General features: G+C 66.2%; 50 protein-coding genes (2 of these 50 cut by a window edge). 9 read left to right on the forward strand and 41 right to left on the reverse strand.

Annotated features, from left to right (window positions below):
* The 7 genes from gcvP to AC10V3_RS20040 all read left to right on the forward strand — a co-directional run.
* Nucleotides 1-1,218, forward strand: partial view of an aminomethyl-transferring glycine dehydrogenase gene (gene gcvP / locus AC10V3_RS20010; RefSeq protein WP_349604397.1) — the 3' end only. It extends 1,713 nt beyond the left edge of the window; only the last 1,218 of its 2,931 coding nucleotides appear in the window; its start codon lies beyond the left edge, outside the window; its stop codon occupies nt 1,216-1,218.
* A gap of 104 nt (nt 1,219-1,322) precedes the next feature.
* Nucleotides 1,323-1,877 carry a DUF421 domain-containing protein gene (locus tag AC10V3_RS20015; protein ID WP_022536979.1) on the forward strand — a complete coding sequence of 185 codons (555 nt, stop codon included), beginning with the start codon at nt 1,323-1,325 and terminating at the stop codon, nt 1,875-1,877.
* 49 nt (nt 1,878-1,926) lie between these two features.
* Nucleotides 1,927-3,303 carry an L-serine ammonia-lyase gene (locus tag AC10V3_RS20020; protein WP_022536980.1) on the forward strand — a complete coding sequence of 459 codons (1,377 nt, stop codon included), beginning with the start codon at nt 1,927-1,929 and terminating at the stop codon, nt 3,301-3,303.
* Nucleotides 3,304-3,381: 78 nt separating this feature from the next.
* Nucleotides 3,382-4,119, forward strand: coding sequence for an MBL fold metallo-hydrolase (locus tag AC10V3_RS20025; RefSeq protein ID WP_022536981.1), 738 nt, complete (start codon nt 3,382-3,384; stop codon nt 4,117-4,119).
* Nucleotides 4,120-4,145: 26 nt separating this feature from the next.
* Nucleotides 4,146-4,619: an OsmC family protein gene (locus AC10V3_RS20030; protein WP_022536982.1), complete on the forward strand. Its 474-nt coding sequence runs from the start codon at nt 4,146-4,148 to the stop codon at nt 4,617-4,619.
* 85 nt (nt 4,620-4,704) lie between these two features.
* Nucleotides 4,705-5,478: an alpha/beta hydrolase gene (locus tag AC10V3_RS20035; protein WP_022536983.1), complete on the forward strand. Its 774-nt coding sequence runs from the start codon at nt 4,705-4,707 to the stop codon at nt 5,476-5,478.
* Between the two features lie 185 nt (nt 5,479-5,663).
* A complete protein-coding gene (locus tag AC10V3_RS20040) occupies nt 5,664-6,158 on the forward strand; it encodes a glycine zipper family protein (RefSeq protein WP_022536984.1) in 495 nt (164 codons plus the stop codon).
* 27 nt (nt 6,159-6,185) lie between these two features.
* Here AC10V3_RS20040 and AC10V3_RS20045 read toward each other — a convergent pair whose 3' ends face one another.
* From AC10V3_RS20045 to AC10V3_RS20170, 26 genes are all read right to left on the reverse strand, one after another.
* Nucleotides 6,186-7,301: a YbdK family carboxylate-amine ligase gene (locus AC10V3_RS20045; RefSeq protein ID WP_022536985.1), complete on the reverse strand. Its 1,116-nt coding sequence runs from the start codon at nt 7,299-7,301 to the stop codon at nt 6,186-6,188.
* A complete protein-coding gene (locus AC10V3_RS20050) occupies nt 7,301-8,524 on the reverse strand; it encodes a cation:proton antiporter (RefSeq protein WP_022536986.1) in 1,224 nt (407 codons plus the stop codon). Before AC10V3_RS20050 ends, AC10V3_RS20045 begins: the two co-directional genes overlap by 1 nt.
* 159 nt (nt 8,525-8,683) lie before the next feature.
* Nucleotides 8,684-10,648 (reverse strand): tetratricopeptide repeat protein, encoded by a 1,965-nt coding sequence (locus tag AC10V3_RS20055; protein WP_349604391.1) that lies wholly within the window; start codon nt 10,646-10,648, stop codon nt 8,684-8,686.
* 251 nt (nt 10,649-10,899) lie between these two features.
* Nucleotides 10,900-11,406, reverse strand: a complete 507-nt coding sequence (locus AC10V3_RS20060; protein WP_490922839.1) for a type II toxin-antitoxin system YhaV family toxin — start codon at nt 11,404-11,406, stop codon at nt 10,900-10,902.
* Nucleotides 11,403-11,732, reverse strand: a complete 330-nt coding sequence (locus tag AC10V3_RS20065; RefSeq protein ID WP_041681639.1) for a type II toxin-antitoxin system PrlF family antitoxin — start codon at nt 11,730-11,732, stop codon at nt 11,403-11,405. Before AC10V3_RS20065 ends, AC10V3_RS20060 begins: the two co-directional genes overlap by 4 nt.
* A gap of 355 nt (nt 11,733-12,087) precedes the next feature.
* The gene (locus tag AC10V3_RS20070; RefSeq protein WP_022536990.1) at nt 12,088-13,239 is read right to left on the reverse strand and encodes a branched-chain amino acid ABC transporter substrate-binding protein; all 1,152 of its coding nucleotides are present in this window, start codon (nt 13,237-13,239) and stop codon (nt 12,088-12,090) included.
* Nucleotides 13,240-13,395: 156 nt separating this feature from the next.
* Nucleotides 13,396-17,373, reverse strand: coding sequence for a trifunctional transcriptional regulator/proline dehydrogenase/L-glutamate gamma-semialdehyde dehydrogenase (gene putA, locus AC10V3_RS20075; protein ID WP_349604386.1), 3,978 nt, complete (start codon nt 17,371-17,373; stop codon nt 13,396-13,398).
* A gap of 185 nt (nt 17,374-17,558) precedes the next feature.
* On the reverse strand, nt 17,559-19,886 hold the full coding sequence (locus tag AC10V3_RS20080; RefSeq protein ID WP_022536992.1) for a primosomal protein N': 2,328 nt from the start codon (nt 19,884-19,886) through the stop codon (nt 17,559-17,561).
* A gap of 523 nt (nt 19,887-20,409) precedes the next feature.
* Nucleotides 20,410-21,507: a uroporphyrinogen decarboxylase gene (hemE, locus tag AC10V3_RS20085; RefSeq protein WP_041681179.1), complete on the reverse strand. Its 1,098-nt coding sequence runs from the start codon at nt 21,505-21,507 to the stop codon at nt 20,410-20,412.
* Between the two features lie 84 nt (nt 21,508-21,591).
* Nucleotides 21,592-22,542, reverse strand: a complete 951-nt coding sequence (locus AC10V3_RS20090; protein ID WP_022536994.1) for an alpha/beta hydrolase — start codon at nt 22,540-22,542, stop codon at nt 21,592-21,594.
* 66 nt (nt 22,543-22,608) lie between these two features.
* Complete coding sequence (locus tag AC10V3_RS20095) at nt 22,609-23,049, reverse strand: CoA-binding protein (protein ID WP_490922841.1); 441 nt, start codon at nt 23,047-23,049, stop codon at nt 22,609-22,611.
* Nucleotides 23,050-23,757: 708 nt separating this feature from the next.
* Nucleotides 23,758-24,174, reverse strand: coding sequence for a F0F1 ATP synthase subunit epsilon (locus AC10V3_RS20100; RefSeq protein ID WP_022536996.1), 417 nt, complete (start codon nt 24,172-24,174; stop codon nt 23,758-23,760).
* A gap of 97 nt (nt 24,175-24,271) precedes the next feature.
* Entirely contained in the window at nt 24,272-25,675 is a 1,404-nt protein-coding gene (gene atpD / locus AC10V3_RS20105) for a F0F1 ATP synthase subunit beta (RefSeq protein WP_022536997.1), read from the reverse strand.
* 33 nt (nt 25,676-25,708) lie between these two features.
* Nucleotides 25,709-26,584: a F0F1 ATP synthase subunit gamma gene (atpG, locus tag AC10V3_RS20110; protein ID WP_022536998.1), complete on the reverse strand. Its 876-nt coding sequence runs from the start codon at nt 26,582-26,584 to the stop codon at nt 25,709-25,711.
* 74 nt (nt 26,585-26,658) lie between these two features.
* Nucleotides 26,659-28,200 carry a F0F1 ATP synthase subunit alpha gene (gene atpA / locus AC10V3_RS20115; RefSeq protein WP_022536999.1) on the reverse strand — a complete coding sequence of 514 codons (1,542 nt, stop codon included), beginning with the start codon at nt 28,198-28,200 and terminating at the stop codon, nt 26,659-26,661.
* Nucleotides 28,201-28,239: 39 nt separating this feature from the next.
* Nucleotides 28,240-28,782: a F0F1 ATP synthase subunit delta gene (locus AC10V3_RS20120; RefSeq protein WP_022537000.1), complete on the reverse strand. Its 543-nt coding sequence runs from the start codon at nt 28,780-28,782 to the stop codon at nt 28,240-28,242.
* A 2-nt stretch (nt 28,783-28,784) separates the two neighbouring features.
* Nucleotides 28,785-29,255 (reverse strand): F0F1 ATP synthase subunit B, encoded by a 471-nt coding sequence (locus AC10V3_RS20125; protein ID WP_022537001.1) that lies wholly within the window; start codon nt 29,253-29,255, stop codon nt 28,785-28,787.
* A gap of 99 nt (nt 29,256-29,354) precedes the next feature.
* On the reverse strand, nt 29,355-29,621 hold the full coding sequence (atpE, locus tag AC10V3_RS20130) for a F0F1 ATP synthase subunit C (protein ID WP_022537002.1): 267 nt from the start codon (nt 29,619-29,621) through the stop codon (nt 29,355-29,357).
* Nucleotides 29,622-29,682: 61 nt separating this feature from the next.
* Entirely contained in the window at nt 29,683-30,549 is an 867-nt protein-coding gene (gene atpB / locus AC10V3_RS20135; protein ID WP_041681640.1) for a F0F1 ATP synthase subunit A, read from the reverse strand.
* Nucleotides 30,550-30,781: 232 nt separating this feature from the next.
* Nucleotides 30,782-31,285, reverse strand: coding sequence for an ATP synthase subunit I (locus AC10V3_RS20140; protein ID WP_022537004.1), 504 nt, complete (start codon nt 31,283-31,285; stop codon nt 30,782-30,784).
* Between the two features lie 358 nt (nt 31,286-31,643).
* Nucleotides 31,644-32,546, reverse strand: a complete 903-nt coding sequence (locus AC10V3_RS20145) for a ParB/RepB/Spo0J family partition protein (RefSeq protein ID WP_022537005.1) — start codon at nt 32,544-32,546, stop codon at nt 31,644-31,646.
* Nucleotides 32,547-32,560: 14 nt separating this feature from the next.
* Entirely contained in the window at nt 32,561-33,334 is a 774-nt protein-coding gene (locus AC10V3_RS20150; RefSeq protein ID WP_022537006.1) for a ParA family protein, read from the reverse strand.
* A gap of 100 nt (nt 33,335-33,434) precedes the next feature.
* On the reverse strand, nt 33,435-34,121 hold the full coding sequence (gene rsmG / locus AC10V3_RS20155; protein WP_454752526.1) for a 16S rRNA (guanine(527)-N(7))-methyltransferase RsmG: 687 nt from the start codon (nt 34,119-34,121) through the stop codon (nt 33,435-33,437).
* Between the two features lie 21 nt (nt 34,122-34,142).
* Entirely contained in the window at nt 34,143-36,119 is a 1,977-nt protein-coding gene (mnmG, locus tag AC10V3_RS20160) for a tRNA uridine-5-carboxymethylaminomethyl(34) synthesis enzyme MnmG (RefSeq protein WP_022537008.1), read from the reverse strand.
* Between the two features lie 210 nt (nt 36,120-36,329).
* Nucleotides 36,330-37,214 carry an N-formylglutamate amidohydrolase gene (locus AC10V3_RS20165; RefSeq protein ID WP_022537009.1) on the reverse strand — a complete coding sequence of 295 codons (885 nt, stop codon included), beginning with the start codon at nt 37,212-37,214 and terminating at the stop codon, nt 36,330-36,332.
* A gap of 3 nt (nt 37,215-37,217) precedes the next feature.
* Nucleotides 37,218-38,213, reverse strand: coding sequence for a tripartite tricarboxylate transporter substrate binding protein BugE (locus AC10V3_RS20170; protein ID WP_022537010.1), 996 nt, complete (start codon nt 38,211-38,213; stop codon nt 37,218-37,220).
* Nucleotides 38,214-38,350: 137 nt separating this feature from the next.
* Here AC10V3_RS20170 and AC10V3_RS20175 point away from each other — a divergent pair, with 137 nt between their 5' ends.
* A complete protein-coding gene (locus AC10V3_RS20175; protein ID WP_022537011.1) occupies nt 38,351-39,289 on the forward strand; it encodes a LysR substrate-binding domain-containing protein in 939 nt (312 codons plus the stop codon).
* 255 nt (nt 39,290-39,544) lie between these two features.
* Here AC10V3_RS20175 and AC10V3_RS20180 read toward each other — a convergent pair whose 3' ends face one another.
* From AC10V3_RS20180 to AC10V3_RS20240, 13 genes are all read right to left on the reverse strand, one after another.
* Nucleotides 39,545-40,288 (reverse strand): ABC transporter ATP-binding protein, encoded by a 744-nt coding sequence (locus AC10V3_RS20180; RefSeq protein WP_022537012.1) that lies wholly within the window; start codon nt 40,286-40,288, stop codon nt 39,545-39,547.
* A gap of 9 nt (nt 40,289-40,297) precedes the next feature.
* Complete coding sequence (locus tag AC10V3_RS20185) at nt 40,298-42,139, reverse strand: branched-chain amino acid ABC transporter ATP-binding protein/permease (protein WP_454752527.1); 1,842 nt, start codon at nt 42,137-42,139, stop codon at nt 40,298-40,300.
* 3 nt (nt 42,140-42,142) lie between these two features.
* Nucleotides 42,143-43,195 carry a branched-chain amino acid ABC transporter permease gene (locus AC10V3_RS20190; RefSeq protein WP_454752528.1) on the reverse strand — a complete coding sequence of 351 codons (1,053 nt, stop codon included), beginning with the start codon at nt 43,193-43,195 and terminating at the stop codon, nt 42,143-42,145.
* A 258-nt stretch (nt 43,196-43,453) separates the two neighbouring features.
* The gene (locus tag AC10V3_RS20195) at nt 43,454-44,611 is read right to left on the reverse strand and encodes an ABC transporter substrate-binding protein (protein WP_349605718.1); all 1,158 of its coding nucleotides are present in this window, start codon (nt 44,609-44,611) and stop codon (nt 43,454-43,456) included.
* Between the two features lie 291 nt (nt 44,612-44,902).
* Entirely contained in the window at nt 44,903-45,661 is a 759-nt protein-coding gene (locus tag AC10V3_RS20200; protein WP_490923691.1) for a sulfite exporter TauE/SafE family protein, read from the reverse strand.
* A gap of 72 nt (nt 45,662-45,733) precedes the next feature.
* Nucleotides 45,734-46,279 (reverse strand): hypothetical protein, encoded by a 546-nt coding sequence (locus AC10V3_RS20205; RefSeq protein ID WP_490922849.1) that lies wholly within the window; start codon nt 46,277-46,279, stop codon nt 45,734-45,736.
* A gap of 317 nt (nt 46,280-46,596) precedes the next feature.
* Nucleotides 46,597-47,643, reverse strand: coding sequence for a branched-chain amino acid ABC transporter permease (locus AC10V3_RS20210; RefSeq protein ID WP_022537018.1), 1,047 nt, complete (start codon nt 47,641-47,643; stop codon nt 46,597-46,599).
* Nucleotides 47,643-48,527 carry a branched-chain amino acid ABC transporter permease gene (locus AC10V3_RS20215; RefSeq protein WP_010811285.1) on the reverse strand — a complete coding sequence of 295 codons (885 nt, stop codon included), beginning with the start codon at nt 48,525-48,527 and terminating at the stop codon, nt 47,643-47,645. The genes AC10V3_RS20210 and AC10V3_RS20215 overlap by 1 nt, the downstream gene beginning before the upstream one ends.
* 221 nt (nt 48,528-48,748) lie before the next feature.
* Nucleotides 48,749-49,957 (reverse strand): ABC transporter substrate-binding protein, encoded by a 1,209-nt coding sequence (locus tag AC10V3_RS20220; protein ID WP_022537020.1) that lies wholly within the window; start codon nt 49,955-49,957, stop codon nt 48,749-48,751.
* Between the two features lie 74 nt (nt 49,958-50,031).
* Entirely contained in the window at nt 50,032-50,757 is a 726-nt protein-coding gene (locus AC10V3_RS20225) for an ABC transporter ATP-binding protein (RefSeq protein ID WP_022537021.1), read from the reverse strand.
* 10 nt (nt 50,758-50,767) lie between these two features.
* Entirely contained in the window at nt 50,768-51,544 is a 777-nt protein-coding gene (locus tag AC10V3_RS20230) for an ABC transporter ATP-binding protein (RefSeq protein WP_022537022.1), read from the reverse strand.
* 364 nt (nt 51,545-51,908) lie between these two features.
* Nucleotides 51,909-53,573 (reverse strand): GMC family oxidoreductase, encoded by a 1,665-nt coding sequence (locus tag AC10V3_RS20235; RefSeq protein WP_022537023.1) that lies wholly within the window; start codon nt 53,571-53,573, stop codon nt 51,909-51,911.
* A gap of 35 nt (nt 53,574-53,608) precedes the next feature.
* Nucleotides 53,609-55,105 carry a CoA-acylating methylmalonate-semialdehyde dehydrogenase gene (locus AC10V3_RS20240; protein ID WP_349605723.1) on the reverse strand — a complete coding sequence of 499 codons (1,497 nt, stop codon included), beginning with the start codon at nt 55,103-55,105 and terminating at the stop codon, nt 53,609-53,611.
* A 287-nt stretch (nt 55,106-55,392) separates the two neighbouring features.
* Between AC10V3_RS20240 and AC10V3_RS20245 the strand changes: the two genes are divergently transcribed.
* On the forward strand, nt 55,393-56,280 hold the full coding sequence (locus AC10V3_RS20245; protein ID WP_022537025.1) for a LysR family transcriptional regulator: 888 nt from the start codon (nt 55,393-55,395) through the stop codon (nt 56,278-56,280).
* Between the two features lie 6 nt (nt 56,281-56,286).
* Here AC10V3_RS20245 and AC10V3_RS20250 read toward each other — a convergent pair whose 3' ends face one another.
* On the reverse strand, nt 56,287-57,180 hold the full coding sequence (locus tag AC10V3_RS20250; RefSeq protein WP_051369928.1) for an alpha/beta hydrolase: 894 nt from the start codon (nt 57,178-57,180) through the stop codon (nt 56,287-56,289).
* A gap of 139 nt (nt 57,181-57,319) precedes the next feature.
* Nucleotides 57,320-57,671: the 3' portion of a Cu(I)-responsive transcriptional regulator gene (gene cueR / locus AC10V3_RS20255; RefSeq protein ID WP_022537027.1), read on the reverse strand. It continues 77 nt past the right edge of the window; 352 of the gene's 429 nt are visible here — the last part of the coding sequence; the start codon falls outside the window, past its right edge; it ends in the stop codon at nt 57,320-57,322.

Genomic DNA, 57,671 nt, shown 5'->3' on the forward strand with positions numbered 1-57,671 from the left:
GCCGCCACCGGCTACGCCGCGGTGAGCCTGCAGCCCAACGCGGGCTCGCAGGGCGAATACGCGGGCCTGCTGATCATCCACGCCTACCACGCCAGCCGCGGCGAGAGCCATCGCGACATCTGCCTGATCCCGTCGTCGGCGCACGGCACCAACCCGGCGTCGGCGCAGATGGCCGGCATGAAGGTGGTCGTGGTGGCCTGCGACGAGGACGGCAACGTCGACCTGGACGACCTGGCGAAGAAGGCCGAGCAGCACAGCAAGAACCTGGCGGCCATCATGATCACCTACCCGTCCACGCACGGCGTGTTCGAGCAGGGCGTGCAGCAGATCTGCGAGATCGTGCACCAGCACGGTGGCCAGGTCTATGTCGACGGCGCCAACATGAACGCGATGGTCGGCACCGCCGCGCCGGGCCAGTTCGGCGGCGACGTCTCGCACCTGAACCTGCACAAGACCTTCTGCATCCCGCACGGCGGCGGCGGCCCGGGCGTGGGCCCGGTCGCGGTCGGCGCGCACCTGGCGGACTTCCTGCCCAACCAGGACAGCGTCGGCTATCGCCGCGACGACCGCGGCATCGGCGGCGTGTCGGCGGCGCCGTTCGGCTCGGCCAGCATCCTGCCGATCTCGTGGATGTATATCGCGATGATGGGTTCGGCCGGCCTCACCGCCGCCACCGAGAACGCGATCCTGGCTGCCAACTATGTCGCCAAGCGCCTGGCGCCGTACTATCCGGTGCTGTACACCGGCCAGCACGACCTGGTCGCGCACGAGTGCATCCTGGACCTGCGCCCGCTGCAGAAGGACACCGGCATCAGCAATGAAGACGTGGCCAAGCGCCTGATGGACTACGGCTTCCACGCCCCGACCATGAGCTTCCCGGTGCCGGGCACGCTGATGATCGAGCCGACCGAGAGCGAAGCGCTGCATGAGCTGGACCGCTTTATCGACGCGATGATCGCGATCCGCCAGGAAATCGGCCGCGTTGCCGACGGCACCTTCGACCGCGACGACAACCCGCTCAAGCACGCGCCGCACACCGCTGCGGTCGTGACCGCCGACGAGTGGACCCACAAGTACACGCGCGAAGAAGCCGCGTACCCGGTGGCATCGCTGCGCACGCAGAAGTACTGGCCGCCGGTTGGCCGTGCCGACAACGTGTACGGTGACCGCAACCTGTTCTGCGCCTGCGTGCCGGTGAGCGACTACGTGGTCGACTGACATGCAGGTCCGGCGGGCCGCCGCGGCACCGGGCGCCCGCCAAAGCACTATGCTCGATATGTAGGGCACCGCGCCGTGCGGTGGCCGTCCTGAGCGGAGGCTGCATGTGGAACCTGAGTGCCCCCTGGTGGGAATTCGTGCTGCGCGGGCTGATCGTCTACGGCGCGGTGCTGGGGTTGCTGCGCCTGTCGGGCAAGCGCCAGATCGGGCAGTTGACACCGTTCGACCTGGTGCTGCTGCTGGTCATTTCCAACGCGGTGCAGAACGCGATGAACGCCGGCGACAACTCGGTCAGCGCCGGGCTGATCCTGGCGGTGACGCTGGTCGGCGCCAACGCGATGATCGGCTTCCTGACGTGGCGTTTCCGCAAGCTGGAGCTCCTGGTCGAGGGGCGCCCGCAGGTGCTGGTGCACGACGGCAAGGTCTACCGCGACGTGATGCAGCGCGAGCACATCAGCTTCGATGACCTGAACAAGGCGCTGCGCCATGCCGGCTGCGACAGCGTCGGGCAGGTGCATTTCGCGATCCTGGAAACCGACGGCACGGTCTCGGTCAAGATGCGCGAGCGAGCGCAGCAGGGCGAGGCCCCCGCCACCAGTACCACGGCCACAGGCAGGCCTACGATCTGGACCCATCCCGGCATGGACGAGCCGGTCTGACCTTACAGCACGCACAAGTGCCCTTCACGGGCCATCCTGGAGACATTCCGTGGCAGTCAGCGTTTTCGATCTGTTCAAGGTGGGCATCGGCCCGTCGAGCTCGCATACCGTGGGCCCGATGCGCGCGGCCCTGATGTTCGCGCAGGGACTGGAGCGCGACGGCCTGTTGCCGCAGGTGGCGAGCGTGCGCGCAGAGCTGTACGGTTCGCTGGGCGCCACCGGCAAGGGCCACGGCACCGACAAGGGCGTGATCCTCGGCCTGATGGGCGAGGCCCCCGACACCATCGATCCCGATTCCATCGACACGCGGGTGGCCGCGCTGCGCGCCAGCCGGGAGCTGTCCTTGCTGGGCAAGCACATCGTGCCCTTCGTCGAGAAGGAACACATCGCTTTCTACCGGCGCGAGGCCATGGCCGAGCATCCCAACGGCATGAAGTTCCATGCCTTCGATGCCAGCGGCGCTTCGCTGCGCGAGGCGCGCTACCTGTCGGTCGGCGGCGGCTTCGTGGTTACCGCGGGCGCACCCAATACGCAGGTACTCAACGCCGCGCAGCAATTGCCGCACCCGTTCCGCAGCGGCAAGGACATGCTCGAGATGGCCAAGGCCAGCGGCAAGAGCATTGCGCGGCTGATGATGGAGAACGAGCTGACGTGGCGCAGCGAGCAAGAGGTCACCAGCGGCCTGCTGCATATCTGGGACGTGATGCAGGCCTGCGTGGCGCGCGGCTGCCGCACCGACGGCGAACTGCCGGGCCCGTTCAAGGTCAAGCGGCGCGCGCCGGAGCTGTTCCGCAGCCTGACCGAGCGCGCCGAGCGCACGCTGTCCGATCCGCTGTCGGTGATGGACTGGGTCAACCTTTACGCCATCGCCGTCAATGAAGAGAACGCCGCCGGCGGGCGCGTGGTCACCGCGCCGACCAACGGCGCGGCCGGCATCATCCCGGCGGTACTGCATTACTACGATCGCTTCGTGCCGGGCGCCAGCAAGCAGGGCGTGGTCGACTTCCTGCTGACCGCGGGCGCGATCGGGCTGCTGTACAAGCTCAATGCATCGATCTCCGGCGCCGAGGTCGGCTGCCAGGGCGAGGTCGGCGTGGCCTGTTCGATGGCTGCGGGTGCGCTGGCGGCGGTGCAGGGAGGTACCCCCGCGCAGGTGGAAAACGCCGCCGAGATCGGCATGGAGCACAATCTCGGCCTGACCTGCGACCCGGTCGGCGGGCTGGTGCAGATCCCATGCATCGAGCGCAATGCGATGGCTTCGGTCAAGGCGGTCAATGCGGCGCGCATGGCGTTACGCGGCGACGGGACGCATTACGTGTCGCTGGATTCGGTGATCAAGACCATGCGCGAGACCGGGGCCGATATGAAGACGAAATACAAGGAGACGGCGCGGGGCGGGCTGGCGGTCAATATCGTGGAGTGCTGACCGCCCTCTGCTAGTGCCCATCGGCATGCCCGGCGTATCATGGCGGCGTTCCCCGATCGCAAAAAGAAGAGGACAGCCATGCAGACCTTCCACCAGCTGTTCGACGAAACCTCGTCCACCTTCACCTACCTGCTGATCGACGCCGCCACGGGAGACGCACTGCTGATCGACCCGGTCGACCACCAGCTGGAACGCGACATGGCGCTGCTGCAAGACACCGGCGCGCACCTCGCGTGGGTCATCGAGACCCATGCCCACGCCGACCACATCACCTCGGCCGGCCACCTCGCGTTGCAGACCGGTGCGCACACGGCAGCCCCGTCCGGCTGCGATATCAAGCCCGCGCAGAAACAGCTGATCGATGGCGACACGGTCGCATTCGGCAAGCAGGTGCTGCGCGCGATCCATACGCCGGGACACACCGCCGGCAGCATGAGCTACCTGTGGGAAGAACCCACGCCCGACGGCATCGTGCGCCGCATCTTCACCGGCGACGCGCTGCTGATCGACGGCTGCGGCCGCACCGATTTCCAGTCGGGCGATGCGGGTACGCTGTACGACAGCCTGACCAAGAAGCTGTTCGCGCTGCCCGACGACACACAGGTCTATCCGGCCCATGACTACAAGGGCCGCACCTCTTCCACCATCGGCCAGGAACGCGCGCACAACAGCCGCGTCGCCGGCCGCACGCGCGAGGAGTTCGTCGAGATGATGCGCAACCTGAACCTGCCGCGGCCGAAGCTGATCGACGTTGCGGTACCGGCCAACCAGCGCCTGGGCCTGCGCGACGGCGAAAGCGTGCCGCACGGCGCCTGAGCTTTCCCAACGTTAGGAGTCACCGCATGTCCGCATATACCGCCGAAGTCCTGTGGCAACGCGATGGGCAGGATTTCACCGGCAACCGCTACAGCCGCCGGCATGTGCTGCGCTTTGACGGCGGCGTGGAAGTCCCCGGTTCGTCATCGCCCCATGTGGTGCCGCTGCCGATGTCGGATCCGGGCGCGGTCGATCCGGAGGAGATGTTCATCGCCTCGCTGTCGAGCTGCCACATGCTGTGGTTCCTGTCGCTGGCGGCGAAGCAGCGCTTTGTCGTGGACCGCTATATCGACGCGGCCAGCGGTGTGATGGAAAAGAATGCCGACGGCCAGATGGCGATGACGGTGGTCACGCTGCGCCCGCAGGTGACCTTTGGCGGCGAACGCGAGCCGACGCGCGAAGAACTCGACGCGCTGCACCACGCCGCACACGACGCCTGCTTTATCGCCAACTCGGTCAGGACCGAGGTGCGCTGCGAGCCGGTGTTCGCCGGCGCGTAGCCCGCTTGCCATGTCCGGCAACGTCCCGGCGCAAGCTTCAGCGGGACTGGCGCCGCCGCGGGCCACGCGGGCACGCGTTCGGCCGATGTGGTGGCTTGCCATTGGCGTCGTGCTGCTCACGGGAATCAGCATGCTGCAGGATCACTTCCTCTACTTCCCCGACAAGGCGTCGGTCGATGACATGGTCGCGCCCGGGCTGCGCGCCTGGCCGGGGCCGGAGGACTTTCGCGGACTGGTAGCCGAGCCGGCCGGAGCCGCGCGCGCCACCGCCATGGTGTTTCACGGCAATGCGGGGCACGCCGGGCATCGCGAGTACTACGCCAGCGCGCTGACGAAGCTCGGCATTCGCGTGATCCTCGCCGAGTACCCGGCATACGGTCCGCGCCCGGGTGCGCTCGGCGAGCGCAGCTTCGTGGACGACGCTGAACAGTCCATTAAGCTGGCCCGGCGCCAGTTCGGCGGCCCGCTGCTGCTGATCGGCGAGTCGCTGGGCGCAGGCGTGGCTGCAGCGGCCGCAGCGCGCCAGCGCGACAAGGTTGCCGGCCTGCTGCTGATCACGCCATGGGACAAGCTCGCGCATATTGCCTCGCATCACTATCCCTGGCTGCCGGCCGGCTGGGTGCTGCGCGACCGTTACGACAGCGCGGCCAACCTGGCAGGCTTCGGCCGCCCCGTGATGGTCGCGATCGCCGAACGCGACACCATCGTGCCGGCACGCTTCGGCAAGGCGCTCTATGAGACGCTAGGCGAACCCCGTCGGATGGCGGTGATCGATGGCGCCGGTCACAACGACTGGACCGGGCATGTCGATGCCGCATGGTGGCAAGACGCGGTCGCGTTCCTGCTGGCGCCCCGTTAAGCGCGTGGCGTGCGCCGGCATGCACCTGGCGCCCGCCCTGCAAACAAATAACATCGCGCCGCCAAAACGCTGAGTTGACTTACCCCTGTGCGCTGCAATACTGGCCTTCACAGAACGGCTCGCCACTTGCGCACCGGTCGGTGCATCCGGCGTTGCGTAGCCGACACCCGTGGGGGAACTCCATCATGAAGCAATGCCAGCATCGCAAGCTCTACCGTGGCCTCGGCGTACTGGCCGCCGCGGCGATCGCGCTGATTCCGGCCCAGGCTATGGCGCAGAACAAGCCTATGGCCTATCCGGCCAAGGGCCAGAGCCAGCAACAGCAAGCCAGCGACGACGGTGCATGCTACAGCTGGGCCAAGCAGCAGACCGGCGTGGATCCCGCACAGGCTGCCAACGCACCGCCGCCGGCCCAGGCCCAGAGCGGCCAGCGGGTGCGGGGTGCCGCGGGCGGCGCCGCGGCGGGTGCTGTGGTGGGCGCGATGGCAGGCGATGCCGGCAAGGGTGCGGCGGTCGGCGCTGCAGCGGGTACGGTGGGGGGCGGCGTGGCGCACCGGCAGTCGCGGCGGCAGGCGGACGCCGCGAACCAGCAGGCGGCGGCCAATACCAGCCAGGCAATGGGTTCCTACTACCAGGCCTGGACCGCCTGCATGCAGGGGCGAGGCTACAGCGTTAAGTGAAACGGCGTGCAGTAGCTCAGCGCAGGCTCAGGTCGCCCAGCGCTCGCACGCCTTGCGCACAGTTTCGCGCTGGCTGCGCGCATCCGCATCGACCTGTCGCAGCCATTCGGCATCGCCATCGCGGCGCGCGGCCAGTGCGCGGATATTCGCCAGCGCTTCCAGCGAACCCAGCGCCTCGGCGTGCGGCACCAGCGCATCGCAGATCGACAGGATGTGGTCGGCGATCGGCATGCGCGTCAGTTCGTTGGGATGCACGTATTCGCCGTCCAGCCCGAAGCGGCAGGCCTGGAAGCGATTAAAGGTGTACACCAGGTAGTCGTCTTCCTGCGGCATGAACGGGCGCGACAGCAGCAGGTAGCGCGCCAGCATCTGGATATAGGCGGCGATATCGCAGGCGCGCTGCACCGTCAGCGGCGTGTCCATCACGCGGACTTCGATGGTGCCGAATTCCGGCTTGGGCCGGATATCCCAGTAGAAGTCCTTCATGCTCTCGATCACGCCCGTGTTGCGCATCTTCTCGAAGTACGCGGTGAAGGCGTCCCACGTCAGCAGGAACGGCGCGCGCCCGCTCATCGGGAAGGCCGCCACCGAATTCAGCCGCGCCGAGGCAAAGCCGGTATCCACGCCCTGCACATAGGGCGACGACGCTGCCAGCGCGACAAAGTGCGGCACGTAGCGGCCGATCGCATGCAGCAGGAACAGCGACTCGTCCGCGCTCGGGCAGCCGATATGCACGTGCTGGCCGAACACCGTGAACTGCTTGGCCAGGTAGCCATACAGCTCCGAGATGTACTGGTAGCGCGGCGAATCCGAGATGGTGCGGTCGGCCCATTGCATGAACGGGTGCGTGCCGCCGCCGGCGATGCCCAGGTTGAGCGAGCGCGAGGCCGCCACCATCAGGTCGCGCATGGTGGTCAGCTCTTCCAGCGCCTGCTGGTAGCTGTGGCAGATGCCGGTACTGATCTCGATCATCGACGGACTGATCTCCGGCTTGATGTCGCCGGCATGCTCGGCGCCCTTGAGCGCGCGCAGCAGGTCGGGCGCGAATGGCGCCAGGTCATAGTCATGACGGTTGACGAGCTGCAGCTCCAGCTCCACGCCGAAGGTCAGGGCCTCGGAATGCTTGAACGATTCGAGAGACATCAGCGCCCTCCTCCATTGCCGCGAACCTCGCCAGCGAAGCGCAGCGCCCAGGCCGCGATCACGGGGCCGAGCAGTTGTTCGATTGCCAGCGCGCACAGGATGATGGCGGCCAGCGGCTGTCCGGTTCCCGGGTAAAGGCGTGCCACGTCGCTCATCAGCAGGTAGGCCAGACCCGACATCGGCGCCAGTGCCAGCCCCAGCGCCATGCACTGGCGCATGCTCAGGCCCGAGAATGAACCCAGCGAGACCACACCGGCCAGCTTGGCAGTATGGCGCAGCAGCACCAGCACGACGGCATAGATGCCGCCCACGGCCCAGTCATGTGCAGTCAGCGGCAGGCCCAGCGACACCACCATCACGATGATCAGCAGGCTGCCCGCGCTGCCGAAGTGCGGCGGCCATACATGCGGCTGGCTGTCCTGGTGCTTGAAGACCACACCAGCCAGCATCAGCGTCAGAGGCATCGACAATTTTAGTACCCGCGTCAGCGCGAGCGTGAACAGCACCAGGCCCACCAGCACCAGGAAGCTGTAGTGATCGTCGGCCGACATGCGGTCATAGATGGCGTGGCCGATCTTGCCCACCACCCACGCCAGCAGGCATGAGCCCACCAGCAGGTACAGCGGGTGCAGCAGCGCCGCGCCCAGGTTGCCATACTCGGAATGCAGCCAGCCCGTGGCGACCTGCACGATGGCGGCGGCGTAGATGCTGTTGAGCGCCGCCATCGCCATCAGGCGTTCAGTGACCTGGCCTTCGGCGCGCAGTTCGTTCTTGAGTTGCAGCACGATGGTGGGCGAGGTGCTGACCGCGATGCCGCCGGCCAGGATCGCCACGCCCGGCGAAGCGCCGATCCATTGCAGCACCGCCGCTACCAGGCCCCAGGTCAGCAAGCTTTCAAAGGCGCTGGTCAGCAGCAGCCAGCGGTTGGCGCGCAGCCAGGTGAGGGAGAGGCGATGCCCGAGTTCGAACAAGGCCAGCGCCAGCGCCATATCGATCAGGATACGGGTCTGGTTGATCATGTTCTCGTCGACGATGCCGCGGCCCAGCATGCCGGCGCACAGCCCCGCCACGGCATAGCCGACGATGCGCGGGAAGCGCAGCCAGCGGCGGCTGACCTCGCCCGCGAGGCCGGCGCCGACCAGGGCCAGTCCGACCCAGAAAAGGCCACCTGGCGCGAGCGGGAGGGTGGGGAAAAGTTGGCTCAGTCCATTCATGGTCGACATGGTAATGTAAGCACATCACAATCCATGTCAGTGATTGTCCGACACCGCACCAAACCTGACAGCTACTTCTGTCAACTACTCGTAAAAAACGCCATCTCCTGGATGGCGTTTTTTACATTCGTTACACGATCCGGCGGTTCGAAGCGCCCGTGAGACGTTTCAGACGCCCCACACTTTCCACTTCGGCCGGGTGGCCTTCAGCGCCGTTTCGACTTGCCCGTACAAAGTGCGCGTTGCGCCCTGCGCAGCACCGCGAGCGCGGGCTTTGTCGAAGTACGCCAGCGCCGTCTCCCGCTGGTCCAGGCCGAGTGCGGACTGGACCGCGCGCAGGTACACCTCTGCGTCCCAGTCGTCACGTACGGCAAACGCCGCAACAAAGTCCGCCATGGCAGCATCGTGCCGCTGCGCGGCGTTGTGGATAAGTCCTCGCTGCATACGCGGCCCTGCCTGGTCCAACGGATCGCCCTCGGTCAGCGCCACAGCCTGCTCGAACAGCGGCAGCGCGCGCTCGGGCTCGCCGGCGTCGCGCCAGACCTGGCCGAAGCGGTTGTACAGCCACGCATCCTCCACCAGCAGCGCGCGGCGTTGCTGGGCTTCGATCTCGGCGAGCGCATCGGTGCGGTCATGCTCATCCATGCCGGCCATGCGCGCCTGCAGAAGCGCGGCATAGTGCGCGCGCGCGTGGGCCATCGGGTGCGCGGCCTCGCTGCGCGCTTCCACCGGCAGCGCGTCGAGGCGGGCGTCCATATGCATGATGGCGGCGCGCGCGGCCTCGGTCGGCTCGGCGCCGCCCATCGCCTTCCACGCCGCGATCAGGCGGCTGAAGGCCCAGGTCACGTCGGCCGGGTTGCGCTCCAGCGGATAGCGGTTGAGCACTTCGCCGGCCAATTCCACCACCTTCTGGTGCTGGCCCGCGCCGGCGTGGCAGTCGAGCAAGTCGATCCAGTGGTCGATGAACTCGCTGGCGGCCATGCCCTGGCGGTGCAGCGCGATGCGCTCTTCGAGGTGCGCGGCATCGGCCGGCAAGCTGCGCGACAGCAGCCGGCACAACAGCGAATAAACATGCGGGTCGGCATTGCCGCCATGGCCGGCGGCATCGCCCTGGCCGGTGGCGAAATACTGGTCGAAGCGCGTCACGCCGTTGCGGCAGCCCTGCACCAGCACGGGCCGCAGCGCGGCTTCGGCGGCCGGCACTTCGTCGATAAACTCACCCAGCGCCATGGCGGCGCTGTGGTAGGCGGCGCCGTCGTCGGAATTGTCGGTCAGGTTGAAGCGCAGCCACGGCTCGCGCTCAACCTGCTGCACGCCGTCGCCGGCCTGCGCCAGCTGGTGGCGCCACGCCAGTTCACGTACCTGGCTCTGCGGGTCGGGCACCTGGCGCAGGTAGACCGCGAGGTCGTCGAGCGCGCCCTGGGTGTCGCCGACGCCCCAGCGCAGCGGCGCGCGCAGGCGGCGCGCCTCGGGGTGGTCGGGCTGTTCGGCCAGCACGCGGGCGGCCTGGTCGGCGGCCACGGCGTCGCCGGCATCGGGGTCGAGCTCCAGCAGGTGCGGGTTGTCCAGGGCGACACGGCCCAGGCACACCCGCATCAGCGGCTCGGCCGGCACGCCGGCGGCCTCGGCCCGGCCGATGTAGTCGCGCACCAGCGGCGCGATGTCCTCGGCGCCTAGGTCGGGGTTGCGCACCATCAGGTCATGCCAGTAGCGCGCCGCGGCGGCCATATCGCCCATGCGCAGGGCCACCAGCCCGGCGTGGAAGTGCGCGGGCCAGTCGCCCGACAGCAGGCCGCTGCGCTGCGCCGCCTCGTGCAGCCACGGGCGCGCCTCGGCGTCGCGGCCCAGGCTCATCAGCATGGCGCCGTAGCGGTGCGCGATCACGCCGCGCGAGGCCCAGCGGTGCGGCGGCTGCAGCGGCAGCGTGTCGAGCCGCGCCAGCGCCTGGTCCAGCACCGCCAGCGCCGCAGCTGCGTCGCCATTGTCGAAGTGCAGCCGCGCGCGCAGTGTGACGAAATCGACCACCTCGGGGCGGGCCTGCGACAGCTGGTCGGCGATCTGCAGGGCTTCGGCGAAGCGCCCTTGGTTGGCTAGCCCGATGGCGTGGTCGTAGCTGGCTTCCTGCTGGGACACGTACTGCTCCTATGGATAAATTGTGCGAGTGCGGGATTATGCGCCAATGGTGCGATCCGCATCCGGACAACAATCGGCAGCGCCCGTCTTTTCTTGAGCACAGCCGCCGGCAAGAAAAACGCCACCGAAGGCTAGCCGTTAACAAAAAGTGTTGAAAATCGGCTGAGACCGGGCCTAGGATCTTTACTCAGCCTGGGCCTTCTCTGTCGACCGTGCCGACGAATTCTTCCACAGGAAAGACAAACCAAGCCCTACGAGGCGATGCCAGCGGCGAGTCGTTGTAGGCGTTGCCCCTCGGCACGAGCCTCGACCAGCAACTGGTTCCAGTCACCTGGAGGCTGGCCACTTTCCAGCATCTTGCGGAAAACCCGGTAGGCGTCGTCGCTGCTCTCGTAGGCGCGCTTCGTGCTCTCATCATTTACCCACGCAAACACAATCACCTTGCTCGACACGTGGTAGCGAAAGAACAGCCGATACTGCTGGAAGAACTTCACTCGGAACCAGTGCTTGTGGTCGTCGCCAAGGGTGCTGCCTTGCCGGTACTCCGGTCGCGCTGGATCTTGCGGGATGACATCGAATGCGAGTTTGGTGATCGCCGCCAGTCGCTTGCTGGCGTTCTTCTTTACGTACCCACTCGGGTCCTTCTGCTTGAGGGCCTCGACCTGCTGCGCCAGTACTTCAAGCTGCGCCAGGAACAGTGGGTGAGCGAAAACCGTCCAGCCATGAATGACCAGAGGTGCGGGCTTGCCCGCCCTCATTCATCGTCTGCCGACAGGGCCGCATCGAGATCGACTTCGACGCCACCGACCAGCGACTCGAGCCGTTGGACGAGACCTGCATCCAAGGCCTGCAGGCGTTCAGGATGGTTGGCGATGTCGCGCGCCAAGAATCCCAGGAACCGGCTGAGCACCGGGTCGTCGCCCTCGGAAGCTTCGGCGCGGGTTAGTACCACCTCGCCGCTGGCGCGGATGGTGTAGTGGATCTTGTCGCGCTTACCAAGCCGAAGGGCGCGGCGGACGGTCTCCGGTACCGTAGTCTGGTAGCGGTCGGTCAACGTGGATTCGACCTCGAGGGTGGCAGGCATCATGATGGTCTCCGGTCAAGAAACGGGGATACCTCCATGGTAATGCAAATACCTTCCTATGGCAATGCAAATGCATTGTCTGTGATGTGGTGGCCGCTCCCGCGGTGTGGACCGACAGTCCTACGTGGTCACCTTGGGATGATGTCCTTGAAGTCGAGCACTCCTTTGTCGGCTGAGGCTACGGCCGAGATGAGCAGCGGTCCTTGCGGTCAGTTAATTCTCGTAGCCTCGCGACAGGATACGTCCCCCACAAAACAAACGGGTCCGGAGCTAAGACCGCACCCGTTTGAGCTTTCAACACTTTTTGCTAACGGCTAGCACCGAAGGTGGCGTTTCACACGGCAGTACCGAAGGCTTACTTGCCGCCAACCGTTTCCAGCACGGTCCACTTGCCGCCGACCACCTTGTAGACGGTGATACCACCATCCTTCAGGTCGCCGCGCGCATCATAGGCCAGCGTCTTGGTGGTCACGCCCTGCATACTGGTCGCAGCCAGCACCGGCAGGTAACGCGCCGGATCGGCCGACCCGGCCTTGACCATCGCCGTCATCATCGCGGTGGCGCCGTCATAGGCGTACGGCGAGTAGGTCTGCACCTTCGAGCCGAAGCGCTTCTCGTACTTCTTCTCGTATGTAGAGCCGCCCGGCATCTGGTCCAGCGGCAGGCCGGCCAGCGACACCACGGTGCCTTCGGCAGACGGGCCGGCCAGCTTCAGGAAGTTGTCGGTCTTGGACATTTCGCCCGACACCAGCGGGGCCTTCATGCCCAGTTCCTTCACCTGCTTGGCCATCGGAGCGGACTGGGTCTCGGCGCCGCCGTAGAAGATGATGTCCGGGTTGCTGCGCTTGATGTTGGTCAGCACGGCCTTGAAGTCCACCGCCTTGTCGTTGGTGAACTCGCGGCGCACGATCTTGCCGCCGGCGGCCTTGGCGGCCTTCTCGAACTCGTCGGCCAGGCCCTGGCCGTAGGCGGTGCGGTCATCGACGATGGCGATGTTCTTCGCGCCCAGCTTCTTCACCACGAAGGCGCCAATCACCGAACCCTGCTGGGTGTCGGAGGTCATCATGCGGAAGGTGGTCTTGAAGCCTTGCTTGGTGTATTCCGGCGCGGTCGCCATGGCGATCTGCGGAATGCCGGCGCGGTTGTAGACCATCGACGCCGGGATGGTGGTGCCCGAGTTGAAATGGCCGAGCATGCCCTGGATGCCGTTATCCACCAGCTTCTGCGCGACTACCGAGCCGGTCTTCGGGTCGGCCTGGTCGTCTTCGGAGACCAGCACGAACTTGACTTCCTTGCCGCCGATCTTGGGCTTGGTGGCGTTCATGTCCTCGATCGCGAGGACGATGCCGTTCTGCATGTCCTTGCCGTACTGCGCCTGGCCGCCGGTCATCGGGCCGGCAAAGCCCAGCTTGATTTCCTGGGCCTGCGCGAACGCGGCCGAGGCGGCGGTCAGGCCAGCCAGGGTCAGGGCAACGGTCACTGCCGTCTTGTGGAATGTCGAGCTCATCAGATCTCCTTGGGTCCCAAATGGTGTCGATGTGGTGCCGTTGCCGGCATTGTTGGAGGCGCGGTATTGGCAGTGCCGCGCCGTTCTTCATATGCGCGCCGGGGCGGGATCGCCGCCACCGCCGCGCGCTTCGACAAGACGATGTCCGAGGTTGCCTCAGCCGATCGTCATCAAACTGGCATTGCCGCCCGCGGCCGCGGTGTTGACCGAGAGCGAGCGCTCGATCAGCAAACGGTCGAGCGCGACATTCGGTTCACCTTGCGCCAGGCCCTGCACGCCGATGATCGGGCCGGGGCGCGCGGCCACCTGCTCGCACACCGTGCGCAGCTGATCGGAGTCGCCGTGGTGCAGCACCGCATCGAATCCGGTATCCGCAGCGGTCCAGTCGGCCACCATGCGGACGCGCGATTGTACGCCCTTAGGCAGGCGCGCAAACAGCCCCCGGCCGACAGGGTTTTCCGGCCAGACCGCCTCGGCGCCGACGGTCAGCACGGCGCCCAGCTGCAGCGCCAGGTCGGCCTCTTGCGCGGCCAGGCACAGCACGCGTTCGCGCGGCAGCAGCGTGTAGGTGTTACGCTCGCCAGTGGGGCCGGCCAGCGTCACCGCCAGGCCCGAGGGCGAGGCCTCCGCGAAGCGTTCGCAGGCGGCGGCCACTTCCGGCAGCTCAGCGCGGGCCCAGGTGCGGAAGGCCTCGGCCGGGCGCACCGCCTCGTCGGCCGGGCCCACTGCTTCGGCGCTGCTGCTGACATCGGCCGCGCGCACGCTGCGCGCCACCGCGTCCTGCGGGCATACCGACAGCAGGCGGTGCAGGTAGAGCGGGCCGCCCGCCTTCGGGCCGGTGCCCGACAGCGCCTCGCCGCCGAACGGCTGCACGCCCACTACCGCGCCGACGATATTGCGGTTCACGTACAGGTTGCCCACATGGGCGCGGCTGACGATAAACGAAATGGTCTCGTCGATGCGGGTATGGATGCCCAGCGTCAGGCCGTAGCCGGTGCCGTTGATCTGGCTGACCATGGTGTCCAGCGCCGTGCGCGGGAAGCGCACCACGTGCAGCACCGGGCCAAACACTTCGCGCTTCAGTTCCTCGATGCTGTCGAGCTCGATCAGCGTCGGCGGCACGAAGGTGCCATGGCGGCAGCTGGCCGCCTGCGGCGCGTTGGGATCGGCCTGGTGGACACGGCGGCCCTTGGCGCGCATGGCATCGACATGGCGCACGATATTGGCACGCGCCTCTTCGTCGATCACCGGGCCGACGTCGGTCGACAGGCGGTCCGGGTTGGCCATGTTCAGCTCCTGCATGGCGCCCTTGAGCATTTCCAGCACGCGGTCGGCCACATCCTCCTGCAGGCAAAGCACGCGCAGCGCCGAGCAGCGCTGGCCGGCCGAGTCGAAGGCGGAGTTGACCACGTCGCCGACCACCTGCTCGGCCAGCGCCGACGAGTCGACGATCATCGCGTTCTGGCCGCCGGTCTCGGCGATCAGCGGGATCGGGCGGCCGGCGGCGTCGAGGCGGCCGGCCACGTTGCGTTGCAGGATGCGCGCGACCTCGGTCGAGCCAGTGAACATCACACCCTTGACGCGGGCATCGCCCACCAGCGCGGCGCCGACGGTCTCGCCCCGGCCCGGCAGCAGCTGCACCGCGCCGGCCGGCACACCGGCCTCGCGCAGCAGCCGCACCGCAGCGGCGGCGATCAGCGGGGTCTGCTCGGCGGGCTTGGCCAGCACCGGGTTGCCGGCGGCCAGCGCAGCGGCCACCTGGCCGGTGAAGATCGCCAGCGGGAAGTTCCACGGGCTGATGCAGACTACCGGGCCCAGCGGGCGGTGAGTGTCGTTGTCGAAGCTGCGGCGGATCTCGGCGGCGTAATAGCGCAGGAAGTCCACGGCCTCGCGCACTTCGGCGATGGCATTGGAGAAGGTCTTGCCGGCCTCGCGCATGATGATGCCCATCAGCGACTGCATCTGGGCTTCCATCAGGTCGGCCGCGCGCTCCAGCGCGGCGGCGCGCACGTCCGGCGGCGTGGCCTGCCAGATCGGCGCGGCGTTCACGGCGGCTTGCAGCGCGGCGTCGACGTCGGCCTGGCTGGCCTCGGTGACATGGCCCACCACGTCGCGGTGGTCGGCCGGGTTCAGCACCGGCGCGGTAATGGCGTCGGCAGCGCGCGGCACCTCGGCGCCCACCAGCGGCTCGGCCACGGCGCGTTCGCTGGTGCCGGCAAGCAGCGCCGACGACAGCGAGGCCAGCCGGTGCTCATTCGCGAGATCGATACCGGCCGAGTTGGGGCGGCTCTTGCCATACAGCGTGCGCGGCGACGGGATACGCGGGTGCGGCAGGCCCAGCACGCCCTCTTCGCGGTGCATGGCTTCGACCACGGCGACCGGGTCCGCCACCAGTTCGTCCAGCGAGATGGTGTCGTCGGCGATGCGGTTGACGAAGGAGGTGTTGGCGCCGTTTTCCAACAGTCGGCGCACCAGGTAGGCCAGCAGCGTCTCATGCGTGCCGACCGGGGCGTAGATCCGGCACGGACGGTTGAACTTGCCGTCGGCGGTGGGCCCGACCACCTGGTCGTACAGCGGCTCGCCCATGCCGTGCAGGCACTGGAACTCGTACTGGCCGGGGTAGTAGCTGTGGCCGGCGATCTGGTAGATGGCCGACAGCGTATGCGCGTTGTGCGTGGCGAACTGCGGGTAGATCGCGTCCGGCACCGACAGCAGCTTGCGCGCGCAGGCCACGTACGACACGTCGGTATAGACCTTGCGCGTGTAGACCGGGTAGCCCTCCAGCCCTTCGACCTGGGCGCGCTTGATCTCGCTGTCCCAGTAGGCGCCCTTGACCAGGCGGATCATCAGGCGGTGGCGGCTGCGGCGTGCCAGGTCGATCAGGTAGTCGATCACGAACGGGCAGCGCTTCTGGTAGCCCTGCACCACGAAGCCGATGCCGTTCCAGCCAGCCAGCTCGGGCTCGAAGCACAGGCGTTCGAGCAGATCCAGCGAGATCTCCAGACGGTCCGCTTCCTCGGCGTCGATATTGATGCCGATATCGTACTGGCGCGCCAGCAGCGTCAGCGACTTCAGGCGCTCGTACAGTTCCGTCACCACGCGCTCGTGCTGGGCGCGGCTGTAGCGCGGGTGCAGCGCCGACAGCTTGATCGAGATGCCCGGGCCTTCGTAGATGCCGCGCCCGCGCGAGGCCTGCCCGATGGCGTGGATGGCCTGCTCGTACGAGGCCAGGTAGCGCATCGCATCGGCCTCGGTCATGGCCGCTTCGCCGAGCATGTCATAGGAGTAGCGGAAGCCCTGCGCTTCGTACTTGCGCGCGTTGGCCAGCGCTTCGGAAATGGTCTCGCCGGTGACGAACTGCTCGCCCATCAGGCGCATCGCCATGTCTACGCCCTTGCGGATCAGCGGCTCGCCGCCCTTGCCGATGATGCGCGTGAGCGCCTTGGTCAGGCCGGATTCGGTATGGGTGGCAACCAGCCTGCCGGTCAGCAGCAGGCCCCAGGTCGCAGCGTTGACGAACAGCGACGGGCTCTGGCCCAGGTGCGACTGCCAGTTGGCGCCGCTGATCTTGTCGCGGATCAGTGCATCGCGGGTAGCCTTGTCCGGGATGCGCAGCAGGGCCTCGGCCAGGCACATCAGCGCCACGCCTTCCTGCGACGACAGCGAGAATTCCTGGATCAGCCCCTGCACCAGCCCTTCACGTCCGGTGCCGACCTTCTGCTCGCGCAGCCGGGTGGCCAGCGTCTTGGCCATCTTGATGGCGGCGTCGGCCTGCTGTTGCGGCAGGCGGGCCTGCTCCAGCAGCACCGGCACGCAATCGGTTTCCGGGCGGCGGTAGGCGGAGGTAATGGCTGCGCGCAGCACCGACTGCGGCTGGATGCTCTGCGCGAATTCCAGGAAGGCCTGCGGCGCGCCGTCGGCGTGGGCCGGCTCGGCGGCATCCGGGCCATCGGACTCCGCCGTGCCGGCGGCGCTGGTCTCGTGCGGCAGGTGGCCGCGCTCGACTTGCTCCAGGTAGGTGAAGATGGCCTGCTTGATCAGCCAGTGCGGCGTGCGGTCGATGGATTGGGCGACGCGCTTGAGGCGATCGCGCGAGGCGTCGTCGAGCTTGACGCCGAGAGTGGTGGTGGCCATGCGGGCAAATCTCCGTAAGACTGGAGGCCGCCGCCGGTGCTACCGCGTCTGTGCCGGAATGGCAGGGCGCGCGACCGGCCGCAGCCTGTGAGCTGGGGCGATCTTACTCCCGGGAATCACGAAGGTGCAACCCGGTGCAACCCTATCGAAAACCCTAATGCAGAGGTTGCACCAGGCGGCATGGATCAGATCCGCAGCGGATCGATTTCCAGCTGCCAGCGCACCCCCTTGGCCTCCGTTCCTACCTCTGCGAAAGTCTGTACCCACTCGGCCACAAAGCGTTGCAGCGCCGGGCGTGAAGTGGCCTCGACCAGCATCTGAGCGCGCTCCCGGTTGGCGATGCGCACCATCGACATCGGCACCGGGTCATGCAGTTGCACCTCGGCGGCGAGCTGGCAGGTATCGGCATGCCGGCGCGCCACCTGCAGGAACTGCAGCGCCCGTTCCAGCTGGCCATGCTCCGCGGTTACCAGCACCTGGAAGCAGAACGGGGGCAACCCGGCCTGGCGCCGCTCGCGCAACTGGCTGGCCGCGAATCCATCATAGTCGTGGCGCGTCAGCGCCTGCAATGCCGGGGTGTCCGGGTAGCGGGTCTGGATCAGTACCTCGCCCGCCAGGCCCGCGCGCCCTGCCCGGCCGGCGACCTGCATCAGCGAGGCAAAGAGGTGCTCGGCGGCGCGGAAGTCGTGACTGAACATGGCGGCGTCGGGATGGACGATCCCCACCAGCGTCACGCGCTGGAAGTCATGGCCCTTGGCGACCATCTGCGTGCCCACCAGGATATCGACCTCGCCCGCGTGGACCTCGTCGAACATCGCCTGCGCGCTGCCCTTGCGCCGTGTCGAATCGGCGTCGATGCGGGCGATTCGGGCCTGCGGAAAGCGTGCCGCCAGCGCCTCTTCGATGCGCTGCGTGCCGCGCCCCAGCGGCGCGATATCGACATTTCCGCAGTCCGGGCAATGGTGCGGCACCGGCGCTTCCAGCCCGCAGTGATGACAGCGCAGGCGCCGCTCGGGCCGGTGCAGCACCAGGTACGCCGAGCAGCGCGGGCAGCCCGACAGCCAGCCGCAACTGTCGCAGGCGAGCACCGGCGCATAGCCGCGGCGGTTCAGGAACAGCAGGCTCTGCTCGCCGCGCGCCAGGCGGGCGTCGATGGCTTCAAGCAGCGGCACTGACAGGCCTTCGAACAGCGTGCGTTGGCGCTGGCGTTCGTGGTTGAGATCGACCAGGCGCACGGTCGGCAGCGCAGCGTCGGCCTGGGCGCGCTCGCGCAGCACCAACTTACGGTAAGTGCCCTGCCCTGCCCGCCACCAGGTCTCCATCGACGGCGTGGCCGAGCCCAGCACCACCGCGATGCCGCGTTGCTTGGCGCGCCACACCGCCAGGTCACGCGCGGAGTAGCGCAGCCCCTCCTGCTGTTTGTAGGAGGTGTCATGCTCCTCGTCGACCACGATCAGCGCCAGCGCCGGCAGCGAGGCCATCACCGCCATGCGCGTGCCCAGCACGATGCGCGCCTCGCCGCGGTGGGCGGCCAGCCACTGCAGGCTGCGCTCCTGGTCGGCCAGCCCGCTGTGCAGCACGGCCAGCGGCAAGTGCGGGAAGCGCGCGGCAATGCGGGCCTGGAGTTGCGGCGTCAGGTTGATTTCCGGGACCAGCATCAGTACCTGGGCCTGGGCATCGCGTTCCAGCACCGCCTGCATCGCATGCAGGTAGACCTCGGTCTTGCCGCTGCCGGTGACGCCGTGAAGCAGGAACGGCGCGAACCCTCCGGCCTCGGCGATAGCCTGGACAGCGGCGCGCTGCTCGTCATGCAGCGCGGGCGCCACGGACGGTGGTTGCCCCGGGTCGATTGATAGCAGCGGGCGTGCGGTACGGCTGGCCTCGACCCAGCTGGCGGCCTGCCATTCGGCCAGCCGGGCCGGCGCGGCCGCGCACAGCACGCGCGCGTCGGCGAGCGCCAGCGGCTCGTCGGTGGTGGCGGCGCGGTCGGCCAGTGCCTGCGCCAGCGCACGCACGCTGCGTGCGCGCGGCGGCACGGCGGCCAGCAGGTCGGCGGCGTGGCCGGGCAGCAGGCGGTATTCGTCGGTGCGGGCACGCTGGCCGAGGCCAGGCCAGCTCTCGGCCTCGCGCAACGCCGGCGGCAGGGCCGGCAGCATCACCTCGCCCAGCCGGCGCTGGTAGTAGCGCGCGGCAAAGGCGGCCAGCTCGATCCAGTCGGGCGGCAGCGGCGGCATCCAGTCCAGCCGCTGTGCCACCGGGCGCAAGCGCCCGGCCGGCACATCGGAGCTGTCGGCACGCGCCACGGCCACACCGACCAGGCTGCGGCGGCCGAACGGCACCACCACCAGGTCTCCCAGGGCGATGTCGGGCGTGGCGAGGTAGTCGAAGCAGTCGTCGGCGGGCGTGTCCAGCGCGACCCGGACAATGGGCCGGGCGCTGGCAGACGGCGCCACGGCCTCGGTGGGTGCCATATCGGGCTCAGCGAGAGGGATGGCGCCGCTAGCGTGCGCCATGCGTCGATTCCTGGTGCACCGCCTTTGCGCACACGCTATGCAGCTGGCGGCCCAGGGGGCGGACGAGGGATTTTTGTGTGCGGCGCAACATCAACTTAAAGTAAAACTTCAAATGTGGCCCTAAGTCGATGATAGATGACTGGTTTTCCACTAATTCCACCGCCCCTGTGGATAACTTTGTTGAAAAGTCGCGCCGGGGAGCCCGGAAGCCCCGCAAAACAAGGGATTCACCGGCATCGTCCCATGCTTTGAAAATCTTCCAAATCCTTAAAAATCAAGACTTTGCAAACATCCCCCGGATAGGTTAGAGGGTGGCCTCGTCTTGCACTGCGGCAAACCTATCGGTGTGCATAAGTCAAGTGCCGGCAATCAACTCCGAGCACCTTTTTGGCGAATGCTGGCGAAAAAGTTTACTTGACAGCAGTAGCGACGCGCCTCGCGCAGCACTGGGTACACCAGCGCACCAGTTCGTTGCAGCGCGGGGCGCGTCAGCAAAGGCATGCTGCCGCGCATACCGGCACCGTCACTTCTGTGCGGCGCGCAGCTTGCGGCTGTGGCGATGCACTTCATCCACCAGCACGGTGACGTTCTCGGGCGGCGTGAACTGCGAGATGCCGTGGCCGAGGTTGAACACATGGCCGTCGCTGCCGCCGCCGGCGGCGTAGCTGTCGAGTACGCCGCGGACCTGCTCGCGGATCGCCGCTTCCGGGGCGAACAGCACGGTGGGATCGATATTGCCCTGCAGCGCCACGCGGCCGCCAGTGCGCTGGCGCGCCTGGGCCAGGTTGACGGTCCAGTCCAGCCCAATCGCATCGGCACCGGTGTCGGCCAGCGCCTCCAGCCACAGGCCGCCGCCCTTGGTGAAGACGATCGCCGGTACCTGCTCGCCGTCGTGCTCGCGCTTCAGGCCGGCCAGCACGCGGTGCATATAGGCCAGCGAGAAGGCCTGGTACATGCCGTCGGCGAGCGCCCCGCCCCAGGTGTCGAAGATCATCACGGCCTGCGCCCCGGCTTCGATCTGCGCGTTCAGGTAGGCGGTGACGGCCTCGGCGTTGATCTCGAGGATGCGATGCATCAGGTCCGGACGGCCGTACATCATCGCCTTGACCGTGCGGAAATCGTCCGAACCGCTGCCTTCGACCATATAGCAGGCCAGCGTCCACGGGCTGCCGGAGAAGCCAATCAGCGGCACGCGCTGGCGCCCGTCCTGCACCAGCGCGCGGCGGATCTCGCTGACGGCGTCGAAGACGTACTGCAGCGACGTCATGTCGGGCACGGCCAGCTTCTGCACGTCGGCCTCGGTGCGCAGCGGGTGCGCAAAGCGCGGGCCCTCGCCCTGCGCGAACGACAGGCCCAGGCCCATCGCGTCAGGCACGGTCAGGATATCGGAGAAGAGGATGGCCGCGTCCAGCGGATAGCGGTCCAGCGGCTGCAGGGTGACCTCGGTGGCGTAGGCCGGGTTCTTGGCCAGCCCGAGGAAGCTGCCGGCGCGGGCACGCGTGGCGTTGTACTCGGGCAGGTAGCGGCCTGCCTGGCGCATCAGCCACAGCGGCGTGTATTCGGTGGGCTGGCGGCGCAGCGCGCGCAGGAAGGTATCGTTCTGCAGAGCGGTCATGGTCATCCTCGTAAGACCGCCATTCTAAGGGATGGCCGCGCCGCGCCGGAGCTTTGCGCGCCGCCTGTCCGGGAATCCGTGGGAATCCGCTCAGGCGTCGTGCAGCAGGTCGGCAAAGGCGGCGGCGGTGCGCCGCATCCATTCGCGCGCGCGTTCGGCTTCGGGCTGCAGGCGCGCGAAGCCGTGGGTCATGCCGCCGGCCTCGATGGTGATCACCGGGGCGTCATGGCGCACCAGGAAGTCGGCATAGGCCAGACCGTCGTCGCGCAGCACGTCGTGCGCGGCGACCACCACCACGGTCGCGGGCGGGCGCACCGGCGGTGCGGCCATCAGGTGCACGCGCGGGTCGGGGTGCGCGGCGCCTTGCGCCAGCGCTTCGGCGCCAATGAACTGGGTCCAGAACCACGCCATCTCGTCGCGCGTCAGGCCTGGGCCGTCGGCAAAGGCGCGGTAGCTTTCGGAGCTGAGTACCGGCGCCGTCACCGGGTAGATCAGCAACTGCGCGTTCACTCGCACCGCGTCGCCCCCGTTGAGCTGCTGCGCGGCCTGCGCGGCCAGGTGGCCGCCGGCGCTGTCGCCCGCCACCCCGAGGAAGTCCGGCGCCAGGCCAAGCGCCTGGCGCTGGCCGGAGAGCCACAGCACCGCGTCGGCGGCGTCGTCGCTGGGTGCCGGGTACGGATGCTCCGGCGCGAGCCGGTAGTCGACACTGGCAACCGCGCAGCCGGTATCGGCGGCCAGCAAGGCGGCCACGGTGTGGTGCGTCTGCGCCGAGCCGATCACCCAGCCCCCGCCATGGAAGTAGACGATCAACCGCGGTGCCACTGCGCCTTGCGGACGGAACAGCCGCGCCCCCAGTGTGCGACCTGCCAGCGCGAGCTCCAGATCCTGCACCGCGATGCCCTCCGGGTCCGGCAGCAGCGACGCGGCCGCGATCTCGGCAAAGCGGGCCCGGTGCGCGGCGATGTCGGCCGGGGCCGGCTCCCCGGCGTAGCGGTCAGCAAGGCGGCGGTAGTAGGCGAGCAGTTGCGGATCGATGGCCATGGTTGGTGGCGGGGGAAAATTGGTAAGAAGGTGGGACAGGGTTGTGGATAACTTGCCCGGCTCGCTTCAGTCAAGGCCAAGCTGGCGTGTCAGCTCGATCTTGCTGCAGCAGTCCTGTACCGCCAGCAGGCCGGCGTCGACGGCACGGCGCACGGCTTCGTCGTTGACGATGCCCAGTTGCAGCCAGACCCCGCGCGCGCCGATGGCGACGGCCTCGTTGACCACGGGCGGCGTATCCTCGGCCCGGCGGAAGATATCGACCCACTCGATGGGGGCCCCCGCCGCTGCCGCGGTGTCGGCCGCGTCACGGAGCGTGGCGTAACAGGTCTCGCCCAGGATGCGCTCGCCGGCGTGGCGCGGATTGACCGGCACGATACGGAAACCGTGGCCTTGCAGGAATTCGGCCACTTCGTGGCTGGGGCGCTCCGGACGGTCGGACAGTCCGACCACGGCCACGGTTTTCATCGCCAGCATGGCTTGTATCGCTTGCTGCATCTCGGGGGGCATTGCGTCTCCGGCATGTGGACAAGTCCTGCACCGGACACGGCCGGCGTGGGCAGCATCGGGCGCGACGTATCGAATCGTAACCGCGAATCGCCACGCAGGGCGATGGTGCGCGAACGAACACGGTAAACCTGCTTGGAATGATAAGGTAGCTGCACGTTACGACATCGAACGCGGCGCCAACCTGCAAAAATGTGGCGAACGCGCCGGATCTTGGCACAGCCAGCTTTCAACTTCTTGCAAAACGATACATTTTGTTACTGCCATGCCGGGGAGTTTCCCCCACAATGCATTGACACACCCGCTGTCTGGGTGCGGCGCCCCGGCAAACAAAGGCTGTGCAGACCTAAAGGGGCGGTGAAGAAAGCCTTTTTGTAGTGTTTTTTGCAGTAACCCGATTTTCCGATCCAGCAAAAACGCCGCTGGACCGGAGTACCAGGAAGACCGTTTGCAGCGCGTGGCCTTTGCGGCCTGTGTGCGGATATTGGATATCCGTTGCGCCTTGATTGTCGACCTGGACCGAACCCGTTCCTTCGAATTGACCCCTCGAAGGGATTTTCCCGTCCGCGCGGAGCCTCCCCGGCCCGCGCGCTTTTTTTTGTCCAGGCGAGTCGAAAGCATATCGCTGTGCCCACAAAAAAGGCAGCCTCGCGGCTGCCTTTTTTAAATGTCGCATCGAAAAAACAACAATGCGACGGTGCTGCTCTATTCTTACTTTTTACGACGCAGGCGGGCGATGGCAGCCAGCTGCGCGGCGGCCACGGCCAGCTCGCTCTGGGCGCGGGCCAAGTCCAGGTCGCTGCTCTGGTTCTGCATCAACTCCACGGCCGCACGCTTGGCTTCCTGGGCCTTGGCTTCGTCCAGGTCGCCACCGCGGATGGCGGTGTCGGCCAGCACGGTAACGTGCTTGGGCTGGACTTCGAGAATGCCGCCGGCAACGAACACGAACTCTTCGCTGCCGTCTTCCTTCTCGATCCGCACCGCACCCGGCTGGATGCGCGTGATCAGCGGCGTGTGACCTGGCAGGATGCCCAGCTCACCCGACTCGCCCGGCAGCGCCACGAACTTCGCCGGGCCGGAGAAGATCGACGCTTCCGCGCTGACGACGTCTACAAGAATGGTTGCCATATCAGATCCTTTCTCCAATCCCTTCGCTTCGGACGGCCGGACGCACATGGCGGCCGACCGTCACCCCTGCCGCGAGGCAGGAGCGTCAAAGCAAGGCTTACTGGAGCTTCTTGGCCTTTTCGAAGGCTTCGTCGATCGAGCCGACCATGTAGAACGCCTGCTCGGGCAGGTGATCGCACTCGCCGTCGACCAGCATCTTGAAGCCGCGGATGGTTTCCTTCAGCGGCACGTACTTGCCCGGCGAACCCGTGAACACTTCTGCCACGTGGAACGGCTGCGACAGGAAACGCTGGATCTTACGAGCGCGGTTCACTGCCATCTTGTCTTCCGGCGACAGTTCGTCCATGCCCAGAATCGCGATGATGTCGCGCAGTTCCTTGTAGCGCTGCAGGGTCTGCTGCACGGCGCGCGCGACGTTGTAGTGCTCCTGGCCAACCACTTGCGGATCCATCTGACGCGAGGTCGAGTCGAGCGGGTCCACAGCGGGGTAGATACCGAGAGCGGCGATGTCACGCGACAGCACCAGGGTCGAGTCCAGGTGCAGGAAGGTGGTTGCCGGCGACGGGTCGGTCAAGTCATCCGCAGGCACGTACACGGCCTGGATCGAGGTGATCGAGCCAGTCTTGGTCGAGGTGATGCGCTCCTGCAGCTTGCCCATTTCTTCAGCCAGCGTCGGCTGGTAGCCCACGGCGGAAGGCATACGGCCCAGCAGTGCCGACACTTCGGTACCTGCCAGCGTGTAGCGGTAGATGTTGTCGACGAAGAACAGGATGTCACGGCCCTCGTCGCGGAACTTCTCGGCCATGGTCAGGCCGGAAAGTGCCACGCGCAGACGGTTGCCCGGCGGCTCGTTCATCTGGCCGAACACCATGGCCACCTTGTCGAGCACGTTGGAGTCCTTCATTTCGTGGTAGAAGTCGTTCCCTTCACGGGTACGCTCGCCCACGCCGGCGAACACCGACAGACCGCTGTGCTGCTTGGCGATGTTGTTGATGAGCTCCATCATGTTGACGGTCTTGCCCACGCCAGCACCACCGAACAGGCCCACCTTGCCGCCCTTGGCGAACGGGCAGATCAGGTCGATCACCTTGATGCCGGTTTCGAGCAGGTCGGTGGAAGGCGACAGCTCGTCGAACTTCGGCGCCTTCTGGTGAATCGCGCGACGCTCGTCGGAAGCGATCGGGCCGGCCTCGTCAATGGGGCGACCCAGCACGTCCATGATGCGGCCCAGCGTGCCCTGACCCACCGGCACCGAGATCGGCGCTTGGGTGTTCTTCACCGCCATGCCGCGGCGCAGGCCATCCGACGAACCGAGGGCAATGGTACGCACCACGCCGTCACCCAGCTGTTGCTGCACTTCGAACGTCAGGCCCTTTTCGGCGAACGACGATTCGCCGCTGTCTTCCAGCACCAGCGCGTCGTACACCTTCGGCATCCCGTCGCGCGGGAACTCGATGTCCACCACGGCGCCAATGCACTGCACAATATTTCCGATACTCATTTCGTATCTCCGATAGCTTGAATTCTTGACGCCTCAGACCGCTGCCGCGCCGCTGACGATCTCCGACAGTTCCTTGGTGATCGCTGCCTGCCGGGTCTTGTTGTAGTCCAGCTGCAATTCGCCGATCACGTTCTTGGCATTGTCGGATGCCGCCTTCATGGCCACCATGCGCGCCGACTGCTCGGACGCCATGTTCTCGGCCACGGCCTGGTACACCAGCGCCTCGACGTAGCGGACCAACAGCTCTTCCACCACGGTCTGCGCGTCAGGCTCGTAGATGTAGTCCCACGAGTAGGCGCGCTTCTCTTCTTCCGTCTGCGACAGCTTGTCGGCGGCGAGCGGCAGCAGCTGCTCAACCAACGGTTCCTGCTTCATCGTGTTGATGAACTTGGTGTACGCCAAGTACACCGCGTCGACTTCACCGTTGGTGAATGCGTCGAGCTGGACCTTGATCGCGCCGATCAGCTTTTCCAGGTGCGGGGTGTCGCCGAGCTGCACCACATTCGACACCACCTTGGCGCCGATGCGACTCAGGAACTGCAGGCCCTTGCTGCCGATGGCAGTAGCTTTGACATCCACGCCGCGACCCTGCAGGCTCTTCAGCTCGTTGGTCACCGCACGCAGCACGTTCGTGTTCAGACCGCCGCACAGCCCCTTGTCGGTCGTGACCACGATCATGCCGATGCGCTTGACTTCGCGCTCCTGCATGAACGGGTGCTTGAACTCGGGGTTGGCCGAAGCCAGGTGCGCCGCGATGTTGCGCACTTTCTCGGCGTAAGGACGGGCGTTGCGCATCCGCTCCTGCGCCTTGCGCATCTTGGATGCGGCGACCATCTCCATCGCCTTGGTGATCTTGCGCGTGTTCTGCACGCTCTTGATCTTGGTTCGAATCTCTTTCGTTCCGGCCATATCTTCCTCTCCAGCCGAACCAGCGCCGCGCCGGCGTGAGCCAGGCGCGGCGGTGGTGTCGGGGAATCACGCGGTTAGAACGCGGCGGACTTCTTGAAATCCTCGATCGCAGCACGCAGTGCGGGCTCATCTTCCTTCGAGAGCACCTTGGTCTCTTCGATGCGGTTGACGAGGTCAGCGTACTTGGTCTTCAGATGGTCGTGCAGGCCCTTCTCGAACGGGAGGATGTCCTTCACTTCCACGTTGTCGAGGAAGCCATTGTTGGCTGCAAACAGCGACGCCGACAGCTGCCACACTTGCTGCGGCTGGTATTGCGCCTGCTTGAGCAGCTCGGTCACGCGGCGGCCGCGCTCCAGCTGCTTGCGGGTTGCGTCGTCGAGGTCCGAAGCGAACTGCGCGAACGCAGCCAGTTCACGGTACTGCGCCAGGTCGGTACGGATACCGCCGGCCAGGTTCTTCACCACCTTGGTCTGGGCAGCACCACCCACGCGCGACACCGAGATACCGGCGTTGATGGCGGGACGGATACCGGCGTTGAACAGGTCGGTTTCCAGGAAGATCTGGCCGTCCGTGATCGAGATCACGTTGGTCGGCACGAACGCGGACACGTCGCCGGCCTGCGTTTCGATCACCGGCAGCGCGGTCAGCGAACCGGTCTTGCCCTTGACGGCGCCGTTGGTGAACTTCTCGACGTACTCGGCGTTCACGCGGGCAGCACGCTCCAGCAGGCGCGAGTGCAGATAGAACACGTCGCCCGGGTAAGCTTCACGGCCCGGCGGGCGGCGCAGCAGCAGCGACACCTGGCGGTAGGCCCAGGCTTGCTTGGTCAGGTCGTCATAGACGATCAGCGCGTCTTCACCGCGGTCGCGGAAGTACTCGCCCATCGTGCAGCCGGCGTAGGCAGCCAGGTACTGCATGGCGGCCGAGTCCGAAGCGGCGGCGGCCACGACGACGGTGTATTCCATCGCGCCGTGCTCTTCCAGCTTGCGCACCACGTTGGCGATCGTCGAAGCCTTCTGGCCAATGGCGACGTACACGCAGTACATGCCCTTGCCCTTCTGGTTGATGATCGCGTCGACCGCCACGGCGGTCTTGCCGGTCTGGCGGTCGCCAATGATCAGCTCACGCTGGCCACGGCCGATCGGCACCATCGAGTCGATCGACTTCAGGCCGGTCTGCACCGGCTGGCTCACCGACTGACGCGCGATCACGCCCGGGGCGACCTTCTCGATCACGTCCGTTTCCTTGGCGTTGATCGGGCCCTTGCCGTCGATCGGCTGGCCCAGCGTGTTGACCACGCGGCCCAGAAGTTCCTTGCCCACCGGCACTTCCAGAATGCGGCCGGTGCACTTGACCGTGTCGCCTTCGGAAATGTGTTCGTAGTCACCCAGCACCACGGCGCCGACCGAGTCGCGCTCGAGGTTCAGCGCGAGGCCGAAGGTGTTGCCGGGGAATTCCAGCATCTCGCCCTGCATCACGCCGGACAGGCCGTGCACGCGGCAGATACCATCGGTCACGGAGATCACCGTGCCGGTGTTGCGCACTTCAGCTTCAGCGCCAAGGCCCGAGATGCGGGTCTTGATCAGCTCGCTGATTTCTGAGGGGTTCAGTTGCATCACAATGCTCCTAATTCTTCAATCCGTCGGCCGGTGCGATCAGGCGGTCAGCGCCACTTGCATGGCTGCCAGGCGCGAGCGCACGGAGGTGTCGAGCACTTCGTCGCCAACCTTGACGCTGACGCCGCCGATCAGGGACGGGTCCACCGCCACCTGCGCGTGCAGCTTGCGGCCGAACTTGCGTTCGAGTGCGGCGACCAGGTCGTTCAGTTGCTGATCGTCCAGCGGGAAAGCGCTGGTGATCTCAACGTCGGACGACCCTTCGCGGGCGTTCTTGAGCGCATGGAACTGTTCGGCGATTTCAGGCATCACCGTCAGGCGGCCGTTCTCCACCAGCATCTGGACGAAGCGGCGTGCCTCGTCATTCAGCGGAGACTTCAGCACCGACAGGAACAGTTCAGCCAGCTTCTTGCCGGGAACGTTCGGATCGCCGGCGATCGCCTTCATGTCGGGATTGGCGGCAACCTGCCCCATTTCCGACACCAGCTCGGACCATGCACCCAGATTGCCTGCGCTCGACTCGCTAGCGACGCGGAACAGCGCCTCAGCATAGGGACGGGCAATGGTTGCGGTTTCTGCCATGATTAGAGCTCAGCCTTGAGTTGATTGAGCAGGTCGACGTGGACCTGCGCGTTCACTTCACGCTTGAGGATCTGCTCGGCACCCTTGACAGCCAGCACGGCGACCTGGTCACGCAGTGATTCGCGTGCGCGGGTAACCTGCTGTTCGGCTTCGGCCTTGGCCTGGGCAATGATGCGTGCGGCTTCTGCCTGGGCGTTGTGCTTGATCTCGTCTGCCGTCAGCTGGGCGCGCTTCTCGGCGTCAGCGACGCGTTGAGCGCCTTCGGTGCGGGCTTCGGCCATAGCCTGGTCCACACGCTTGTTGGCGAGTTCGAGCTCGGCCTTGCCCTTTTCGGCAGCGGCGAGGCCATCGGCGATCTTCGTTGCGCGTTCGTCGAGCGCCTTCACCAGCGGCGGCCAAATGAATTTGGCAACAACCCACCACAGGATGAAGAACACGACCATCTGCGCAAAAAACGTTGCGTTCAGATTCATGGTGTGTTCCTTTCGGTAATCAAACTACAGATAAATGCACAAAAGGCGGCCAGGCTGGTGGCCCGCGCCGCCCGTCAGCATCATGCAGACCGAAAAGAATTACTTGATGACAGCCAGCAGCGGGTTGGCGAAGGCGAACAGCATTGCAACACCCACGCCGATCAGGAATGCAGCGTCGATCAGGCCAGCCAGCAGGAACATCTTGGTTTGCAGCGGGTTCATCAGCTCAGGCTGACGTGCGCAGGCTTCGATGTACTTGCCGCCCATCAGGGCAATACCCAGGCAGGCGCCGATAGCGCCCAGGCCGATGATGATGCCGATACCGATGGCGGTCAGACCCTGGACGTTGGCGAGAAATTCTTGCATGACGACTCCTTTAATTTAGAGAGACTTAGAACCAAAAAACCAAAAAACCAAAAACCGGAAATCAGTGGTGATCGTGAGCCTGGCCGATGTACACCAGCGTCAGCATCATGAAAATGAACGCCTGCAACAGAACGATCAGGATGTGGAAGATCGCCCAGACCGCGCCGGCCAGTACGTGGCCAACGAAGCCCAGCGCCGACAGGTCTGCGCTGAACGTCCAGATGGAGCCCAGCAGCGCGATCAGCAGGAACACGAGTTCGCCGGCGTACATGTTGCCGAACAACCGCATGCCGAGCGAAACGGCCTTGGCCAGGAATTCGATGAGGTTCAGGACCAGGTTGAACGGGGCCAGGTACCACTTGGCGCCGAACGGGGCCGAGAACAGCTCGTGCATGAAGCCGCCCGTGCCCTTGATCTTGAAGCTGTAGTAGATCATCAGCACCAGCACCGAGCACGACATGCCCAGCGTGCCGTTCAGGTCGGCCGTGGCCACCGCGCGGTGGTGGGGGAGATGGATGTGGAAGATGCCCAGGACGTGATTCAGGCCGTTGACCCAGTCCACCGGGATCAGGTCGATCGCGTTCATCATGGTGATCCAGCAGAACACCATCAGCGCCAGCGGCGCAATCCACGAACGGTCGCCGTGGATGATGCCCTTGGCCTGGTCGTCGACCATCTCGACGATCATCTCGACGAAGGCCTGGAAGCGGCCCGGCACGCCGGCGGTAACGCGGCGCGCGGCGGCGTACAGGAACAGCACGGCAATGGCGCCGCACAGGACCGACCAGAACACCGTGTCGTAGTTGATCACGGAGAAGTCGACCACCGACGCCTGCTTGCCGCCGACCGAGTTCAAGTTCTGCAAGTGTTCGGCGATATAGCCGGAGGGTGTCAGCGCGTGTTCGGCGCCTTGGGTAGCATCAGACATGTCGATACGAACGGTATATTGCGAAATCTTCAGGCCGTGCGCAGCCACTCTCTGGCCAACGCCCGGTACGCGTCTTGCATCGCCTTCGGCGGATTCGCCGGTCACCGCAATGCAAGCGGGGTCCAACCTTGGCCGTGTCCGGTGTCACCACTGTGAAACCGTCACGGGAAAATCTTGATATTCCGTCTTGGCGCCCCACTTCCGGAGGAAGCACCGTCTTCGTGTGGCTGGCCTAGCGGATCACCAGGGCCACCACCCAATATGTCTTGAGCGCTAGCAGGAACGTGACCAGCATCGGCACCCAACGCAGATCCCGGTACAGCACCACCACCAGCACCAGCAGTGCGGCCGTGCCAAAGACCTTGATCGCCTCGCCCAGCACCAGCCCGCTGATCGAAGCCCGGTCGCGCGCCAGCCACAAGCGGAACGCGAAGAACCCGCTCGGCACGAAGCACACGATGCCACCGAACAACGCCGACCAGCCGTACGGGCCTGGCTCTTTCGCGAACAGCGCCCAGCACAGTGCCGACAGCAGGGTGACGATCACCTGCGCCAGGACAACCTTGCCCGGGGTCATGCGCGACGGACGCAGCGCGCGCTCGCCAAACAGCCTTTCCACGTCGGCGCGCGTCAGCGGATCGACCGCTTCTTCCTCTCGGTCTGCGCCCTCTTTCCAGTCGTCCCAGTCATCTTCCTGACGGGACCCGGCGCTTCGCTGCTGACGGTCTCGAACCACTACCTTCCTGCCTCATTCCAGACCGGAACTTTTCGGCCCGGCCAGAATTCAAACCGCACGATTTTAAGGGGAACTACTGATTCGCGTCAATCTGCTTACAGTTAGCTTGCAGTGCATTGCGCACAACGGTTGCCATCACGATTGCATGATGGCTGCGTAAAAATTGCGCAGCAATAATGTTTGACGTAATTGGATTGCGCAGCGAACCCTGCGCATGATGGTGGATTAACGGCCACGCGGTACGTATACCGACCATTGAATTTGCTACTGCGGCGTGCACGCAACAGTCATCGCGGCAATGGCCGTTTATCGCACCGAATTGCGCGCGGAAATACTCTCGGAATTGCCTGATTAAAAATCAGGCAACCCGCTGCCCTGCCTGCGACTCGCGCAAGCGCGCAAGCACCTCTTCCAGCGCGTCGTTGTCGTTGAAGTGGATGGTGAGCTGACCCTTGCCGCGTGCGCCGAGCCGGATCTGCACCGCCAGCCCCAACGCATCCGACAGTTCTTCTTCCAGCCGCGCCACGTCGCGAATGTTATTGGCGCCCTTATGCTTGAGCGACTTCAGGTCGAACGGCTTGAGCGTGGACGCCACCAGCTTTTCGGTCTCGCGCACCGACAGCCGCTTGTTGACGATCTGGTTCGCCAGCGTGATCTGGTTGGCGCCGTCGACGGCCAGCAGCGCGCGCGCGTGGCCCATATCGAGATCGCCCGCCATCAGCATGGTCTGCACCGGCGCGGCCAGGTTCAGCAGCCGCAGCAGATTCGATACGGCGCTGCGCGAGCGCCCGACCGACTCCGCCGCCTGCTCATGCGTAAACTTGAATTCGCGGATCAGGCGCATGATGCCCTGCGCTTCTTCCAGCGGGTTCAGGTCTTCGCGCTGGATGTTCTCGATCAGCGCCATCGCGGCGGCGGCTTCGTCGGCCACGTCCTTGACCAGCACCGGTACCTTGTCCAGGCCCGCCAGCTTCGAGGCGCGGAAGCGGCGTTCGCCCGCGATGATCTCGTAACGATCCGGTTCGGCGACGCGGCGTACCAGGATCGGCTGCATCAGCCCTTGCGCGCGGATGCTCGCTGCCAGCTCCTGCAGCGCGCCTTCGTCCATGCGCGTGCGCGGCTGGTACTTGCCCGGCTGCAGCTGGTCCAGGCGCAGCACAGTGGGCGCGCCGTCCTGCTTGACCGATTCCACGATCTCGGCCGGCCCGCCCAGCAGCGCTTCGAGGCCGCGGCCCAAGCCCTTCTTCTTTACCGTGCTCATGCTCAACCTCCCCTTCAGCCCAGCTGCCTGACGCGCGCGATCATCTCGGCGCCGAAGTCCAGGTACGCCTTGGCGCCCTTGGACGACGGATCGAATGCCACGCCCGGCATGCCATAGGACGGTGCCTCGGCCAGGCGCACATTGCGCGGGATCATGGTCTTGAAGACCTTGTCACCGAAATGCGACTCCAGCTGCGCCGACACCTGCTGCTGCAGCGTGACGCGCGGATCGAACATGACGCGCAGCAGGCCGATCACCTTCAGCTCGCGATTCAGGTTGGCGTGTACCTGCTTGATGGTGTTGACCAGGTCCGACAGTCCTTCGAGCGCAAAGTACTCGCACTGCATCGGCACGATCACGCCGTGTGCCGCACACAGGCCGTTCAGCGTCAGCAGCGACAGCGACGGCGGGCAGTCGATCAGCACGAAGTCATACTGATCATCGACTTCGTCGATGGCCTGCTTGAGCCGGCGTTCGCGCTGGTCGAGCTCGACCAGCTCCACTTCGGCGCCAGCCAGCTCGCGGTTGGCGGGCAGCACGTCGTACTTGCCGGTCTCGGAGCGCTGGCGCGCCTGCGTGACGCTGGCCAGGCCAACCAGCACCTGGTACACGCTGTGTTCCAGCGCCTGCTTGTCGATGCCGGAGCCCATCGAGGCATTGCCCTGCGGGTCCAGGTCGACCAGCAGCACGCGCTGGCCCTGCGCGGCCAGGCCGGCGGCGAGGTTCACCGTGGTGGTGGTCTTGCCTACCCCGCCCTTCTGGTTTGCGATCACGAATACCTTGGCCATAAGCTTCTGCGGCTCCTGCTTCAATTCATCCGGCCAGCCGGGGCTGGCAGTTCGCGGCGCTGCCGTTGCAGCGTCGCGGCGTAGGTCCTGCTTGCGCGCTTCAGCGCCGCGACAACACCACCAGGTGGCGCTCGGCGTCCAGCTCCGGCACGATGAGCCGGGGCACGGTATCGACCTGCCATTGCGCCATCAGGCCGGCCGCTTCCATGCGGTCGAGCTCGGCCTGTGGATAAACACCCTTCATGGCAATCAGCTTGCCGTGCGGCGCCAGCAGATGGCCCGACAGGTTCACAAAGTCTGTCAGTTCGGCGAACGCGCGCGAGGTGATCACGGCATAGCCGTCTGCGTCTTCCAGCTTTTCCACCGGGCCCCAGTGGGCAGCGGCATTGGCAAGTCCAAGCTGCGCACGGCACTGGGTCAGGAAAGCGGTCTTCTTCTGCACGATGTCGACCATCAGCACCGACAAGTCCGGGCAGGCGATCGCCAGCGGCAGGCCGGGCATGCCGCCGCCCGAACCCACGTCCAGCACCCTGCCCCGGGCCGGCGTGCCTGGCGCTGCGGCGCGCGCGGCTTCGGCCAGCGCGGGCACCGCGGCGAGCGAATCCAGCATGTGATGCGTAAGCATCTCATCGGGATGACGGATTGCGGTCAGGTTGTAGACGCCGTTCCACTTGCGCAGCAGTGCCAGGTAGTCGAACAGCTTGTCGATCTGGGCCGGCGCCAGGGCCAGGCCGATCGTTTCCAGACCGGCTTCGAGGCGACGACGCTGGGCGGCGTCGTCGATCATGGTGTGTCGCGGACCGGCCACTCAGGCTGCCTCTTGCGAGTTGCTGCCCGAATTGGTACCAGCAGCCGAGTCAGCAGAGTCAGCGCGCGTGCGGCCCAGCCCCTTCTTCTTCAGGTGTACCAACAGCAGCGAGATGGCAGCCGGCGTCACGCCGGAGATGCGCGAGGCCTGGCCCAGCGTTTCCGGACGATGCTGGTTCAGCTTCTGGCTGACCTCGAAGCCCAGGCCGCGTACCTCGGTGTAGTCCAGCCCCTCCGGCAGGCGCGTCGACTCGTTGGCTTCCAGCTTGTCGACCTCGGCCGCCTGGCGGGCGATATAGCCGTGGTATTTGATGCCGATCTCGATCTGCTCGCGAATCTGTTCGGCCAGCATGGCGTCGGCATCCAGCGGCGTCTCCGGCGCATGGCGGCCGCCCTGCAGCGCCATCAGCGACTCATAGCGAACTTCCGGCCGGCGCAGCAGGTCGGCCAGGCTGTACTCGCGCTCGATCGGCTTGCCCAGCAGCGGCACGGCGTCTTCGGCCGGCAGCATCGCCGGGTTCACCCAGGTGCTCTTCAGGCGCTCTGTTTCACGTGAAACAGCGTCGCGCTTGCGGTTGAAGGCATCCCAGCGCCCATCGTCGACCACGCCCAGTTCGCGGCCGACTTCGGTCAGGCGCATATCGGCATTGTCTTCACGCAGGCTCAGGCGGAATTCCGCGCGGCTGGTGAACATTCGGTACGGCTCGGTCACGCCACGGGTAATGAGGTCGTCGACCAGCACGCCCAGGTAAGCCTGGTCGCGGCGCGGTGTCCAGGCGTCACGTTCGCGCACGTAGCAGCCGGCGTTGATACCGGCCAGCAGGCCCTGCGCGGCGGCTTCCTCATAGCCGGTGGTGCCGTTGATCTGCCCGGCAAAGAACAGGCCGCGGATTGCCTTGCTCTCCAGCGAGGCCTTCAGGCCACGCGGGTCGAAGTAGTCGTACTCGATCGCATAGCCGGGGCGCAGGATGTGCGCGCTCTCCAGCCCGCGGATCGAGTGCACCAGTTCCAGCTGCACATCGAACGGCAGGCTGGTCGAGATCCCGTTCGGGTAGAACTCGTTGGTGGTCAGGCCCTCGGGTTCCAGGAAGATCTGGTGGCTTTCCTTGCTGGCAAAGCGATGGATCTTGTCCTCGATGCTCGGACAGTAGCGTGGCCCTACCCCTTCGATCACGCCGGTGTACATCGGCGAGCGGTCCAGCCCGCCGCGGATGATGTCGTGGGTGCGGCTGTTGGTATGGGTGATCCAGCACGGCAGTTGCTGCGGGTGCTGCTCCGGGCGACCCAGGAAGGAGAACACCGGCACTGGGTCCAGGTCGCCGGGCTGCTCTTCCATCACCGAGAAGTCAATGGTGCGGCCGTCGATGCGCGGCGGCGTACCGGTCTTCAGGCGCCCTTGCGGCAGCTTCAGGTCCTTCAGGCGCGCCGACAGCGACACCGCAGCCGGATCGCCGGCGCGGCCGCCGGTGTAGTTGTCCAGCCCCACGTGGATCTTGCCGTCCAGGAAGGTACCAGCGGTCAGTACCACCGCGCGGGCGCGGAAGGCAATGCCGACCTGGGTCATGGCGCCGACCACGCGGTCGCCCTCGACCATCAGATCGTCCACCGCCTGCTGGAACAGCATCAGGTTCGGTTGGTTTTCCAGCCGGGTACGGATCGCCTTGCGGTACAGCACGCGGTCCGCCTGGGCGCGCGTGGCGCGCACGGCCGGGCCCTTGCTGGAGTTGAGGATGCGGAACTGGATGCCGGCCTCGTCCGTGGCGGCAGCCATGGCGCCGCCCATCGCATCCACTTCCTTGACCAGGTGCCCCTTGCCGATGCCGCCGATGGACGGGTTGCAGCTCATCTGGCCCAGCGTCTCGATGTTATGGGTCAGCAGCAGCGTCTGGCAGCCCATGCGGGCGGCCGCGAGCGCAGCTTCAGTGCCGGCGTGACCACCACCGACGACGATGACATCGAACTCTGTTGGGTAAAGCATGGGACACCTCCTCCGGGAGGCTGGCGGGAAAATTCAGGAATGCCGAATTATAGCGGCAATCGACTGGGGGCTTTTCGATGGTATCCATGTTTCACGTGAAACATGGCGTCGGCGGTACCCGAGGAGTCGTTCCGAAACCACGCTATGTTCCACGTGAAACAAAAAGGCCGGGCACAAGGCCCGGCCGATGTTTCACGTGGAACAAACGCCTCAGAGTTGGGTGCGGATATAGGCCGCAACCTGCTCAGTTAGCTTGCCAAGGTCGCGCTGCAGCGTGGCGAATCCGCCATTGCGCTCCCGGCTAACGTCGTCCATGTACAGCGGACGCCGGATCTCGATCTGCAGGCTATTGCGCCGCTCGGCCGGCCGCCCGATCTGGGCAATCAGCTGCACGCCCTTGTAGGGATCATTGCAGGCCACCGCGTAGCCCATGCCGCGCAACTCCCCTGCTATCAAGTCAACCAGCCCCGGCTCGCACGTGGTGCCGTCCCGGTCGCCGAGCACAAAGTCCGCCAGGGGATGCGGGCTGTCGATCTTGAGGCGCTCATAGGCGTTGTTCGGCATCGAGTGCAGGTTCAGGTGCCACACCGCGCCGAAGCGCTGCCAGGCGCCCTCCACCGCCTCGGCCAGCGCAGCATGGTACGGCCGGTAGTAGCGGTCGATACGGGCCTGCACTTCGGCCACCGACAGGCGGCGGTCGTAGATCGGCGTGCACGCATCGACCCGGCTCCAGATCAGGCCATAGCCCAGTTGCGTCTTCGGGCCCGGGGCCAGCGCGGTCGGCCAGGGGCCGTCGAGCTGGTCCGGGTCGATATCGTCGGCCATCCGGTTGGGATCGATATAGACACGCGGGAACGTCGCCGCCAGTAGCGTACCGCCTGCGGCCGGCACAGCATCCCACAACGCATCGACGTGCGTATCCTCGCCGCCACGCAGGCGGGCCGCCGGGATGGCGGCACCGAAGTCCGCCGGGTACGCGGTACCGCTGTGCGGCGAGTCGCACACCAGCGGCAGCGCCTCCCCTTCCGGCAGGCGCACGAGCACCGGGGGCAGCGCGGCGGTCTCGTTGGTCGTCGGGTTCGTCACTTCAGCCATGCCTCAGTCCAGCTTGATATCCGCCGCCTTGGCCACGCGGGCATAGCGCGCCATGGCCTGCTGGATCTGCGCCTTGAACTGCTCGGGCGTGGTCGGCACCAGCGTGCCGCCCGACTCGTCGACCTTGCGCTTGAACTCCGGGTTCTGCATGGCCTTGTGGATGGCCTGGTTCAACCTGGCGACGATCGCAGGCGGCGTATTCGCCGGCGCCACGATGCCGAACCAGCCGCCATCGCCCATGTCCTTGAAGCCCAGTTCGGCGTAGGTCGGCACGCCGGGCAACTGTGCCGAGCGCGACGCGCCCAGCACCGCCAGCGCGCGCAGCTTGCCCGATTTCACATGGGGCAACGTGGACGACAGGTTGTCGGTGATGGCATTGACCTGCCCTGCCACGGCGTCATTCAGCGCCAGGCCGGCGCCCTTGTACGGCACATGCAGCAGGTCGATCTTGGCCAGCATCATGAAGTTCTCGATGTTGACGTGCCCCAGCGAGCCGGCGCCTGGCGAGGCAAAGCTGTATTTGCCCGGGTTGGCCTTGGCCAGCGCGACGAACTCCTGCATGGTCTTGGCCGGCACGCTGGGATGCACCGCGAACACGCTGGGGATCGCTACCACGTTGGTGACGGGGGCGAAGTCCTTGACCGGGTCGTACTTCAGCCTCGGGTACACCGCGGGGTTGGAACCGTGCGTGCTGACCGTGGCCATGCCGATGGTGTAGCCGTCCGGCGCGGCATTGGCCACCTGCTCCATGCCCAGCGAACCGCCAGCGCCGCCCTTGTTCTCGACCACGATGGACTGGCCCAGTTCACGCCCGGCAAATTCGGCCACCAGGCGCGCCGAGAGGTCGGTGGAGCCGCCTGCCGCGAACGGCACGATCAGGCGGATCGGGCGCGTCGGGTAGTTGGCCTGCGCGAAAGCGCTGCCGGCAAACGCCAGCGTGGCAGCGGCGGCGGTACCGGACAGCAGCAGCTGGCGGCGGGTCATCCTGGCTCGGATCATGGGGATCTCTCCTGTTGGTTTTGTGCAATGAACCGGGCGAGTGTCAGCCGTTTACCGGGTCGACACAAACGACTATATTGCACGTTTGCATTACCAAAGATCATCCTGCGCAGCCGCCCTGGCTGCCCTGCCCCGCCATGCGGCTGCGTTCCCCATCGATGTCTGAGTTGCACGCCTTCGCCGCCGCGGCACGGCTGGGCAGCTTCACCCGTGCGGCCGAGCTGCTGTGCGTGACGCAAGGGGCCATCAGCCGCGCCATCGCCCGGCTCGAAACGCATTTCGGCCAGCCACTGCTCCAGCGTAATGCCCATCGGCTGCTGCTGACGGACGCCGGCAAGCAACTGCTGGACGCAGTGGCCGAGCCGCTGGCCGCAATCGAGAACGCCAGCGCCGCCCTGCTCGCCGGTGACCGCCGGCACCACCTGACGTTGTCGGTCGTGCCCACGCTGGCCAGTGTCTGGCTTGTGCCGCGGCTGCCTGACTTCCACCGTCGCCATCCGGACATCAGGCTCGACTTCGTGCCATACGAGCGCGATGAGGACTTTTCCGGCCCGGCCCCCGATGCAGCCATCCTGGCGGGCGAAGCCGGCAAATGGCCGGGCCTGCTGGTCGACTATGTGGTTGGACGTGAAATGGTGCCAGTCTGCCACCCGGAACGCGCTCGCGCGCGTCGCGCGGCAGGCCAATGGCAGTCGCCGGCTGAGTTGCTGCAGGAGCCCCTGCTCTATCACACCACCGCGCCGGCGAACTGGCAGAACTGGCTGCAGGCGGCGGGCGTACCTAGCGCTGCGCCGACGTTATCCACAGGTTTCGACCAGGTTTCGATCCTGATCCAGGCGGTGCGCGCGGATATGGGCGTAGCAGTGCTGCAGCGCTGCCTGTTGCGTGATGAACTGGCCGCCGGCCGCGTGGTAGCACCGTTCGACCTGCCAATTACGCTGATGCGCGGCTATTTCCTGTGTGCCCCCAAGGAACGGCGCGATCATCCGGCGCTGAACCGCTTTCGGGAGTGGCTGTTGGAAACGGCAAAGCATGATACCGACGTCGATGCGGCAGAATATGCAGCGGATCACTGATGATCTTATAAAAGCTAGACGCATCATTCGTTTGATTGATTTATTTCGCAAATTCATGCATATGTAAGATACGAACAGCCGAATTTCTGACCATGAAATTCATACAACGAATTTTTCTGTACCCAGTTCAGCGCATCTGGCATTTGCGCTCCCTGAACCCATCCCGAATTCGGTTATCCCCAAAGTTATTCACAGGAAAAATAAAAAAGGGCCTGCAGCCGCAGGCCCTCATTCATCCGGCAATCGCCGCGACGTTTACGCCGCTTTCTTTGCCAATCCAAGGTAAGTCTCGATCACCTTTGGATTCGCCGCCAGCTCATCCGCCGGCCCTTCCATCGACATGTCCCCCGTCTCGATCACATAGCCATAGTCCGCCACCTGCAGCGCGGCACGCGCGTTCTGCTCGATCAACAGCGTCGCCACGCCCGTCGTGCGCAGGTTGCTGATGATGTGGAAGATCTCCTTAACGATCAGCGGCGCCAGCCCCAGGCTGGGTTCATCCAGCATCAGCAGTTGCGGCTTGGCCATCAGCGCGCGGCCCACCGCGAGCATCTGGCGCTCGCCGCCGGACAGCGTGCCCGCCTCCTGTCGCGCGCGCTCGCGCAGGCGCGGGAACAAGTCGTAGACCACATCCATCTGGTCGAGATAGTTCTTCTCGCCCGCGCGCTTGCGGCGGAAGGCGCCAAGCTGCAGGTTGTCCTCCACCGTCATCGACGCGAACAGCTCGCGCTTCTCCGGCACCAGGCACATGCCGCGCGCGACGCGCCCCTCCACCGGGATGCCGGCCATGTCGTGGCCGAGGTAGCTGACCGATCCGCTTGACGAGCCGTTCACCGGCAGCGCGCCCATGATCGCATTGAGCATGGTCGACTTGCCGGCCCCATTGGGGCCGATCACGGTGACGATCTTGCCGGCTTCCACCTTCAGGTTGGCGCCGTGCACCGCCTCCACCTTGCCGTAGCGGACGTGGAGGTCCTTCACTTCGAGAATCAGGCTCATGTCGGGTCCTTACTCCACGCCACCGAGATAGGCTTCCAGTACCGCGGGGTTCTTCTGCACTTCCTCGGGCACGCCCTCGGCAATGCGCGTGCCAAATTCCATCACCACCAGCCGGTCGGTCAGGTTCATCACGAAGTCCATGTCGTGCTCGACCAGCAGCACGCTCATGCCCTCGCCCTTGAGCTTGCGCAGCAGCTCGGCCAGCGCCTGCTTCTCCTTGTAGCGCAGGCCGGCGGCCGGTTCGTCGAGCAGCAACAGCGCCGGGTCGCAGCACAGCGCGCGCGCGATCTCCAGGATGCGTTGCTGGCCCAGCGCCAGGCTGCCGGCTTCCATGTACATGCAGTCGGCCAGGCCTACGCGTTCGAGCTGGCGCTTCGCCTCGAACAGCAGCTTCTCTTCCTCGGCCTTGTTCATGCGCAGGATCGCAGCGGAGACGCCGCCCTGCGCGCGGAAGTCGCCGCGCAGGTGCGCGCCGATGGCGACGTTCTCCAGCACCGTCATGGTCGGCAGCAGGTGCACATGCTGGAAGGTGCGGCCGATGCCGCGCTTGACGATCTCGCGCGACGGCAGGCCCGAGATCACCTCGCCGCGGTAGCGCACTTCGCCGCGCGTGACTGGCAGCACGCCCGTCACCAGGTTGAAGGTGGTGGACTTGCCGGCGCCGTTGGGACCGATCAGGCCGATGATCTCGCCGGCCCGTACCTGGAAGCTGACATCGTTCACCGCGACCAGTCCGCCGAACTCCTTGCGCGCGGCGCGCACGTCCAGGATCAGCTCGCCGGCCTCAGGCTTCTGCCGCACCGCCAACGCCTCGGCTTGCGCCGGTGCCAACACCGCCGGGCCCGAAGGAAAGAGACGACGCAGGAACGGCCAGATGCCATCGCGCGCGTACTGCAGCAACAACACCAGCAGCACGCCGAAGACGATGATCTCGAAGTTGCCGTTGGCACCGAGCAGCTTGGGCAACACGCCCTGCAGCACGTCCTTCAGGATGGTCAGGATGCCTGCACCCAGCACCGCGCCCCACACGTGGCCCACGCCGCCAACCACCGCCATGAACAGGTACTCGATGCCGTAGTTCAGCCCGAACGGCGTCGGGTTCACCGCGCGCTGCAGGTGCGCGTACAGGAAGCCCGACACGCACGCGAGGATCGCCGCCACGACGAAGATCACCACCTTCATCCACGCCGTGTTCACGCCCATGGCCTCGGCCATCACGCCGCCGCCCTTGAGCGCGCGGATGGCCCGGCCCGGGCGCGAGTTCAGCAGGTTCTGCATCGCCAGCACGGACACCAGCACCACGGCCCAGATCAGGTAGAACATCGAGCGGCCCGACTGCAGCTCGATGCCAAGGAACGACAGCACCGGGATGCCGTTCAGCCCGTCATACTTGCCGAGGAATTCCAGGTTGCCGAACAGGAAGAACAACGACAGGCCCCACGCGATCGTCGCCAGCGGCAGGTAATGCCCGGACATGCGCATCGTGATCAGCCCGATGACATAGGCCGAGGCCACCGTGATCACCAGCCCCACCAGCAGCCCGAACCACGGCGACAGCCCGAACTGCGTAGTCAGGTACGCGGTGCTGTACGCTCCCAGCCCCACGAAGGCGGCCTGTCCGAACGAGGTCATGCCGCCCACGCCGGTCAGCAGCACCAGCCCGATCGCCACGATGCTGTACAGCCCGATGTAGTTGCCCAGCGTAATCCAGAATTCCGGCGTGGGCAGTACCGGCAGCAGCACCAGCACCACGATAAACGCCAGCACCAGCACCCGGTTGCGGTTCAGGCGCGCGCGGCTGCCTGCCTCGGTTCCGGCCACGGCCGCCTGCTTGTCGGTCAGCATGGTCATGGCTTATTCCTCCTCCTCGACATGCTTGCTCGTCAGCGAGCGCCACAGCAGCACCGGGATGATCAGTGTGAAGACGATAACCTCCTTGAACGCACTGGCCCAGAAGGACGAATAGGATTCGAGCAGCCCCACCAGCAGCGCACCCAGTGCTGCGACCGGATAGCTGACCAGCCCGCCGACGATGGCCCCGACAAAGCCCTTCAGGCCCACCAGGAAGCCCGACTCGTAATAGACCGTGGTCAGCGGCGCGATCAGGATGCCGCACAAGGCACCCATCGCCGCGGCCAGCGTGAACGACAGGCGCCCCGCCTGCGTGGTGCCGATGCCGACCAGGCGCGCACCCAGCCGGTTCACCGCGGTCGCGCGCAGCGCCTTGCCCTGCAGCGTGCGCTCGAAATAGAAGTACAGCGCGCCAATCAGCAACGCCGACACGCCCACCACCCACAGGCTCTGCCCCGAGATGCTGAGCGCGCCCACGTCGAAGCGTGCATCGGAGAATGCCGTGGTCCGCGATCCTTCCGCACCGAACATCACCAGCCCCAGCCCCACCAGCGCAAAGTGCACGCCGACCGAGACGATCAGCAGCACCAGCGTGCTGGCCTCGGCCAGCGGCTGGTAAGCCAGCCGGTACAGCATCGGCCCGAGCGGGATGATGATCAGCAGCGTCAGCGCGATCTGCGCCAGCATCGGCAGTGGCTGCGCGCCATACTGCTGCGCCACCCAGTGCACCGCGAGCGGAAACACCAGGTACTTGCCGGCCAGCACGCCCAGGCGCTGGCCCAGCGTGCGCCGCAGCTCGGCGCTGCGCAGCACGGTCACGGTTTCATAGAGGAAGGTGAGCACGCCCATCGCCAGCAGCAGCCAGCTGGTCTGTGGCGCGTGCCCCGCCTGCATCGCCGCCAGCGTCAGCGCGCCGTAGGCCACGAACTCCCCTTGCGGGATGAAGATGACGCGGGTCACCGAGAACACCAGCACCAGGGCCAGTGCCAGCAGCGCGTAGATCGCGCCCGAGGTAATGCCGTCCTGCGCCAGTATGGCAGCGATAGATAAGTCCATTGTCTCCCCGTGTCGTAGAAATACCTGCCTGCATCGAAGGGGGCCGACAGGGCGCTGAGCGCGTTGGGATTACGAAATAGTAAACGGATTGCCCATAGCGCAAATACAGGGCAACCCTAACGACCCCACGCTCAGGATGGCGCCAGGCCGTGCGTCGTGCAATCCGCATCGGGCAAAAAAAAGCGCATGGCCGAACCATGCGCTTGTGCTGCGTCCCGCCTTAGCGAAGCGATGCGGTGAATGAAAGCGCTGCCAGCCCTACTTCGTCAGCAGCTTCCACTTGCCGTCGACGATCTGCACCATCACGCGGGCGCGCTGGTCGAAGCCGAGGTGGTCGGTGGCGCTCATGTTCATGATGCCGTGCGAGACCGGCAGGTTCCTGGTCTGCTCCATCGCGTCGCGCAGCGCCTTGCGGAATTCCTTGGTGCCGGGCTGGCCCTTCTTCAGCGCTTCGGGGATGGCGTGCTGCAGGATCAGGCCCGCATCCCAGGCATGGCCGCCGAAGGTCGAGACCTGCCCGCCGAACGCCTTCTCATAGGCGGTCTTGTAGGTCATCGCCGGCTTCTTCACCGGGTTGCTGTCAGGCAGCTGCTCGGCCACCAGCAGCGGACCGGCCGGCAGGAAGGTGCCTTCGCAGTCCTTGCCGCACACACGCAGGAAGTCCGCATTGGCCACGCCGTGGGTCTGGTAGATCTTGCCCTTGTAGCCGCGCTCCTTCAGCGTCTTTGCCGGCAGCGCAGCGGGCGTACCCGAGCCTGCGATCAGCACCGCGTCGGCGTTGGCGCTCATCATCTTTAGCACCTGGCCGGTCACCGAGGTATCGGTGCGGGCAAAGCGCTCGTTCGCGACCACCTTGATCTTGCGCATGTCCGCCACCTTGGCGAATTCCTGCGCCCAGCTGTCGCCATAGGCATCCGCGAAGCCGATAAAGGCCACCGTCTTCACGTTGTTGTTGCCCATATGCTCGGCAATGGCGGTAGCCATATGCGAGTCGTTCTGCGGCGTCTTGAAGACCCAGGCGCGCTTGGCGTCCATCGGCTCGATGATGCGGGCCGAGGCAGCCATGGTGATCATCGGCGTTTCGCTCTCGGAGACCACGTCGACCATCGCCAGCGAGTTCGGCGTCACGGTGGAACCCACCACCACGTCGACCTTGTCTTCGCTGATCAGCTTGCGGGTGTTCTTGACCGCGGTGGTGGTGTCGGAGGCATCGTCGAGCACGATGTACTCGATCTTCTTGCCCCCCACTTCCTTGGGCATCAGCGTGAAGGTGTTCTTTTCCGGGATGCCCAGCGAAGCCGCCGGACCCGTGGCCGATACCGTGACCCCGACCTTGACCTGTGCGTGGGCTGCGCCGAGAACCAGGCTGAGGCTGGCCGCCGCGATTGCCAGCAGGCTGGCGCGCTTGAAATCCATCTTGTCTCCTTCGGTTCCTGAAACGGAAAGGCATCCGTCCGGCGTCCGCCGGCGGATGCCCCTTTTCTAGTGACCCCTCGGGTCTGACGCAGGCACATCGCTGGCGCCCGCGCTACAGCCAGGAACGATGCGACACCGTTCCGCTTCTCCCGTCCGCACCAGCCCCCGGACTTGGCGCTTCCGTCATTCACCGACCGCACGGTCGGGAATGCGGATCGAGTCTATCACAGCGTTTTGGCGCGAAAAGGGAGGATTAACCCGCATCGCGCCACGGCGCAGGCCCTGGCCGGATCAACGCAGGAACGCATCCCACGCCGTCTTCAGGATCAGCGCGCTCACCACCACGATAAACACCTTGCGCACGAAGGCGCTGCCATGCCGCAGCGCCAGCCGGCTGCCCACCTGGCTGCCGGCAACGTTGGCCACCGCCATCACCAGCCCCAGCTGCCACCAGATATGGCCCTTGCTGGCCAGCAGCAGCAACGCCGCCAGGTTGGTGGCGAGGTTGACCAGTTTGGTCGAGGCCGCCGCGTGCAGGAAGTCATAGCCGAACACGCGCACGAACACGATCATCAGAAAGCTGCCGGTGCCGGGACCGAACACGCCGTCATAGAAGCAGAGCACCGCGCCGGCCAGCAGCGCGGCCAGCCGTTCGCGCCCGCCCGACAGCGTGGGCGCGTGCTCCGTACCCAGGTCCTTCTTGGCGACCGTATAGACCAGCAGCACCACCAGGATAAACGGCAACGCCTTGCGCATCGGCTCGGCCGGGAGCATGGTCAGCGCCCAGGCGCCGGCCATCGAGCAGATAAAGGCCGCCACCACCGCCGGCGCGGTAGCACCCCAGTAGATGCGCACGCTGCGGCCGTAGCGCAGTGCCGCGTTGGCGGTGCCGGCGATCGACGCGACCTTGTTGGTGCCGAGCAGCGTGGCCGGCGACATGCCGGGATAGGCCGAGAACAGGGCCGGGATCTGTACCAGGCCACCGCCGCCGGCAACCGCATCGATCAGGCCGGCGAGAAAGGCGGCAACCGCCAGGAATGCAAATTCCATCATTGCAGGAAACGGGAAAGCGAGAAGGGAGAAACGGAGGGGAACGTCAGGCGCGCGGCCAGGCGTGCCGGCTCAGCCGAGCACCTTGGCGGCGGGCACCAGGCTGCGATGCCACATGCCGCTGCCGTGGGGGCTGAAGCCCGCTGGCGGGCCACCCTTCCCCGACACCAGCGCGGTCACCAGCGCGGGCGCCAGCAAGGCGTGGCGGATGCCGTGGGCGCGGCCCCAGTCGGCCAGCGTGTCGCAGCAGGCCTGCAGGCACGTCCGGCCGGCCTCGGGCGGCAAGCCGGGGCGTACCCACCACTCCGTCGCACAGGCCACCAGCCCGGCAAGGTCCAGGCTCGGCACCAGCGCCACCGGCAGGCAACCCAGCACATCGTCCGGCGCCGCCCCGTGCGCGATCAGGCAGATGCCGCGCCCGGACTGGGCCAGCAACTCATCCAGCATCAGCCGGCGCGCGCGGGCGGCGGGCACCGGCAGCGGCTGCACGACGTCCAGCCAGGCCGCCAGTATGGCCGCATCGGCACCCAGCCCGAGGCGTACCAACCCCTGCGGCGCGGGTGAGCCGGGACCACCGGGGGTGTCTGGGGAATCGGGAGAGTCAGGAACGGCGGGCATGGCGGGCAACGGAGAGCGCCCGCATTGTCTCACGCGGCAGGGGGCCAGGTGATGCCGATGCGGCATGGATGCCCCAGGATGGGGCGAATGCGACACAGGCGCGGAGGGAAGCCCAAATGAAAAAAGCGTTGCCGAGGATCACCCGGCAACGCCCTTTATTTATAACGCTGCTACCCGACACCGGGTGCGCGCCTGTCGTCTCCTCGCTTCCGCCTCCATTTAACCTGCGAAAACCGTATATGGAATGTAACGAAGCGGTGCATCGAGGACAAGCTAGAAAAAACCCTAGCCCCAGATTCGGGCATGTCGATCGGCGGTCACTCCTGCTTGCGACCGAAGCGCGCCAGCAGCTCGCCCATGATGCCACGGCGGAAGGTCAGCACGCAGATCACGAAGATCACGCCGGTCACCATCGTCACCGACTCGCCCAGCGTATTGAACCAGCCGAAGCCCGTGGTCGATGCCAGGAAGCTGCCGATGTCGCCCAGCTTGTTCTCCAGCGCCACGACCACGAAGGCGCCGACGATCGGGCCCGACAACGTGCCCAGGCCGCCGACCAGCGTCATCAGGATCACCGAGCCCGACATCGACCAGTGCACGTCGGTCAGCGTCTCGAAGCCCAGCACCAGCGCCTTGATCGAGCCGGCCAGCCCCGACAGCGCCGCCGACAGCACGAAGGCGGTCAGCTTGAAGCGGTCGACGTCATAGCCCAGCGAGATCGCGCGCGGCTCGTTCTCCTTGATCGCCTTCAGGATCTGGCCGAACGGCGAATGCACCGTGCGCACGATCAGCGCGAAGGCCGCGACGATGATCACCAGTGCCACGTAGTACAGCGTCAGGTCACTAGACAGCGACAGCACGCCGAACAGCTTGCCGCGTGGGATGCCCTGCAGGCCGTCCTCGCCGCCGGTGAACGGCGCCTGCAGGCAGATAAAGAACAGCATCTGCGCCAGCGCCAGCGTGATCATCGAGAAGTAGATGCCCTGCCGGCGGATCGCCAGCGAGCCCACCACGTAGCCGATCAGAGCGCCGGTGGCCGTGCCCAGGATCAGGCCGATCTCCGGCGTCACGCCCCAGGCCTTCATCGCCTGGCCGGCCACGTAGCCGGCGCCGCCGAAAAAGGCCGCGTGCCCGAACGACAGCAGGCCGGTATAGCCGATCAGCAGGTTGAAGGCGCATGCAAACAGCGCGAAGCACAGCACCTTGAGCACGAACACCGGATAGGCGCCCGCCAGCGGCGCGGCAACCAGTGCCAGCAACAGCAATCCGTACAACAGTTTCTTCTGCACGCCTTGTCCCTTTCCTGCCTGGCCTGCGTTGGCCGCCACCGGCGTTTGCGTCGATGATGTGGATGGTGCGCTCATCACTTCTCCTTCCCGAACAGCCCGGCCGGGCGCAGCAGCAGCACGATCACCATGATGAAGAACACCACGGTCGACGATGCTTCAGGATAGAACACCTTGGTCAGGCCCTCGACCACGCCCAGCCCCAGGCCGGTCAGGATCGAACCCATGATCGAACCCATGCCGCCGATCACCACCACCGCGAACACGATGATGATCAGGTTCTGCCCCATCAGCGGCGAGATCTGGATCACCGGAGCAGCCAGCACGCCCGCAAACGCGGCCAGCGCCACGCCGAAGCCGTAGGTCAGCGTCACCATCAGCGGCACGTTGACGCCGAAGGCCTCGACCATCTTGGGGTTCTCGGTGCCGGCGCGCAGGTATGCGCCCAGCTTGGTCTTCTCAATCACGTACCAGGTGGCGAAGCACACCACCAGCGACGCCACCACGACCCACGCGCGGTAGTTGGGCAGGATCATGAAGCCCAGATCGGTCGCGCCCTGCAGCGCGTCCGGCGTCGAGTACGGCAGCCCCGACACGCCGTAGATCGAGCGGAAGATGCCCTCGATCACCAGCGTAATGCCCAGCGTCAGCAGCAGGCCGTAGATATGGTCGAGCTTGTAGATCCAGCGCAGCATGGTCTTCTCGATCACCACGCCCAGCGCGGCAACGACCAGCGGCGACAGCAGCAGCATGATCCAGTAGTTCAGCCCGGCGTACTCCATGCCCATCCAGGCCAGTACCGCACCGAGCATGAACAGCGCGCCGTGCGCGAAATTGATAACGTTGAGCAGGCCGAAGATGACCGCGAGGCCCAGGCTCAGCATCGCATAGAAAGCGCCGTTGACCAGCCCCAGCAATAGCTGGGAGAGCATGGCAGGCAAGGGGATTCCGAAGATGTCCATGAGCATCGATTGCTGGTGGGGTCTCCCCTCTTCCGCGAGCGGGAGAGGGGTTGGGGGAGAGGGCCGGCGCGGAAGGGGCTACGAACTTCAACAATGGCGCAGGCATTGGTCACGCCGCGCCGCGTCTACCGGCGTCGCGCTCCGGCCGACGCCCGCCCTCTCCCCCTGCCCCTCTCCCGCAAGCGGGAGAGGGGAGCAAACCGTCGCAGGCCTGCTGCGCCTTACTTCTTCAACATCGCGCACTTCGAGTCGGCCACCGTGGTGAAGGCCTGATCGCCCGGGATGGTCGCCACCACCTTCAGGTAATCCCACGGCTTCTTCGATTCGGCTGCCGTCTTCACCTGCATCAGGTACATGTCGTGGATGCCGCGGCCGTCCTGGCGGATATAGCCCTTGGTGTAGAAGTCGTTGATCTTCATCTTCTTCAACTCAGCCATGACCTTGTCCGGGTCGTCGGTCTTGGCCGCTTCCACCGCCTTCAGGTAGGTGCTGGCCGCCGAGTAGTCCGCCGCCTGCAGGCTGCTCGGCATCTTCTTCATCTTGCCGAAGAAGCGGTTGGCGAACTTGCGGGTGTCGTCGTTCATGTCCCAGTACCAGCTGTCGGTCATCAGCAGGCCTTCGGTGTTCTTCAGCCCCAGGCTGTGGATGTCGTTGATGAACATCAGCAGGCCGGCGATCTTCATCGACTTGGTGATGCCGAATTCCTTGGCCGCCTTGATCGCGTTGATGGTGTCGCCGCCGGCGTTGGCCAGGCCCAGGATCTGCGCCTTGGACGACTGTGCCTGCAGCAGGAACGAAGAGAAATCCGATGCCGACAGCGGATGGCGCACCTGGCCCGCCACCGTGCCACCGCTGGCCTTGACCACCGCCGCGGTGTCACTTTCCAGCGAATGGCCGAAGGCGTAGTCGGCGGTCAGGAAGAACCACGACTTGCCGCCCTGCTTGACCACCGCGCTGCCGGTGCCCTTGGCCAGCGCCACCGTGTCATAGGCGTAGTGCACCGTGTACGGCGAGCACTCTTCGTTGGTCAGGCGCGCGGTGCCGGCGCCGATGTTGATGTAGACGCGCTTCTTCTCCGAAGCCACTTTGTTCATCGCCAGCGCGGTGCCCGAGTTGGTGCCGCCCAGCAGCAGGTCCAGGCCCTGTTGATCCATCCATTCGCGCGCCTTGGAGGCGGCGATGTCGGCCTTGTTCTGGTGGTCGGCGGAGACAATCTCGATGGGCTTGCCCAGCACCTTGCCGCCGCGGTCCTCGATCGCCATCTTGATGGCTTCCAGGCCACCCGGGCCATCGATGTCGGCGTACAGGCCCGACATGTCGGTGATGTAGCCGATCTTCACGGTGTCGCCCGACACCTGGGCAACGGCGCTGAAGGAAACCGCACCCATGGCAATGGCCGCCATCGCGGCCGCGAGCCGAGTCTTTTTCATGTCTATGTCTCCTGATTTGCGGCGGCATGCGCGCCACCCGTTCCTGCCAAACAGCAACCAATGATCCGTGCGGATCAGACCCCGAGCAGTTCGTGCAGCACCGGCATCTTGGCCTGCAGCTCATTGGCCGCGAAGCGCTCGACGATGCTGCCATGCTCCATCACGTAGAAGCGGTCGGCCAGCGGCGCGGCGAAGCGGAAGTTCTGCTCCACCATCACCACCGTGTACCCCTTCTGCTTGAGCATCAGGATCATGCGCGCGAGCGCCTGCACGATCACCGGTGCCAACCCTTCCGAGATTTCATCGAGCAACAGCAGGTTGGCACCCGTGCGCAGGATGCGCCCGACCGCCAGCATCTGCTGCTCGCCGCCGGAAAGACGCGTGCCCTGGCTCTGGCGGCGCTCCTTCAGGTTCGGGAACATCTCGTAGATATCCGCCTCGCTCATGCCCTTGCTGGTGTCGGCGCCCTTGAGCACGGGCGGCAGCATCAGGTTTTCTTCGCATGAGAGGCTGGAGAAGATGGCGCGCTCTTCGGGGCAATAGCCAATGCCGTAGTGCGCGATCTTGTGCGTGGGCAGGCTGATGGTTTCATGGCCATTGACCTTGATCGAGCCCTTGCGCGCCCCCGTCAGGCCCATGATCGCGCGCAGCGTGGTGGTGCGACCGGCGCCGTTGCGGCCCAGCAGCGTGACCACTTCACCGCGGTTCACCGTCAGGTCCACGCCGTGCAGGATGTGCGATTCGCCGTACCAGGCCTCCAGGCCCTTGATTTCGAGGGCAGGTGTATTCGATGTCGTCATGTCGTGCCCCTCAGTGCGCGCCTTGCAGTTCCGCGTCGACGGTACCCATGTAGGCCTCCATCACGCGCGGGTCCTTCGACACTTCAGCGTAAGGGCCCTCGGCCAGGATCGCGCCGCGCTGCAGCACCGTGATCTTGTCCGCGATCGACGACACCACGCTCATGTTGTGCTCCACCATCAGGATGGTGCGGCCCGCCGAGACCTTCCTGATCAGCTGCGTGACGCGGTCCACGTCCTCATGGCCCATGCCCTGCGTGGGTTCGTCCAGCAGCATCAGCTCGGGCTCCATCGCCAGCGTCGTGGCGATCTCGAGCGCGCGCTTGCGGCCGTACGGCAGGTTCACCGTGACGGTGTGCGCGAACTCGGTCAGCCCGACCTGCTCGAGCAGCTCCATGGCGCGGTCGTTGAGCACGTTCAGCGAGCGCTCGCTGCGCCAGAACTGGTACGCGGTGCCAAGCTGGCGCTGCAGGCCGATGCGCACGTTCTCCATCACCGTCAGGTGCGGGAACACCGCCGAGATCTGGAAGGAACGGATCACGCCGCGGCGCGCGATCTGCGCGGGCTTCTCGCGGGTGATGTCGATGCCGTTGAATAGGATGGTGCCGGTGGTCGGCTCCAGGAACTTGGTGAGCAGGTTGAAGCAAGTGGTCTTGCCCGCGCCGTTGGGCCCGATCAATGCATGGATCGACCCGCGTCGCACCCGCAGGTTGACGTCGCTCACTGCCGTGAACCCCTTGAATTCCTTGGTGAGGTTCCGCGTTTCCAGGATGGTTTCCTGCTGGTTCATGTCTCCTGCCCGCCCTCTTGCTGAACTGCCGGGGTGATGCCCGGCACTGACAATGGTCCGAACCGGCCTGGTAGGCCCTTGGTGCCGCGTTTTCCGTCAGGCCGGCCGCTCCTGCGGCCTGCCTGCGGACTTCTTATCTGTGCGCGGGGCGGCTCCCGCTGGTGCCTGGCGACTGGCTAGCATGTGCTGCCGCCGCACCCTGTGAGGCGTCTATTGTGTGCGCCTGTTGCATCGCAAAACATCGGGGTTTGCACTATGAAACATGAACCAAGTGTCAGTTTTTTTGCAGGCGCACATGAGCAGGAGGCGCCACCTGGCCGACGCCGCCTGCCTGCCTGACTTTCTGCTGCGACGCCGCGCCCCATCAGGCGCTCTCCACCGCCGCTGCCGGCGCCGGAGCTGCAATCTCCTGCGTGTCCGCCGCGCGCCGGCGATCCTCGCGGATCATGTCGCTGGCGCGCTCGGCAATCATGATGGTCGGAGAGTTGGTATTGCCCGAGGTGATCAGCGGCATCACCGAGGCATCGACCACGCGCAGGCCCTCGATACCCAGCACGCGCAGTCGATGGTCCACCACCGCCGTAGGATCGTCGGCGCGGCCCATCTTGCAGGTGCCCACCGGATGGAAGATGGTGGTGCCGATATTGCCGGCGGCTTCGGCCAGCTCCGCGTCGGTCTGGAACGCGGGGCCCGGCAGCCATTCCTCGGGCTGGTACGGTGCCAGCGCGGGCGAGGCCACGATGCGGCGCGTGAGCCGTATCGAATCGGCCGCGACGCGCCGGTCCGCTTCCGTCGACAGGTAGTTCGGCGCGATCGCTGGCGCCTGGCGGAAGTCCGCGCTGCCGATATGCACGCTGCCGCGCGAGGTCGGCCGCAGGTTGCAGGCGCTGGCGGTAAAGGCGTTGAACGCGTGCAGCGGGTCGCCGAACTTGTCCAGCGACAGCGGCTGCACGTGGTACTCGATATTGGCGCGCGCCTGCCCGGGGTCCGAGCGCGCGAACGCGCCCAGTTGCGACGGCGCCATGCTCATCGGCCCGCTCTGGTTGATGGCGTATTGCACGCCGATACAGAACTTGCCCCACAGGCTCGCCGCGCGGGTGTTGAGCGTGCGCACGCCGTTGACCTTGACCACCGTGCGCAGCTGCAGGTGGTCCTGCAGGTTCTCGCCCACGCCGGGCAGCGCGTGCCGCACCGGGATGCCCAGCGCGCCCAGACGCTCGGCCTGGCCGATGCCGGAGAGTTCCAGAAGTTGCGGCGTATTGACCGCGCCCGCGGCAAGGATGACCTCGAGCGTGGCCGCTACCGTATGCGGCTGGCCGCCGCCGACGTAGTTCACGCCGTTGCAACGGCGTCCGTCGAAGGTCAGGCCGCTGACCTGCGCGCCGGTGACGATGGTCAGGTTGGGCCGCTCCGAGGCGCGCCGCAGGAAGGCCTTGGCCGTATTCCAGCGGATGCCGCGGCGCTGGTTCACTTCGAAATAGCCGACACCGAAGTTGTCGCCGCGGTTGAAGTCCTCGGTGCGCGGGATGCCCGCCTGCTCGGCCGCATCGGCAAAGCGCTCCAGGATGTCCCAGCGCAGCCGCTGGCCTTCCACGCGCCACTCGCCGCCGGCGCCATGGAAGTCGCTCGGGCCGCGGTGATGGTCCTCGCTGCGCTTGAACAGCGGCAGCACGTTGTCCCAGCGCCAGCCGTCATCGCCGGTGAGCCGCGCCCACTCGTCATAGTCCTCGCGCTGGCCGCGCATATAGATCATGCCGTTGATGGATGAGCATCCGCCCAGCACGCGCCCGCGCGGATAGCCCAGCGAGCGGCCGTTCAGTCCGGCTTCCGCCTCGGTGCGATAGAGCCAGTCGGTACGCGGATTGCCGATGCAATACAGATAGCCGACCGGGATATGGATCCAGTGGTAGTCATCCTTGCCGCCGGCTTCCAGCAGCAGCACCTTGACGTCCGGGTCCTGCGTCAGGCGGTTCGCCAGGACACAGCCGGCCGAGCCGGCGCCCACGATGATGTAGTCGAATGTCTCCATGGCTCTTTTGGTTATCGTGGCAGGGGTGGCGGGAATTATTTCGCCACCGGCATGGTGAACTCCGCGCCCTTGGCGATCGAATCCGGCCAGCGCTGCATCACGCTCTTGTAGCGCGTGTAGAAGCGCACGCCCTCTTCGCCGTAAGCATGGTGGTCGCCAAACAGCGAGCGCTTCCAGCCGCCGAACGAATGCCAGGCCATCGGCACCGGGATCGGCACGTTGATGCCGACCATGCCGATCTGGATCTGCCGCGCAAAGGCGCGCGCGATGCCGCCATCGCTGGTGTAGCAAGATACGCCGTTGCCGTACTCATGCGCATTGATCAGCTTCACCGCCTCGGCAAAGTCATGCACGCGCACCACCGACAGCACCGGGCCGAAGATCTCTTCCTTGTAGATCGTCATGTCCGGCTTGACGTTGTCGAACAGCGTGCCGCCGACATAGAAGCCGTTCTCGTGGCCGGGCACGGTATGGCCGCGGCCATCGGTCACCAGCGTCGCGCCCTCTTCCACGCCCTTGGCGATATAGCTCTCCACCTTCGCCTTGTGCGCAGCGGTCACCAGCGGACCCATTTCGGCGTCGGACTCCATGCCGTTGCGGATCTTCAGCGAGCTGGCGCGTTCGGCGAGTCGCGGCACGAGCTTGTCGGCCACGTCGCCAACCGCCACCGCCACCGAGATCGCCATGCAGCGCTCGCCGGCGGAGCCGTAGGCCGCGCCGATCAGCGCATCGACCGCCTGGTCGAGATCCGCATCGGGCATCACCACCAGGTGGTTCTTGGCACCGCCCAGCGCCTGCACGCGCTTGCCGTGCCTGGTGCCTTCCGTATAGATGTACTCCGCAATCGGCGTCGAACCGACGAACGACAGCGCCTGCACATCCGGATGCGCCAGCAGCGCATCGACCGCTTCCTTGTCGCCCTGCACCACGTTGAACACGCCATCGGGCAAGCCGGCCTGGCGCAGCAGGTCGGCAATCAGCAGGCTCGGCGACGGATCGCGTTCCGAAGGCTTCAGCACGAAGGTATTGCCACAGGCGATCGCCACCGGGAACATCCACATCGGCACCATCACCGGGAAGTTGAACGGCGTGATGCCGGCCACCACGCCCAGCGGCTGGCGCAGGTTCCAGTTGTCGATGCCGCCGCCGATGTTGTCGGTGAAGTCGGTCTTGAGCAGGTTGGGGATGCCGCAGGCGAACTCCACCACCTCGATGCCGCGCGTGACTTCACCCTTGGCATCCGAGAACACCTTGCCGTGTTCGCGCGTAATCAGCGCGGCCAGGTCGTCGTGGTGCCGGTCGAGCAGCTCCTTGAACTTGAACAGGATGCGCGCGCGGCGCAGCGGCGGGGTTTCCGACCACGCGGGGAATGCGCCTTTTGCCGCAGCCACGGCGTCGCCCACATCCTGCACCGTGGCCAGCGCCACGCGCGCGGCGACTTCGCCCGTCGCGGGATTATAGATATCGGCCAGACGCTGCGACGTACCGCGCGTCTGCCGGCCTGCGATGGCATGGCCGATGATGGTTTGCACCGCGCTGGCTTCTGCAAGGATGTCTTCCACTTCCACTCCTCAATGCTTGGATCTCTGATGGCATGTGGCCCGCCGATCTTTGCGTCCGTTGAAGACGCTGCTTCGTGCCGGGAGGTGGCCCCTGGCGACGCGGATAGCGCGCCGCACAAGGACTATAGGCCGTCGATGAGCGCAAGCTTGGTGTAGTTGCGCGGCCCCGTCCAATGATTTATCGTCAATCGCAATATAAGCCGCGCAAAATATTGCGCCGCACCACCTGCCGCCCCTGCCGCCCTCCAACACTCCCCTTGGACCTCCACCACCTTCGTGCCTTTGTCGCCGTCGCGCGCGAAGGCAACCTCACCCGCGCCGCCCAGCGGCTGCACCTGACGCAGCCGGCGGTCAGCCTGCAGCTCAAGGCACTGCAGTCGGCGTGGCGCATCAAGCTGTTCGAGCGCACCGCCGCGGGTCTGACGCTGACCGTCGACGGCGCCGCGCTGCTGCCGCTCGCCGAGCGCATTCTCGACGGCGTGGGCGACCTGCAGCACACCGTCAGCGCGATGCATCACACCGTGCGCGGCCGGCTGGCGATCGGCACCATCCTCGACCCGGAATTCACGCGGCTGGGGCCGATGCTGCGCACGCTGGTGGAGCGCCACCCGCAGATCGGCACCGAGCTGCGCCACGGCATGTCGGGCGGGGTGCTGCAACAGGTACGCAGCGGTGCGCTCGATGTCGGCTTCTATCTGGGCCAGCCGCCCGATGCGGGCTTCCATGCGCTGACGCTGACGCCGTTCTCCTATTACGTGCTGGCGCCCAAGGGCTGGAAGGAGCGCACCGCGCTGCGCTCCTGGGCGCAGCTGGCGACGCTGCCGTGGATCTGGACGCCCCCCGAATCCGCGCACCATCGGCTGCTGTCGGCGCGCTTCGCGCAGGCCGGGGTCGATGTGGCGACCGTGCCCAAGGTGGCGCATGTGGACCAGGAGGCGTCGATGCTGGACCTGGTGCGCTCGGGCGTGGGCTTGTCGCTGGTGCGCGACTCCATTGCGCTGCGCGAATCGCATGCGCACGGGCTGGTGATCGTCGAAGGGATGTCGGTGCCGACCGAGCTGACGCTGGTATGCCTGGCCACGCGCCGCGACGACCCGGTGGTCGCGGCGGTGTTCGGCGTGGCGGAATCGGTGTTCCGGACGTAGGCCCGCCTACTGCGGTGCCGGCTGCAGGTGCCGGCGCAGCCAGCCGGTCAGCACCGCGAAGACTTCGCCGCGCAGCGGCTGGGCCTCGTTGAAGATCTCGTGGTAGCCCTGCTCGAACCAGACTTCGTCGCGCAGGTCCGGTGGCGCGTGATCGAAGAAGGTGCGGCTGCCGGAAGGATCCACCACGCGGTCGGCGCCGCCGACCAGCATCAGCATCGGCGCCTCCAGTTGCGCGGCATCGGCCTGCGCCTGCGCCATGCCGCGGATAAAGCTCTCCAGCACGCTGGCGGTGATGGTGGTCTGCACCAGCGGATCGGTGCGATACGCGGCCACCACCGCGGGATCGTGCGACAAATGGCGCGCGTCGATCGGGTTGGGCACGCGCAGCCGCGGCGCCAGCGCCAGCAGCACGCGGTGCACGGTCAGCGTCGCAGGCGACAGCCGCAACGCCAGCGCGGGCGAAGACAGCACCAGCGCACGCACCGCCCGCACGCGCGCGGTGGCGAAACGCGCCGCGATCAGGCCGCCCATGCTGTGGCCGAGCAGGATCGGCAGCTCGTTCCAGCTGCGCAGCGCGGCGTCGTAAATTTCGGCGAGGTCGGCCAGGTAGGCGTCGGGATGCTCCGCCACCATGCGCGCGCCCCCGCTGGCGCCGTGGCCGCGCAGGTCATGCGCGCGCACGCGCAGGCCCAGGCCGCACAGCACATCGGCCACGTGCTGGTAGCGCCCCGCGTGTTCGGCAAGCCCGTGCACCAGCAGCACCGAACCGAGCGGCTCGGCAAAGCGCGCCGGGTCTGGCTGCCAGGTACGCAGCAGCAGCTCGGTGCCGTCGCGCATGCGCTGGCGGCTCTGCACCGGGGCGTGCGTGCCGGCGGCGATGCCGGCGGGCGCACCGGCCATGGCATCGGCGGCAGCGGGAGGGTCCGTCATCGGGTTGTCCGTCGTCATGGGCTTGTCCATTCGCGCAAATCTCCCGCTGCACGGAACGCGTGCACTGGCGTTGTTCTTGTTGCTTCTTCGCTTGCGCCACCCGGCCGGATCAGCCGTGGCAGGCGGCCCTGCCTGGCGCGTCCGGCGGTGCCGGATCGGCAATATCGGCCAGGATCGGGCAGTCCGGCCGCACGTCGCCGCTGCAGTGTTGCGCCAGCTCGCGCAGCGTGTCGCGCATCGCGGCCAGCTCGGCGATGCGCTGCTCCAGGTCGGCCACGTGGCGCAGCGTCAGCGCCTTGACGTCGGCGCTGGCGCGGCCGCGGTCGCGCCACAGCGACAGCAGGTTGCGGATCTCGTCGAGCGAAAATCCCAGATTACGGGCCCGCCGCACGAAGCGCAAGGTGTGCACCGCGCGTTCGTCATAGCGGCGGTAGCCGCCTTCGGTGCGCGGCGGCGTCTCC

The sequence above is a fragment of the Cupriavidus sp. PB-02 genome (assembly GCF_058252315.1).

What these genes read in the sequence shown, in the direction of transcription:
- AC10V3_RS20015 (WP_022536979.1), top strand. Translation starts at nt 1,323, where the DNA reads ATGTGGAACCTGAGTGCCCCCTGGTGGGAATTCGTGCTGCGCGGGCTG.
- AC10V3_RS20025 (WP_022536981.1), top strand. Translation starts at nt 3,382, where the DNA reads ATGCAGACCTTCCACCAGCTGTTCGACGAAACCTCGTCCACCTTCACC.
- AC10V3_RS20030 (WP_022536982.1), top strand. Translation starts at nt 4,146, where the DNA reads ATGTCCGCATATACCGCCGAAGTCCTGTGGCAACGCGATGGGCAGGAT.
- AC10V3_RS20035 (WP_022536983.1), top strand. Translation starts at nt 4,705, where the DNA reads ATGTGGTGGCTTGCCATTGGCGTCGTGCTGCTCACGGGAATCAGCATG.
- AC10V3_RS20040 (WP_022536984.1), top strand. Translation starts at nt 5,664, where the DNA reads ATGAAGCAATGCCAGCATCGCAAGCTCTACCGTGGCCTCGGCGTACTG.
- AC10V3_RS20045 (WP_022536985.1), bottom strand. Translation starts at nt 7,301, where the DNA reads ATGTCTCTCGAATCGTTCAAGCATTCCGAGGCCCTGACCTTCGGCGTG.
- AC10V3_RS20050 (WP_022536986.1), bottom strand. Translation starts at nt 8,524, where the DNA reads ATGTCGACCATGAATGGACTGAGCCAACTTTTCCCCACCCTCCCGCTC.
- AC10V3_RS20060 (WP_490922839.1), bottom strand. Translation starts at nt 11,406, where the DNA reads ATGAGGGCGGGCAAGCCCGCACCTCTGGTCATTCATGGCTGGACGGTT.
- AC10V3_RS20065 (WP_041681639.1), bottom strand. Translation starts at nt 11,732, where the DNA reads ATGCCTGCCACCCTCGAGGTCGAATCCACGTTGACCGACCGCTACCAG.
- AC10V3_RS20070 (WP_022536990.1), bottom strand. Translation starts at nt 13,239, where the DNA reads ATGAGCTCGACATTCCACAAGACGGCAGTGACCGTTGCCCTGACCCTG.
- putA (WP_349604386.1), bottom strand. Translation starts at nt 17,373, where the DNA reads ATGGCCACCACCACTCTCGGCGTCAAGCTCGACGACGCCTCGCGCGAT.
- AC10V3_RS20080 (WP_022536992.1), bottom strand. Translation starts at nt 19,886, where the DNA reads ATGGCGCACGCTAGCGGCGCCATCCCTCTCGCTGAGCCCGATATGGCA.
- hemE (WP_041681179.1), bottom strand. Translation starts at nt 21,507, where the DNA reads ATGACCATGACCGCTCTGCAGAACGATACCTTCCTGCGCGCGCTGCGC.
- AC10V3_RS20090 (WP_022536994.1), bottom strand. Translation starts at nt 22,542, where the DNA reads ATGGCCATCGATCCGCAACTGCTCGCCTACTACCGCCGCCTTGCTGAC.
- AC10V3_RS20095 (WP_490922841.1), bottom strand. Translation starts at nt 23,049, where the DNA reads ATGCCCCCCGAGATGCAGCAAGCGATACAAGCCATGCTGGCGATGAAA.
- AC10V3_RS20100 (WP_022536996.1), bottom strand. Translation starts at nt 24,174, where the DNA reads ATGGCAACCATTCTTGTAGACGTCGTCAGCGCGGAAGCGTCGATCTTC.
- atpD (WP_022536997.1), bottom strand. Translation starts at nt 25,675, where the DNA reads ATGAGTATCGGAAATATTGTGCAGTGCATTGGCGCCGTGGTGGACATC.
- atpG (WP_022536998.1), bottom strand. Translation starts at nt 26,584, where the DNA reads ATGGCCGGAACGAAAGAGATTCGAACCAAGATCAAGAGCGTGCAGAAC.
- atpA (WP_022536999.1), bottom strand. Translation starts at nt 28,200, where the DNA reads ATGCAACTGAACCCCTCAGAAATCAGCGAGCTGATCAAGACCCGCATC.
- AC10V3_RS20120 (WP_022537000.1), bottom strand. Translation starts at nt 28,782, where the DNA reads ATGGCAGAAACCGCAACCATTGCCCGTCCCTATGCTGAGGCGCTGTTC.
- AC10V3_RS20125 (WP_022537001.1), bottom strand. Translation starts at nt 29,255, where the DNA reads ATGAATCTGAACGCAACGTTTTTTGCGCAGATGGTCGTGTTCTTCATC.
- atpE (WP_022537002.1), bottom strand. Translation starts at nt 29,621, where the DNA reads ATGCAAGAATTTCTCGCCAACGTCCAGGGTCTGACCGCCATCGGTATC.
- atpB (WP_041681640.1), bottom strand. Translation starts at nt 30,549, where the DNA reads ATGTCTGATGCTACCCAAGGCGCCGAACACGCGCTGACACCCTCCGGC.
- AC10V3_RS20145 (WP_022537005.1), bottom strand. Translation starts at nt 32,546, where the DNA reads ATGAGCACGGTAAAGAAGAAGGGCTTGGGCCGCGGCCTCGAAGCGCTG.
- AC10V3_RS20150 (WP_022537006.1), bottom strand. Translation starts at nt 33,334, where the DNA reads ATGGCCAAGGTATTCGTGATCGCAAACCAGAAGGGCGGGGTAGGCAAG.
- rsmG (WP_454752526.1), bottom strand. Translation starts at nt 34,121, where the DNA reads ATGATCGACGACGCCGCCCAGCGTCGTCGCCTCGAAGCCGGTCTGGAA.
- mnmG (WP_022537008.1), bottom strand. Translation starts at nt 36,119, where the DNA reads ATGCTTTACCCAACAGAGTTCGATGTCATCGTCGTCGGTGGTGGTCAC.
- AC10V3_RS20165 (WP_022537009.1), bottom strand. Translation starts at nt 37,214, where the DNA reads ATGGCTGAAGTGACGAACCCGACGACCAACGAGACCGCCGCGCTGCCC.
- AC10V3_RS20170 (WP_022537010.1), bottom strand. Translation starts at nt 38,213, where the DNA reads ATGATCCGAGCCAGGATGACCCGCCGCCAGCTGCTGCTGTCCGGTACC.
- AC10V3_RS20175 (WP_022537011.1), top strand. Translation starts at nt 38,351, where the DNA reads ATGCGGCTGCGTTCCCCATCGATGTCTGAGTTGCACGCCTTCGCCGCC.
- AC10V3_RS20180 (WP_022537012.1), bottom strand. Translation starts at nt 40,288, where the DNA reads ATGAGCCTGATTCTCGAAGTGAAGGACCTCCACGTCCGCTACGGCAAG.
- AC10V3_RS20185 (WP_454752527.1), bottom strand. Translation starts at nt 42,139, where the DNA reads ATGACCATGCTGACCGACAAGCAGGCGGCCGTGGCCGGAACCGAGGCA.
- AC10V3_RS20190 (WP_454752528.1), bottom strand. Translation starts at nt 43,195, where the DNA reads ATGGACTTATCTATCGCTGCCATACTGGCGCAGGACGGCATTACCTCG.
- AC10V3_RS20195 (WP_349605718.1), bottom strand. Translation starts at nt 44,611, where the DNA reads ATGGATTTCAAGCGCGCCAGCCTGCTGGCAATCGCGGCGGCCAGCCTC.
- AC10V3_RS20200 (WP_490923691.1), bottom strand. Translation starts at nt 45,661, where the DNA reads ATGGAATTTGCATTCCTGGCGGTTGCCGCCTTTCTCGCCGGCCTGATC.
- AC10V3_RS20205 (WP_490922849.1), bottom strand. Translation starts at nt 46,279, where the DNA reads ATGCCCGCCGTTCCTGACTCTCCCGATTCCCCAGACACCCCCGGTGGT.
- AC10V3_RS20210 (WP_022537018.1), bottom strand. Translation starts at nt 47,643, where the DNA reads ATGAGCGCACCATCCACATCATCGACGCAAACGCCGGTGGCGGCCAAC.
- AC10V3_RS20215 (WP_010811285.1), bottom strand. Translation starts at nt 48,527, where the DNA reads ATGGACATCTTCGGAATCCCCTTGCCTGCCATGCTCTCCCAGCTATTG.
- AC10V3_RS20220 (WP_022537020.1), bottom strand. Translation starts at nt 49,957, where the DNA reads ATGAAAAAGACTCGGCTCGCGGCCGCGATGGCGGCCATTGCCATGGGT.
- AC10V3_RS20225 (WP_022537021.1), bottom strand. Translation starts at nt 50,757, where the DNA reads ATGACGACATCGAATACACCTGCCCTCGAAATCAAGGGCCTGGAGGCC.
- AC10V3_RS20230 (WP_022537022.1), bottom strand. Translation starts at nt 51,544, where the DNA reads ATGAACCAGCAGGAAACCATCCTGGAAACGCGGAACCTCACCAAGGAA.
- AC10V3_RS20235 (WP_022537023.1), bottom strand. Translation starts at nt 53,573, where the DNA reads ATGGAGACATTCGACTACATCATCGTGGGCGCCGGCTCGGCCGGCTGT.
- AC10V3_RS20250 (WP_051369928.1), bottom strand. Translation starts at nt 57,180, where the DNA reads ATGGCCGGTGCGCCCGCCGGCATCGCCGCCGGCACGCACGCCCCGGTG.